The organism is Burkholderia glumae LMG 2196 = ATCC 33617 (genome assembly GCF_000960995.1).
Lineage (GTDB): Bacteria > Pseudomonadota > Gammaproteobacteria > Burkholderiales > Burkholderiaceae > Burkholderia > Burkholderia glumae.
On sequence record NZ_CP009434.1, the window covers coordinates 2,752,341 to 2,810,011 of the forward strand.

Annotated in this window: 47 protein-coding genes (1 of these 47 only partly in view); 30 read left to right on the top strand and 17 right to left on the bottom strand. The window is 70.6% G+C overall.

The window, feature by feature from the left end; genetic code table 11:
- Positions 1-1,464 carry the 5' portion of an aldehyde dehydrogenase (NADP(+)) gene (locus tag KS03_RS12260; protein WP_012733227.1) on the bottom strand. The gene continues 114 nt to the left of window position 1, outside the view, so the window shows 1,464 of its 1,578 coding nt (coding positions 1-1,464); the start codon lies at positions 1,462-1,464; its stop codon lies off the left edge, out of view.
- Positions 1,465-1,728: 264 nt separating this feature from the next.
- Here KS03_RS12260 and KS03_RS12265 point away from each other — a divergent pair, with 264 nt between their 5' ends.
- From KS03_RS12265 to KS03_RS12320, 12 genes are all read left to right on the top strand, one after another.
- Positions 1,729-3,090, top strand: coding sequence for an MFS transporter (locus KS03_RS12265; protein ID WP_012733226.1), 1,362 nt, complete (start codon positions 1,729-1,731; stop codon positions 3,088-3,090).
- A 489-nt stretch (positions 3,091-3,579) separates the two neighbouring features.
- On the top strand, positions 3,580-3,978 hold the full coding sequence (locus tag KS03_RS12270) for a hypothetical protein (RefSeq protein WP_012733225.1): 399 nt from the start codon (positions 3,580-3,582) through the stop codon (positions 3,976-3,978).
- A 94-nt stretch (positions 3,979-4,072) separates the two neighbouring features.
- Positions 4,073-5,494, top strand: coding sequence for a hopanoid biosynthesis associated radical SAM protein HpnJ (hpnJ, locus tag KS03_RS12275; RefSeq protein ID WP_012733224.1), 1,422 nt, complete (start codon positions 4,073-4,075; stop codon positions 5,492-5,494).
- On the top strand, positions 5,494-6,759 hold the full coding sequence (gene hpnI, locus KS03_RS12280) for a bacteriohopanetetrol glucosamine biosynthesis glycosyltransferase HpnI (RefSeq protein ID WP_012733223.1): 1,266 nt from the start codon (positions 5,494-5,496) through the stop codon (positions 6,757-6,759). The genes hpnJ and hpnI overlap by 1 nt, the downstream gene beginning before the upstream one ends.
- 91 nt (positions 6,760-6,850) lie before the next feature.
- Positions 6,851-7,843 (top strand): flippase-like domain-containing protein, encoded by a 993-nt coding sequence (locus tag KS03_RS12285; protein ID WP_012733222.1) that lies wholly within the window; start codon positions 6,851-6,853, stop codon positions 7,841-7,843.
- A gap of 263 nt (positions 7,844-8,106) precedes the next feature.
- Positions 8,107-9,078 carry an AraC family transcriptional regulator gene (locus tag KS03_RS12290; RefSeq protein WP_045678773.1) on the top strand — a complete coding sequence of 324 codons (972 nt, stop codon included), beginning with the start codon at positions 8,107-8,109 and terminating at the stop codon, positions 9,076-9,078.
- A 143-nt stretch (positions 9,079-9,221) separates the two neighbouring features.
- Entirely contained in the window at positions 9,222-10,280 is a 1,059-nt protein-coding gene (locus tag KS03_RS12295; protein ID WP_012733220.1) for an ABC transporter substrate-binding protein, read from the top strand.
- A gap of 72 nt (positions 10,281-10,352) precedes the next feature.
- The gene (locus KS03_RS12300; protein WP_012733219.1) at positions 10,353-11,159 is read left to right on the top strand and encodes an ATP-binding cassette domain-containing protein; all 807 of its coding nucleotides are present in this window, start codon (positions 10,353-10,355) and stop codon (positions 11,157-11,159) included.
- 19 nt (positions 11,160-11,178) lie between these two features.
- On the top strand, positions 11,179-12,438 hold the full coding sequence (locus KS03_RS12305) for a sugar ABC transporter permease (protein WP_012733218.1): 1,260 nt from the start codon (positions 11,179-11,181) through the stop codon (positions 12,436-12,438).
- 37 nt (positions 12,439-12,475) lie between these two features.
- Positions 12,476-13,204, top strand: coding sequence for an SDR family oxidoreductase (locus tag KS03_RS12310; RefSeq protein ID WP_012733217.1), 729 nt, complete (start codon positions 12,476-12,478; stop codon positions 13,202-13,204).
- Positions 13,205-13,245: 41 nt separating this feature from the next.
- Positions 13,246-14,916 (top strand): FGGY-family carbohydrate kinase, encoded by a 1,671-nt coding sequence (locus tag KS03_RS12315; RefSeq protein WP_012733216.1) that lies wholly within the window; start codon positions 13,246-13,248, stop codon positions 14,914-14,916.
- A 293-nt stretch (positions 14,917-15,209) separates the two neighbouring features.
- Positions 15,210-15,968 carry a hypothetical protein gene (locus tag KS03_RS12320; RefSeq protein ID WP_012733215.1) on the top strand — a complete coding sequence of 253 codons (759 nt, stop codon included), beginning with the start codon at positions 15,210-15,212 and terminating at the stop codon, positions 15,966-15,968.
- Between the two features lie 154 nt (positions 15,969-16,122).
- Here the strand turns inward: KS03_RS12320 and KS03_RS12325 are convergent, their stop codons facing one another.
- Complete coding sequence (locus KS03_RS12325) at positions 16,123-17,322, bottom strand: acyl-CoA dehydrogenase family protein (protein WP_012733214.1); 1,200 nt, start codon at positions 17,320-17,322, stop codon at positions 16,123-16,125.
- 391 nt (positions 17,323-17,713) lie between these two features.
- Here KS03_RS12325 and KS03_RS12330 point away from each other — a divergent pair, with 391 nt between their 5' ends.
- Positions 17,714-18,643: a spherulation-specific family 4 protein gene (locus tag KS03_RS12330; RefSeq protein ID WP_050811433.1), complete on the top strand. Its 930-nt coding sequence runs from the start codon at positions 17,714-17,716 to the stop codon at positions 18,641-18,643.
- Positions 18,644-18,850: 207 nt separating this feature from the next.
- Here KS03_RS12330 and KS03_RS12335 read toward each other — a convergent pair whose 3' ends face one another.
- Genes KS03_RS12335 through KS03_RS12350 form a run of 4 tightly spaced genes read right to left on the bottom strand, consistent with a single transcriptional unit; the run spans position 18,851 to position 25,725 of the window.
- Positions 18,851-20,383 (bottom strand): efflux transporter outer membrane subunit, encoded by a 1,533-nt coding sequence (locus KS03_RS12335; protein ID WP_012733212.1) that lies wholly within the window; start codon positions 20,381-20,383, stop codon positions 18,851-18,853.
- Positions 20,384-20,394: 11 nt separating this feature from the next.
- The gene (locus KS03_RS12340) at positions 20,395-23,580 is read right to left on the bottom strand and encodes an efflux RND transporter permease subunit (protein ID WP_012733211.1); all 3,186 of its coding nucleotides are present in this window, start codon (positions 23,578-23,580) and stop codon (positions 20,395-20,397) included.
- Positions 23,581-23,626: 46 nt separating this feature from the next.
- Positions 23,627-24,841: an efflux RND transporter periplasmic adaptor subunit gene (locus KS03_RS12345; protein WP_012733210.1), complete on the bottom strand. Its 1,215-nt coding sequence runs from the start codon at positions 24,839-24,841 to the stop codon at positions 23,627-23,629.
- 32 nt (positions 24,842-24,873) lie between these two features.
- A complete protein-coding gene (locus KS03_RS12350) occupies positions 24,874-25,725 on the bottom strand; it encodes an alpha/beta hydrolase (RefSeq protein ID WP_012733209.1) in 852 nt (283 codons plus the stop codon).
- A 180-nt stretch (positions 25,726-25,905) separates the two neighbouring features.
- Between KS03_RS12350 and KS03_RS12355 the strand changes: the two genes are divergently transcribed.
- Both KS03_RS12355 and KS03_RS12360 read left to right on the top strand, forming a co-directional pair.
- Positions 25,906-26,916 (top strand): LysR family transcriptional regulator, encoded by a 1,011-nt coding sequence (locus KS03_RS12355; protein ID WP_012733208.1) that lies wholly within the window; start codon positions 25,906-25,908, stop codon positions 26,914-26,916.
- Positions 26,917-27,419: 503 nt separating this feature from the next.
- Entirely contained in the window at positions 27,420-27,716 is a 297-nt protein-coding gene (locus KS03_RS12360; RefSeq protein ID WP_012733207.1) for a DUF4148 domain-containing protein, read from the top strand.
- Between the two features lie 402 nt (positions 27,717-28,118).
- On the opposite strand, the gene KS03_RS12370 is transcribed toward KS03_RS12360, so the two are convergent.
- The 4 genes from KS03_RS12370 to selD all read right to left on the bottom strand — a co-directional run bounded on the left by KS03_RS12370 (position 28,119) and on the right by selD (position 32,168).
- The gene (locus KS03_RS12370; protein WP_012733206.1) at positions 28,119-29,183 is read right to left on the bottom strand and encodes a purine-nucleoside phosphorylase; all 1,065 of its coding nucleotides are present in this window, start codon (positions 29,181-29,183) and stop codon (positions 28,119-28,121) included.
- Between the two features lie 455 nt (positions 29,184-29,638).
- On the bottom strand, positions 29,639-30,685 hold the full coding sequence (dmeF, locus tag KS03_RS12375; RefSeq protein WP_012733205.1) for a CDF family Co(II)/Ni(II) efflux transporter DmeF: 1,047 nt from the start codon (positions 30,683-30,685) through the stop codon (positions 29,639-29,641).
- 16 nt (positions 30,686-30,701) lie between these two features.
- Complete coding sequence (locus tag KS03_RS12380; protein WP_012733204.1) at positions 30,702-30,983, bottom strand: metal/formaldehyde-sensitive transcriptional repressor; 282 nt, start codon at positions 30,981-30,983, stop codon at positions 30,702-30,704.
- A gap of 126 nt (positions 30,984-31,109) precedes the next feature.
- Positions 31,110-32,168 carry a selenide, water dikinase SelD gene (gene selD, locus KS03_RS12385; protein ID WP_012733203.1) on the bottom strand — a complete coding sequence of 353 codons (1,059 nt, stop codon included), beginning with the start codon at positions 32,166-32,168 and terminating at the stop codon, positions 31,110-31,112.
- A gap of 217 nt (positions 32,169-32,385) precedes the next feature.
- On the opposite strand from selD, the gene KS03_RS12390 reads away from it, so the two are divergent.
- The 5 genes from KS03_RS12390 to KS03_RS12410 all read left to right on the top strand — a co-directional run bounded on the left by KS03_RS12390 (position 32,386) and on the right by KS03_RS12410 (position 37,761).
- Complete coding sequence (locus KS03_RS12390) at positions 32,386-33,222, top strand: DMT family transporter (protein ID WP_012733202.1); 837 nt, start codon at positions 32,386-32,388, stop codon at positions 33,220-33,222.
- A 502-nt stretch (positions 33,223-33,724) separates the two neighbouring features.
- Positions 33,725-35,239 carry an ATPase domain-containing protein gene (locus KS03_RS12395; protein ID WP_080942751.1) on the top strand — a complete coding sequence of 505 codons (1,515 nt, stop codon included), beginning with the start codon at positions 33,725-33,727 and terminating at the stop codon, positions 35,237-35,239.
- 34 nt (positions 35,240-35,273) lie between these two features.
- Positions 35,274-35,636, top strand: a complete 363-nt coding sequence (locus KS03_RS12400; protein ID WP_012733201.1) for a response regulator — start codon at positions 35,274-35,276, stop codon at positions 35,634-35,636.
- 666 nt (positions 35,637-36,302) lie between these two features.
- On the top strand, positions 36,303-37,193 hold the full coding sequence (locus KS03_RS12405) for a manganese catalase family protein (RefSeq protein WP_012733200.1): 891 nt from the start codon (positions 36,303-36,305) through the stop codon (positions 37,191-37,193).
- Between the two features lie 49 nt (positions 37,194-37,242).
- A complete protein-coding gene (locus KS03_RS12410; protein ID WP_012733199.1) occupies positions 37,243-37,761 on the top strand; it encodes a ferritin-like domain-containing protein in 519 nt (172 codons plus the stop codon).
- A gap of 45 nt (positions 37,762-37,806) precedes the next feature.
- On the opposite strand, the gene KS03_RS12415 is transcribed toward KS03_RS12410, so the two are convergent.
- Together KS03_RS12415 and pdxR are read right to left on the bottom strand one after the other, a co-directional pair.
- A complete protein-coding gene (locus tag KS03_RS12415) occupies positions 37,807-38,355 on the bottom strand; it encodes a TIGR00645 family protein (protein WP_017425204.1) in 549 nt (182 codons plus the stop codon).
- Between the two features lie 233 nt (positions 38,356-38,588).
- The gene (gene pdxR, locus KS03_RS12420; protein ID WP_012733197.1) at positions 38,589-40,181 is read right to left on the bottom strand and encodes a MocR-like pyridoxine biosynthesis transcription factor PdxR; all 1,593 of its coding nucleotides are present in this window, start codon (positions 40,179-40,181) and stop codon (positions 38,589-38,591) included.
- Between the two features lie 129 nt (positions 40,182-40,310).
- Here pdxR and gabT point away from each other — a divergent pair, with 129 nt between their 5' ends.
- Both gabT and gabD read left to right on the top strand, forming a co-directional pair.
- Positions 40,311-41,594 carry a 4-aminobutyrate--2-oxoglutarate transaminase gene (gene gabT / locus KS03_RS12425; protein ID WP_012733196.1) on the top strand — a complete coding sequence of 428 codons (1,284 nt, stop codon included), beginning with the start codon at positions 40,311-40,313 and terminating at the stop codon, positions 41,592-41,594.
- A gap of 88 nt (positions 41,595-41,682) precedes the next feature.
- The gene (gene gabD, locus KS03_RS12430; protein WP_012733195.1) at positions 41,683-43,149 is read left to right on the top strand and encodes an NADP-dependent succinate-semialdehyde dehydrogenase; all 1,467 of its coding nucleotides are present in this window, start codon (positions 41,683-41,685) and stop codon (positions 43,147-43,149) included.
- A 162-nt stretch (positions 43,150-43,311) separates the two neighbouring features.
- Here gabD and KS03_RS12435 read toward each other — a convergent pair whose 3' ends face one another.
- Together KS03_RS12435 and pcaF are read right to left on the bottom strand one after the other, a co-directional pair.
- Positions 43,312-44,856 carry a methyl-accepting chemotaxis protein gene (locus KS03_RS12435; protein ID WP_012733194.1) on the bottom strand — a complete coding sequence of 515 codons (1,545 nt, stop codon included), beginning with the start codon at positions 44,854-44,856 and terminating at the stop codon, positions 43,312-43,314.
- A gap of 458 nt (positions 44,857-45,314) precedes the next feature.
- Positions 45,315-46,517, bottom strand: a complete 1,203-nt coding sequence (pcaF, locus tag KS03_RS12440) for a 3-oxoadipyl-CoA thiolase (protein WP_012733193.1) — start codon at positions 46,515-46,517, stop codon at positions 45,315-45,317.
- A gap of 240 nt (positions 46,518-46,757) precedes the next feature.
- On the opposite strand from pcaF, the gene KS03_RS12445 reads away from it, so the two are divergent.
- From KS03_RS12445 to KS03_RS12475, 7 genes are all read left to right on the top strand, one after another.
- Complete coding sequence (locus tag KS03_RS12445; RefSeq protein WP_012733192.1) at positions 46,758-47,546, top strand: IclR family transcriptional regulator; 789 nt, start codon at positions 46,758-46,760, stop codon at positions 47,544-47,546.
- A gap of 192 nt (positions 47,547-47,738) precedes the next feature.
- Positions 47,739-48,311 (top strand): RNA polymerase sigma factor, encoded by a 573-nt coding sequence (locus tag KS03_RS12450; RefSeq protein WP_012733191.1) that lies wholly within the window; start codon positions 47,739-47,741, stop codon positions 48,309-48,311.
- Between the two features lie 16 nt (positions 48,312-48,327).
- On the top strand, positions 48,328-48,645 hold the full coding sequence (locus KS03_RS12455) for a hypothetical protein (protein WP_012733190.1): 318 nt from the start codon (positions 48,328-48,330) through the stop codon (positions 48,643-48,645).
- Positions 48,642-48,938, top strand: coding sequence for a 4Fe-4S dicluster domain-containing protein (locus KS03_RS12460; RefSeq protein ID WP_012733189.1), 297 nt, complete (start codon positions 48,642-48,644; stop codon positions 48,936-48,938). The genes KS03_RS12455 and KS03_RS12460 overlap by 4 nt, the downstream gene beginning before the upstream one ends.
- Before the next feature lie 30 nt (positions 48,939-48,968).
- Complete coding sequence (locus KS03_RS12465; RefSeq protein WP_012733188.1) at positions 48,969-49,217, top strand: hypothetical protein; 249 nt, start codon at positions 48,969-48,971, stop codon at positions 49,215-49,217.
- A gap of 91 nt (positions 49,218-49,308) precedes the next feature.
- Positions 49,309-51,075, top strand: a complete 1,767-nt coding sequence (locus KS03_RS12470; RefSeq protein ID WP_012733187.1) for an ABC transporter transmembrane domain-containing protein — start codon at positions 49,309-49,311, stop codon at positions 51,073-51,075.
- A gap of 260 nt (positions 51,076-51,335) precedes the next feature.
- Positions 51,336-52,283: a hypothetical protein gene (locus KS03_RS12475; protein ID WP_012733186.1), complete on the top strand. Its 948-nt coding sequence runs from the start codon at positions 51,336-51,338 to the stop codon at positions 52,281-52,283.
- Positions 52,284-52,763: 480 nt separating this feature from the next.
- On the opposite strand, the gene KS03_RS12480 is transcribed toward KS03_RS12475, so the two are convergent.
- Together KS03_RS12480 and KS03_RS12485 are read right to left on the bottom strand one after the other, a co-directional pair.
- Entirely contained in the window at positions 52,764-53,864 is a 1,101-nt protein-coding gene (locus tag KS03_RS12480) for a branched-chain amino acid aminotransferase (protein WP_012733185.1), read from the bottom strand.
- Between the two features lie 431 nt (positions 53,865-54,295).
- Entirely contained in the window at positions 54,296-55,186 is an 891-nt protein-coding gene (locus KS03_RS12485) for an aldo/keto reductase family oxidoreductase (protein ID WP_012733184.1), read from the bottom strand.
- 94 nt (positions 55,187-55,280) lie between these two features.
- On the opposite strand from KS03_RS12485, the gene KS03_RS12490 reads away from it, so the two are divergent.
- On the top strand, positions 55,281-56,228 hold the full coding sequence (locus tag KS03_RS12490; RefSeq protein ID WP_012733183.1) for a LysR family transcriptional regulator: 948 nt from the start codon (positions 55,281-55,283) through the stop codon (positions 56,226-56,228).
- Between the two features lie 172 nt (positions 56,229-56,400).
- On the opposite strand, the gene glyA is transcribed toward KS03_RS12490, so the two are convergent.
- On the bottom strand, positions 56,401-57,663 hold the full coding sequence (gene glyA, locus KS03_RS12495; RefSeq protein WP_012733182.1) for a serine hydroxymethyltransferase: 1,263 nt from the start codon (positions 57,661-57,663) through the stop codon (positions 56,401-56,403).
- Between the last annotated feature and the right edge of the window lie 8 nt (positions 57,664-57,671).

Below are 57,671 nucleotides of genomic sequence, written 5' to 3' on the forward strand. Positions count from 1 at the left end.
CTCGATCGCGGTCGCGCCGACCGAGGTGGTCATCGCGTTCGAGGTGGCCGGGAACGGGCCGCCGTGGACCATCGCGTCGCACACCTCGACGCCGGTAGGGAAGCCGTTCACGAGCAGGCGGCCGGCCTTGCGTTCGAGGATCGGCAGCAGCTTGCGGGCCGCTGCCAGATCGGCGTCGTCGATCTGCAGCGTGGCCGTGAGCTGGCCTTCGAGCGATTCGAGCACGGCCGCGACTTCGTCGAAATCGCGGCAGCGCACGATCAGCGAGGCCGGGCCGAACACCTCGTCGCGCAGCGCATGCTCGCGCAGGAAGGTCTGCGCGTCCACGTCGAACAGCGCGCCGGACAGCGCGCAGCCGCCCTCGCCCGCGCCGCCTGCGCCGAGCTGGCGCACGCCGGGGGCTTCCTGCAGCTTCGCGCGGCCGGCGCGATACGCGTCGGCGATGCCGCGCGTGAGCATGGTGCCGGCCGGCTTGCCGGCGAGCGCGGCGGCCGCGGCCCGCGAGAACGCATCGAGCTCGGCGCCGTCCACGGCGATCACGAGGCCGGGGTTGGTGCAGAACTGGCCCACGCCCATCGTCAGCGAATCGATGAAGCCCTGCGCGATCTTCTCGCCGCGGGCCGCGAGCGCGGCCGGGAACATCACGAACGGGTTGATGCTGCTCATTTCCGCGTAGACGGGAATCGGCTCGGGGCGCGCGTTCGCGAGGTTGACGAGCGCGAGGCCGCCCTGGCGCGAGCCGGTGAAGCCGACCGCCTTGATCGCCGGATGCTTGACGAGCGCGGCGCCGATCACGCGGCCCGGGCCCATCAGCAGCGAGAACACGCCGGCCGGCATGTTGCTGCGCGCCACGGCGCGCTGGATCGCGCGGCCGACCAGCTCGGAGGTGCCGAGGTGGGCTTCGTGCGCCTTGACGATCACCGGGCAGCCGGCCGCCAGCGCCGAAGCGGTATCGCCGCCCGCCACCGAGAACGCGAGCGGGAAGTTGCTGGCGCCGAACACGGCCACCGGGCCGAGCGGCAGCTTCTGCAGGCGCAGGTCGGCGCGCGGCAGCGGGGTGCGCTCCGGCATCGCCGGGTCCACCGAGGCGCGCAGGAAATAACCGTCGCGCACCACCCGCGCGAACATCCGCAGCTGGCCGACCGTACGGCCGCGCTCGCCCTGCAGGCGCGCGGCGGGCAGGCCCGTCTCGGCCTGCGCGCGCTCGATCAGCGCGTCGCCGAGTTCGAGGATCTCCTCGGCGATCGCCTCCAGGAACGCCGCGCGGCGCTCGAGCGGCTCGGCGCGGTAAGCGTCGAACGCCTGCTGCGCGAGCGCGCAGGCGCGCTCGACCTCGGCCTCGCTGCCGGTGCCGAACGCCGGCTCGGCAATGGTTTCGCCACGCGTGGGGTCGAACGCATGCATCGTGCCGGCCGTGCCCTTCACCGCTTCGGCGCCGATCAGCATCTCACCTGTCAATTGCATCGCTATGCTCCGTCAGTCGAAAAAAGATTCGTATCGCGCATTGTAGCCCAGCAGATACGATGACTGACTAGAAGAATCACGCGCCCCGGCATGCGGCCGGCATCGGCCACCTCATTGAGTGAAAAGGGATTATTGCGAGCGGCTCGGAAAGGGAAAACCCTGCTAGGCGCGTCACCGTCGCGGTCCTAGACTGTCAAGTTGTACGACGACATATCAGTCAGCATTAGACCGACGGACTCCTCTCGCGCTCTCGCCAGGACACTCATGGAAGCGACCCGCACCGCCAATCCGGCCGCCACGGCCAAACGGACCGCCGTCCGCTACTGGATCCTGCTGATGATCTTCGTCGTGACGACGCTGAACTACGCGGATCGCGCGACGCTGTCGATCACCGGCACCTCGATGCGCAAGGAGTTCGGCATCGACGCGGTGCAGATGGGCTACATCTTCTCGTCGTTCAGCTGGGCCTACGTGCTCGCGCAGCTGCCGAGCGGCTGGCTGCTGGACCGCTTCGGCGCGCGCCGCGTGTACGCCGGCAGCATCTTCCTCTGGTCGCTGTTCACCCTGCTGCAGAGCACGATCGGCCTGGCCGGCAGCGCCGCGCTGGCGGTGGCCGCGCTGTTCGTGCTGCGCTTCGCGGTGGGCATCGCCGAGGCGCCGGCGTTCCCGGCCAATGCCAAGGTGGTGGCGAGCTGGTTCCCGACCAGCGAGCGCGGCACGGCATCGGCGATCTTCAATGCGGCGCAGTATTTCGCGGCCGTGCTGTTCACGCCGCTGATGGCCTGGCTCACGCACGCGTTCAGCTGGCACCAGGTGTATCTGTGGCTCGGCGCGGCCGGCATGGCGCTCGCGCTGCTGTGGATGCGGGTGGTGCGCAGCCCGGCCGATCACCCGCGCGTGAATCGGGCCGAGCGCGAGCACATCGAGCAGGGCGGCGGCGTGATCGAGACCGGCGGCAAGACGCCCGCCGGCGGCGCGCCCGAGCGGCTCGCGGGCTGGTTCTACGTGCGCCAGCTGCTCGGCAACCGGATGCTGATCGGCGTCTATCTCGGCCAGTACTGCATCAACGTGCTCACCTACTTCTTCCTGACCTGGTTCCCGATCTACCTCGTGCAGGCGCGCGGCATGTCGATCCTGAAGGCCGGCGTGCTGGCCTCGCTGCCGGCCGTCTGCGGCTTCCTCGGCGGGGTGCTGGGCGGCATGCTGTCGGACGGCATGATCCGGCGCGGCGTGTCGCTCACGCGTGCGCGCAAGATCCCGATCATCGGCGGCATGCTGCTGTCGATGGCGATCATCGGCTGCAACTACGTGGACAGCGCCGCGCTCGTGATCGCGCTGATGGCACTGTCGTTCTTCGGCAAGGGCCTGGGCTCGCTGGGCTGGGCGGTGGTGGCCGACACGGCGCCGAAGGAGGCCATCGGCCTGTCGGGCAGCCTCTTCAACATGTTCGGCAACGCGGCCGGGATCGTCACGCCGATCGTGATCGGCTACCTGGTGGGCGCGAGCGGCTCGTTCAACGGCGCCCTGCTATTCGTCGGGCTCAACGCGCTGGTGACCGTGCTCTGCTACCTCGTGATCGTCAAGGACATCAGGCGCGTGACGCTGCGCAAGGCACCCGGCCGCTGAGGCGATGCCGACAGGGGCGGCGCGGCTCGCGCGCCGTCGAGCGGCCGCCGCACGGCGGCTCGCGATCGCGCCCGGATGACCGGCAGCCGATCCTTGACGGCGGCTCGGCGGGCAGCAGGCCGACGCGCGATGCCAGCGCACGGCGGCAGCCTGGGCCGCGCCCGCGCGCAGGTGCCGCCGCAGCGCCCCGGCGGCGCCTTGGCCGGCCGGGGCGTCGTGACGAATCCATGGCGATTGCATGACGGTTCCATGACGGCGTTGCAACCGCTTCGCGCGGGCGTCTCCCGCGCACGGTCACCCGCCGCGATGTCCGCCCCGCGAGCCGCCCCCCATTCGTGATCCGCATCGCAACATGATTGCCACAGCGGCAGCTTAAGCTTGCCTTCAAGTTTCGCCCGCCGGCATCGCCATGCTCCCCGCCACGCCCCCACCGGCGCGCGGGGCCGGGGCCATGCCGTCCGATGCAAGCAAACCGAAGGATTGCCCAGCGTGCCACTCCTCTCTCGCCTGCCGAGCTCGGCCGAATCCGCTCCGGGCCTCGCGTTTCCCACCGTCGAGGCATGGCGCACCTATCTGCTGATCGCGGCGCTGGCCGCGTCCGGCGCGCAGATCCTGGTGCTGCTGTCGATCGCCGTGCTGCAGATTCCGCAGCACCATTTCACGACCCCGACATTCCGCTGCGCAACACTGGTCTACCTCGCGGTGGCCGTGGCGGCAACGCGAGCCGGCGCGCGCTTCGCGTTCCGCGCCGGCCTCAGGCGCGGGCACGTGCGGCTCGAACCGGCCGCGCCCGGCACCGTGCGCGTGTCGCCGCGCTGCCCGCTGCGCGCGCTGGTGCTGCTGCATCTGCGCCTGCGCCGCGAGCAGTTCGAGCGTGTGATTTCGTGACCAGCAGCGGCCCGACGAACGACTGCGAACCCGCCATCCGACGCTGCGGGTGCCGGCCGCCGGGGCCGGCGCCGCGCCATCTCTTCCCGACCCGATGAAAACCCTGTTCCTGCAAGCGCCGTCCTACGACGGCTTCGACGGCGGCGCCGGCTCGCGCTACCAGGCCCGGCGCGAGATCCGCTCGTTCTGGTATCCCACCTGGCTGGCCCAGCCCGCCGCGCTCGTGCCCGGCAGCCGCGTGCTCGACGCCCCCGCCGACGGCCTGTCGGTGCAGGCCACGCTCGAGATCGCCGCCGGCTACGACCTCGTCATCATCCACACCAGCACGCCCTCGTTTCCCACCGACGCCCTGTTCGCCCAGGACCTCAAGCAGCGCAAGCGCTCGATCGTGATCGGCATGGTCGGCGCCAAGGTCGCCGTCGATCCCCACCATTGCCTGCTCGCCTCCGAGGCGATCGATTTCGTCTGCCGCGAGGAGTTCGACTACACCTGCCGCGAGCTGGCCGAAGGCAAGCCGTTCGCCGAGATCCTCGGCCTGAGCTACCGCACCGCCGACGGCGCGATCGAGCACAACGGCCCGCGCCCGATGATCGAGGACATGGACGCGCTGCCGTTCGTGGCCCCCGTCTATCAGCGCGACCTCAAGATCCGCAACTACTTCATCGGCTATCTCGACTACCCCTACGTCTCGATCTACACCGGGCGCGGCTGCCGCTCCAAATGCACCTTCTGCCTGTGGCCGCAGACCGTGGGCGGCCACCGCTACCGCGTGCGCTCGGTCGAGAACGTGCTGGCCGAGGTGAAGTGGATTCGCGACAACATGCCGGAGGTGAAAGAGATCATGTTCGACGACGACACCTTCACCGACTTCAAGCCGCGCGTGGAGGAAATCGCGCGCGGGCTCGGCAGGCTGGGCGTGAGCTGGTCGTGCAACGCCAAGGCGAACGTGCCGTACTCGACGCTGAAGATCATGAAGGACAACGGCCTGCGCCTGCTGCTGGTGGGCTACGAGTCGGGCGACGACCAGATCCTGCTGAACATCAAGAAGGGCCTGCGCACCGACATCGCGCGCCGCTTCAGCGAGGACTGCAGGAAGCTGGGCATCAAGATCCACGGCACCTTCATCCTCGGGCTGCCGGGCGAGACCAAGGACACCATCCGCAAGACCATCGCCTACGCGAAGGAGATCAATCCGCACACCATCCAGGTGTCGCTGGCCGCGCCCTATCCGGGCACCAAGCTCTACGAGCAGGCGGTGGAAAACGGCTGGATGGAGGAGAACCGGACCATCAACCTGGTCAGCAAGGAGGGCGTGCAGCTGGCGGCGATCGGCTATCCGCATCTGTCGCGGGAAGACATCTATCACGAGCTGGAGCACTTCTATCGCGCGTTCTACTTCCGGCCGTCGAAGATCTGGGAGATCGTGCGCGAGATGCTGTCGAGCTGGGACATGACGAAGCGCCGCCTGCGCGAAGGCGTCGAGTTCTTCCGCTTCCTGCGCGCGCACGAGGCGTGATGCAGGGGCTGCGCTCGTGGACGCGCGGCCAGGCCGGCCGCGCCTTCTCCATGTCGCTCGCCGTCGGCGCCGCGATCGTGCTGAGCGACGCGGCGCGCCACCACCCGCCCGTGATCGTCGCGCTCGGCCATGCGCTCGCGACGGCCGCGAGCCTCTGCGCCGGGTTCGGCATCGTCTACACGCTGATCGCGGCCGTCCTGACCGGGCGCTTTTTCGCGCGCGCGCCGGCGCTGCCCACCCAGTACCCGCCCGTCACGCTGATGAAGCCGCTGCACGGCGACGAGTGGCAGCTCGTCGAGCACCTGGCCAGCTTCTTCGATCAGGACTATCCGGGCCCGGTGCAATACCTGTTCGGCGTCCACGACGCCAACGACGCCGCGCTGCGCGCCGTCGCGACGCTGCGCGAGCGTTATCCGCAGGCACACGTCACGGTGGTGGCCGACGCGCGGCTGTACGGCCCGAACCGCAAGATCTGCAATCTCGTCAACATGCTGGAGCAGGCCGAGCACGCGCTGCTCTGCTTCGCCGACAGCGACGTGCGCGTGGGCCGCGATTATCTGCGGCGCGTCGTCGGCGCGCTGGAGCAACCCGGCGTCGGGCTCGTGACGAGCGCCTATCGCGGCATCAGCGCGCCCGGCCGGTGGCCGCGCGCGGCGGCGGCGGCCACCAACTACCAGTTCTTCCCCGGCGTGGTCACCGGTCTCGCAACCCGGCTCGCGCGGCCCTGCTTCGGTCAGACCATCGCGATGCGACGCGCCACGCTCGAGGCGATCGGCGGGCTCGCCGCGTTCGCGCACCACCTCGCCGAGGACCACGCGATCGGCGAGGCCGTGCGCGGCATCGGCGCGACGGTGGCGGTTCCGCCGCTGCTCGTCGATCACGCCTGCATCGAATCGACCTTCCGTGCCCTGTTCGCGCACGAGCTGCGCTGGAGCCGGACCATCCGCGCGGCCGACCCGCTGGGCCATCTCGGCTCGGCGCTGATGCATCCGCTGCCGTTCGCGCTGCTCGCCTTGCTCGCCTCCGGCGGCGCGCTCGGCGCCGGGTGGCTGGTGGCCGCGGCGCTCGCCGCGCGCTTCGCGCTGAAGTGGCGCGTCGATCGCGCGTTCGGCCAGCCGTTCGCCGATCTGGCGCTGCTGCCGCTCAACGACTTGCTGCAGTTCGGCATCTTCGTGGCGAGCTTCGCGATGTCCGACGTGGTGTGGCGCGGCCGCCGGCTGCGCGTCGACCCGTCGGGCCGGCTGGTGCCCCGCCTCGACGAATGAGCGCGCGCGACCCCCTGCCCGCCGTCACGAGCCGACCCATCGTCATGCCCACGACCGCGTCGCGCCTCGCCAAACCGCGCCGGAGCCGCGCATGAAATCGCTCGGCTCCGCGGCGGCCGCGCTCGGCCTCGCCATCGCGGTCTGGCTGGTCTGGCGCGACCATCCCGCCGCGATCCTCGCGCTGCTGCGCGAGGCCGGCGGCGGCCTGCTGCTGGCCGCCGCCGCGCACCTCCTGCCGATGCTCGCGAACGCGGCCGACTGGCGCCTGCTGATCCGGCGCGCGCCGCGCCCCGGCTTCGGCGCGATGCTCAGGCTGGTGCTGATCCGCGAGTCGGTGAACGGCCTGCTGCCGGTGGCGCGGATCGGCGGCGAGATCGTCGCGTACCGCCTGTTGCGGCGGCTGCGCGTGAAGCACGCCACGGCGATCGCAAGCCTGGTGGTGGACATGCAGCTCACGCTCGTCAGCCAGTTGGTGTTCGCGCTGCTCGCCGTCGGCTGGCTGCTCGAACACTCGACCTCCGACACGAGCCGCCTGGTCGGGCGCCTGGCGGCGAGCATCGCGCTGGCGGCGCCGGTGCTGCTGCTGTTCGCGCTGGTGCAGCACGCGCGGCCGTTCGAGCGCGCCACGCAGTTGCTCAACCGCGTCACGAGCGGCCAGTTCGTCGCCCAGCTCGGCGCCTCGGCGGGCGTGGACCGCTGCATGATGCTGCTGTGGCGCAACACCGGCGTGGTGGCGCGCTACCTGCTGATCTGGCAGACGCTGCAGTTCCTCGGCTTCTCGCTCGAGATCTGGCTCGCGCTGCTCGCGCTCGGCGCGCATCCGAGCGTCGCCGACGCGCTGGTGATCGAGGCGCTGATCCAGCTGCTCAGCAGCGTCGCGTTCCTGGTGCCGGGCAGCCTCGGCGTGCAGGAAGGCGGCTTCGTGCTGATCGGCGGCCTGCTCGGCCTCGATCCGCCCGTGTGCCTCGCGCTGGCCGGCGCGCGGCGGCTGCGCGACCTGCTGTTCTACCTGCCCGGGCTCGCCGTCTGGCAGCTGGCCGAGCATCGCCCCGCGCGCGTGAGCGGTCGCCCGCCCGGCCCGTGAATCGGCGCCGCCGGCCCGGGGCGCCCCTCGCCTCGCCCGCCGGCCGTGCCGCCGCGGCACGCCGAGGCGGCCCGGCCGGCCGCCTCGCATTGCGCGAAAGTTGATCTTCACCCGGCTACGGGCTAACCCGGATGCAAAAAAGTATCGGTCCGGAGTCTTATTTTCAGTGGTGAAAGCAGGCCGCCAAGGCTATTTTTCACTGATCGCGCGCCACCACGAACGGGCGCGCGCCCTGGAGACGGGCCGGTGCGGAACAGCGACGAATGAAGACCATGCGTGATGACGATGACGACCCGCGCGGCGAACTGGCCGAGCCCGATCTCGAACTGGTGGCGGTGCCGCGCGACGAGTCGTACAAGGTCTGGTCGCACGGCTATCCATACCGCACCGTGCGCTGGCACTTCCATCCCGAATACGAGATCCATCTGATCACGGCGACTACCGGCAAGTATTTCGTCGGCGACCATATCGGCGATTTCTCGCCCGGCAACCTCGTGATGACCGGCCCGAACCTGCCGCACAACTGGGTCAGCCACGTGCCGCGCGAGGAGCGCGTGGACGAGCGCTGCCTGGTGCTGCAGTTCGGCGCCGAGTTCGTGGCGCGCGTGATCGCCGCGTTCCCGGAGTTCCGCCGCGTCGAGGCGCTGCTCGACGCGGCGCGCTGGGGCCTGCTGTTTGCGCCGCAGACGGGCGCGGCCGCCGCGCCGATCCTGCGCGAGATGCTGGGCGCGCAGGGCATGCGCCGCATCGTGCTGTTCGTCTCGCTGGTCGACCTGCTGGTGCAGAGCCAGCCGCCGCGCAAGCTTGCGAGCGCCGGCTACTGCGCCGACCCGGCCCGCTACGCGGCCACGCGCATCAATCACGTGCTCGCGCACATCGGCAAGAACCTCTCCCAGGAGCTGCGCGAGACGGAACTGGCGGCGCTCTCGGGGCAGAGCCCGAGCGCGTTCTCGCGCTACTTCCGACGTCATACCGGCGTGCCGTTCGTGCAGTACGTCAACCGGCTGCGCATCCATCTCGCGTGCCAGTTGCTGATGTCGGACGAGCTCAGCATCACCGACATCTGCTACCAGGTCGGCTTCAACAATCTTTCGAATTTCAACCGGCAGTTCCTGCAGCTGAAGGGCATGTCGCCGTCGCGCTGGCGCGCCTGCCAGCGCCTGAACGCGGCGAGCGCGGGCGCGACGGCGACGGCGACGGCGGCGGCCGCGAGCGCGGCGGCGGCGTTCGGCTAGCGCGCCCGGCCGCGAGCGCGACGGCGGGCGAGCGGCAGGCCGCCTGGCCAACGCCATCGTTTCGGCATGCAGACAATCGACTGAACGGCGAGCGGCGCACCCAGGCCGGCCGCCACCATCAACCCAACGACGGAGACGAACCGATGAACCGATCCACCCTCACCCTCGCGCGCACCGCCGCGCTCGGTCTTGCGCTGCTCGGCGGCACGGCGGCCTTCGCGGCGCCGGCCGGCACGGTCGCGTTCCTGATGCCCGACCAGGCCTCGACGCGCTACGAGCAGCACGACTTCCCCGGCTTCAAGGCGCAGATGCACAAGCTCTGCCCCGACTGCAAGGTGCTGTACCAGAACGCGAACGCCGACGCCTCGCAACAGCAGCAGCAGTTCAACTCGGTGATCGCGCAAGGCGCCAAGGTGATCGTGATCGATCCGGTCGATTCGACCGCCGCCGCCTCGCTCGTGCACCTGGCACGGGCGCAGGGCGTCAAGGTGATCGCCTACGACCGCCCGATCCCGTCCACGCCGGCCGACTACTACGTGTCGTTCGACAACGAGGCGATCGGCAAGGCGATCGCGCAGTCGCTGGTGCAGCACCTGAAGGCGCTGAACGTGCCGACGACCAGGGGCGGCGTGCTGGAAGTCAACGGCTCGCCCACCGACGCGGCGGCCGGCCTGATCCGCAACGGCATCCACGCGGGCCTGCAGGGCAGCGGCTACGCCACGCTCGCCGAATTCGACACGCCCGAATGGGCGCCGCCGAAGGCCCAGCAATGGGTGAGCGGACAGATCACGCGCTTCGGCGCGAAGATCGTCGGCGTGGTGGCCGCCAACGACGGCACCGCGGGCGGCGCGATCGCGGCGTTCAACGCGGCCGGCGTGAAGCCGCTGCCGCCCGTGACCGGCAACGACGCGACGCTCGCCGCGCTGCAGCTGATCATCGCCGGGGACCAGTACAACACCATCCTCAAGCCAAGCGAGATCGTCGCGGCGGCCGCGGCACAGGTGGCCGTCGGCTTCCTGTCGGGGCAGACGCCCAAGGGCGAGACGACGCTCTACCAGACGCCGACGCGGCTGTTCCAGCCGGCTCTCATCACGGCGCAGAACCTGAAGGCCGAAGTGGTCGACAAGGGCTTCGCGAGCGCCAAGGCGCTCTGCACCGGCCGCTACGCGCAGGGCTGCAGGCAGCTCGGCATCACGAACTGAGCGCATCCCGAGCGGCGCGCCGCGGCCACCCGCCGGCGGCCCGTCGCGGCCCATCCCTCACGGAGTCCAGACATGACGGAGCACCCCCTCGCGCCCCGCGCCCGGCCGGATCGGCCGGTGCTGAGCCTGCGCGGCGTTTCCAAGCAGTTCGGCGCGGTGTCGGCGCTGACCGACATCGAGCTCGACGTGCATGCCGGTGAAGTGGTCGCGCTGGTCGGCGACAACGGCGCCGGCAAGTCGACGCTCGTGAAGATCCTGGCCGGCGTGCATCAGCCCAGCGCCGGCACCATCACGTTCGACGGCCGCCCGGTCACGCTGTCCGATCCCGGTACGGCGCTCGATCTGGGCATCGCCACGGTGTTCCAGGACCTCGCGCTCTGCGAGAACCTCGACGTGGTCGCCAACATCTTCCTGGGCCGCGAACTGGGGCCGCTGCGCCTCGACGAAGTGAGCATGGAGGTGCGCGCCTGGACGCTGCTCAACGAGCTCTCGGCGCGCATTCCGAGCGTGCGCGACGTGGTGGCGTCGCTGTCGGGCGGCCAGCGCCAGACGGTGGCGATCGCGCGCTCGCTGCTGCTCGATCCGAAGCTGATCATGCTCGACGAACCCACCGCCGCGCTCGGCGTCGCGCAGACGGCCGAGGTGCTGAACCTGATCGAGCGGGTGCGCGACCGCGGTCACGCCGTGATCATGATCAGCCACAACATGGAGGACGTGCGCGCCGTGGCCGACCGGATCGTGGTGCTGCGGCTGGGCCGCAACAACGGCGTGTTCTATCCCGATTCGTCGAACGCCGCGCTGGTCGCGGCCATCACCGGCGCGACCGAGAACGCGGTGTCGCGCCGCGCCGGCCGGCGCGAAGCCAGCCAGGGCGCCTAAGCCTCGCAAGGAATCGATCATGCGCAACGACACCTCCCCCACGCCGCCGTCCCGGCCGCTGCTCGATCGCGCCGACGCGCGCGTGAAGCACGCCGGCAGCCTCGGCGAGAGCCTCGCCGCGTTCGCCGCCCGCGTGCGCGCGGGCGATCTCGGCTCGCTGCCGGTGGCGGCCGGCCTCGTCATCATCTGGACCGTGTTCACCGGCCTGAACCCGGTGTTCGTGTCGGCCGACAACCTCGTGAACCTGCTGTTCGACTGCTCGACGGTGGGCGTGATCTCGCTCGGCATCGTCTGCGTGCTGATGGTCGGGCAGATCGATCTGTCGGTCGGCTCGATCAGCGGCTTCGCCTCGGCGCTGGTGGGCACGCTGTGGGTCGACCAGGGCTGGCCGGTGGCGCTCGCGATCCTCGCCGCGATCGCGGCGGGCGCGGTGTTCGGCGCGCTCTACGCGCTGCTGTTCAACCGGCTCGGCATGCCGAGCTTCGTCACCACGCTGGCCGGCCTGCTCGCGATCCTGGGCCTGCAGCTGTACGTGCTCGGGCCGAGCGGCTCGATCAACCTGCCCTACGGCTCGACGATGGTCGATCTCGGCCAGTCGCTGACCCTGCCTGCGCCGGTCTCGCACCTGCTCGCGCTGCTGCCCGGCGCGGCGCTGCTGCTGCTCGGCCTGCGCACGCAGGCGCGGCGCCGCGCGGCGCAGCTGTCCGCGCCGTCGGCCGGCGCGCTGCTCGCGCGCGCCGCGGCGGTCACCGTGCCGCTCGAACTGGCGGTCGCCTATCTCGACCGCGGGCGCGGCGTGCCGCTGATGTTCGGCCTGTTCGTGGTGCTGGCCGCGGCGATGCACTACGCGCTCACGCGCACCCGCTGGGGCCGCTCGATGCACGCGGTGGGCGGCAACCACGAGGCCGCGCGCCGCGCCGGCATCCGGGTGGGCGCGATCTACGCCAGCGCGTTCATGCTGTGCGCGAGCCTGGCCGCGCTCGGCGGGATCCTGAGCGCCGCGCGGCTCGCCTCGGCCAGCCAGCAGGCCGGCACCGGCGACGTCAACCTCAACGCGATCGCGGCGGCCGTGATCGGCGGCACCAGCCTGTTCGGCGGACGCGGCAGCGCGTGGTCGGCGGTGCTCGGCATCGTCGTGATCCAGTCGATCGCGAGCGGCCTCACGCTGCTGAACCTGTCCTCGTCGCTGCGCTTCATGATCACCGGCGCGGTGCTCGCGATCGCGGTGATCGTCGATTCGCTGGCGCGGCGCTCGCGCGTCTCGCACGGCCGTGCCTGAGGCGCGCGCCGCTACCCGTCACCCTGGAGAAACCCGCATGTCCGAATCCCTGAACGGAAAGATCGCCGCGATCACCGGCGCCGCCTCCGGCATCGGCCTCGCCTGCGCGCGCGCGCTGATCGGCGCCGGCGCGAAGGTGGTGCTGATCGACCGCGCCCAAGAGCGGCTCGCCGCCTGCCGCGACGAACTCGGGCCGAACGCGCTGCCGCTCGCGGTGGACCTGCTGCAGCCGCAGCAGGTCTGCGCCATGCTGCCGCGCATCCTGGAACTCGCCGGCGGCCTCGACATCTTCCACGCCAACGCCGGCGCCTACGTGGGCGGCGAGGTCGCGAACGGCAATCCCGACGACTGGGACCGCATGCTGAACCTCAACGTCAACGCCGCGTTCCGCTCGGTGCATGCGGTGCTGCCGCACCTGATCGCGCAGCGAGCCGGCGATATCATCTTCACCAGCTCGATCGCGGGCATCGTGCCGGTGGTCTGGGAGCCGATCTACACGGCCTCGAAGTTCGCGGTGCAGGCCTTCGTCCACACCACGCGGCGCCAGGTGATGAAGCACGGCGTGCGGGTGGGCGCGGTGGCGCCGGGGCCGGTCGTCACGGCGCTGCTCGACGACTGGCCGCGTGCCAAGATGGAGGAGGCGCTCGCGGCCGGCAGCCTGATGCAGCCGGAGGAGGTGGCCGACGCGGTGCTGTTCATGCTGAGCCGGCCGCGCAACGTGACGATCCGCGATCTCGTGATCCTGCCCACCCAGGTCGATCTCTGACCGGCCGGAACGCCCCGCCCTCACGCAGACAGGAACCCGACATGACGGACCACTCCCCCGCCGCGCCGCATGGCGCCGGCCGCTACCTGATCGGCATCGACGTGGGCACCGGCAGTGCACGCGCCGGCATCTTCGACGCGGCCGGCCGCATGGTGGCCTCGGCCAGGCACGAGATCAGCGTGTTCCATGAAAGCGGCGCGATCGTCGAGCAATCGAGCGCCGAGATCTGGCATGCCGTCTGCACCTCGGTGCGCGCGGCGCTCGCGCAGGGCGCGATCGCGCCCGAGCAGGTGGCCGGGCTCGGCTTCGACGCCACCTGCTCGCTGGTGGTGCTGGGCGCGGGCGGCCGCTCGCTGCCGGTCGGCCCCTCGGAACAGCACGCGCGCGACATCATCGTCTGGATGGATCATCGCGCGCTCGCGCAGGCCGAGCGCATCAACGCGGGCGGCCACGCGGTGCTCGGCTTCGTCGGCGGCCGGATCTCGCCCGAGATGGAAACGCCGAAGCTGCTGTGGCTGCTCGAGCAGCGCCGCGCCGTGTTCGACGCCGCCTGGCAGTTCTTCGACCTGACCGATTTCCTGACCTGGCGCGCCACCGGCGACCTGGCGCGCTCGACCTGCACGGTCACCTGCAAGTGGACCTACCTCGCGCACGAGCGGCGCTGGGACGAAGGCTATTTCCGCGCGATCGGGCTCGGCGTGCTGGCCGACGAGGGCTTCGAGCGGATCGGGCGGCGCGTGGTCGAGCCCGGCACGGCCCTCGGCCAGGGGCTCACCGCGCAGGCGGCGGCCGAACTGGGCCTCGCGCCCGGCACGCCGGTGGCCGCCGGCCTGATCGACGCGCACGCGGGCGGGCTCGGCACGGTGGGCGCGGACGGCGCGCCCGAGGCCTGCCTCGGCTACGTGTTCGGCACCTCGTCCTGCACCATGACCACCACGCGCGAGCCGGTGTTCGTGCCCGGCGTGTGGGGGCCGTACTTCTCGGCGATGGTGCCCGACGCATGGCTCAACGAGGGCGGCCAGTCGGTGGCCGGCGCCGCGATCGAGCGGCTGCTGGCGATGCACCCGGCCGCCGCGCAGGCGCATGAGGCCGCCGCGCGGGCCGGGCAGTCCTTGCCGGAATGGCTCTCGGCGCAGGCCACGGAGGCGGCGCAAGCGGACGCGGCGGCAGGGGACGCGGCTGAAGGGCTGTCCGCCGCCGCGAGGCTCGCCGGCGGCCTGCACGTGGTGCCCGAATTCCTCGGCAACCGCGCGCCGTTCGCCGACCCGCACGCGCGCGCCGTGATCGCCGGGCTCGGCATGGACGGCGGCCTGGCGAGCCTGGTCGCGCTCTACGTGGCCGGCCTCGCCAGCCTCGGCTACGGGCTGCGCCAGATCGTCGAGGCGCAGGCGGCGGCCGGCGCGCCGGTGGCGCGCATCGTGATCAGCGGCGGCGCGGGGCGGCATGACCTGGTGCGCCAGTTGCTCGCCGACGCGACCGGCCTGCCGGTGCTCGCGACCGAGGCCGAGGAGCCGGTGCTGCTCGGCGCCGCGATGCTAGGCAGCGTGGCCGGCGGCCTGCACGGCGAGGTGCGCGCGGCGATGCGCGCGATGTCGCGCGTCGGCCGCCGCTATGCGCCTGCCGGCGGCGCGATCGCGGCGCTCCATACGGCGCGCTACCGCGCGTTCGAACGGCTGCAGCAGGTCGCGCGCGAGATTCGCGGGACCGCCTAGGCGGCGGCTCGGCGACGGCCGCCGTCCGGCACGAACACGGCAGGGCGGCGATCAAGCAGCGATCAAGCGGCGGCGAGCGACGGCAAGCGGCTCGCGAGCGGCGCGCAAGCAGCGCGATGCCGACGCGGGAAAGCGGCATGGAAGCAGCGCGGCACCGGCGGGAAACCGCCGCGCGGCTCGCCATCGTGCTGTCACACAAGGCGTGTCTGATTCCTCCATTCCCGGTTGTCTGCTCCGTCGCGCGGCCGATGCCGCCCCGCACGGCGCCCGAACCGTCGTCGAGAATCATCGAGATGAAAGAACCGCCGATGCTCGAATTCGCGCAGCACCCCGTCGAGGACCGCCTGGTCCATGTCGACGAGTTCTGCCTCGACCTGCCGCTGCTGCGCGGCCTCGCGCGCTGCCCGCTCTGCTCGGGCGTGCTGCGCGTGGTGCAGCTGCGCGACCGCTCGCGGGCGCGCCGCTTCGTCCATGCGGCGGGGCCGTTCGCGCGCTGCCCGCTCGTCAGCGACGCGGTGTCCAATCCGCTCGCCGTCACCGTCGGCCCGCCGCTGACCGAGCGCGCGCGGCAGCTGCGGGCGAGCTTCTTCCAGCAATGGCAGCGGCACCTGCACACGATCCGGCAGACCGCCAGCGCGTTCCAGGTGGCGCGCTTCACGCGCGCCATCGAGCATGCCGACGTGCTGAAGCTGTGGGCCTGGCCCACGCTCGCGCAGCGCGACATCCCCTATGTGATGCTGGTGCTGACCGATTTCATCGCCGCGCCGCCGGGCGAGAAGCAGGCGGCCTGGATCCGCTTCTGGTTCGACGCCTCGGTGCAGCAGATCGGCGACCTCGGCAAGCCGGGCCGGATGGTGCCGCGCCTCTTCCAGCTGCGCTACCGGCGGCCGCGCATGTCGAAATATCCGAGCGTGCGGCACCTGATCGACTGCCGGCCGGTGCCGATGGGCGCGCACGAGTTCGCCGATCCGGCGGCGCCGTTGACGGGCGCGGACGACGTGTCGGCGTTCGAGTCGTTCGCGCAGCGCGTGGCGCGGCTGCCGGGGGACTGAGCCGGCGGAGCGCCGCCGCCGTCCGCTGCCGCCGTCTCGCGTCTCGCGTCTCGCGTCTCGCGTTCGCCCGACCGGGACGGGGCCGGGCGGCGCCCCGAACCGCTGCCGGCACCATAGCGTGCCGGCGCTCGCAATCGAGTCGCCGCAGCCGCGTTCAGCTGTAGAGCGACGCCTCGGGCAGCTCGCCCGTCAGCGCGTGGCGGCCGAGGTCGCGCAGCCGGTAGTCGAGCGGATCATGCAGCGTGTGCGTGCGCGCGTTGCGCCAGAAGCGGTCGAGCGCGAGCGGCGCGGCCGTCGCGCGCGCGCCGCAGGCATCGAACAGCGCCTCGCCCGAGTCCAGCGCGGCCCGCTGCGCCACCACCTTGGCCTCCGACACCGCCAGCGAAACCTCGGCGCGGGCCTCGGCCGTGAGCGCCGCGCCGCGATCCCAGGCGCCCTGCAGCGCGCGCGCGGCGCGATCGGCGAGCGCCTCGGCCGCTGCGGCCTGCACCCGCATCTCGCCGAAGCGCTGCAGCGTGTAGGGATCGTCCTGCGCCCGCTCGACGCCCGAATGGATCCAGGGCCGCCCGCGCGTAGCCACGTACTCGCGCGCCTCGGCGAGCGCCCCCTCGGCCAGCCCGACGAACAGGTTGGTCAGCACCAGTTGCGAGACCAGCGTGCGCAGCGTCGCGCGCGGCGTGGGCGGCGCCTCCGAGCGATGCAGCACTTCCCCCGGCTCGATCCGCACGGCGCTGAACGACACGCTGCCGCTGTCGGTCTGGCGCTGGCCGATCGGGTCCCAGTCGTCGTGGACCGTGATGCCGCCGCGCGCGGTCGGCACCACCGCGAACACCGGCTTGCCGGCGGCCGGATCGTGCGCCGAGACGATCATGCGCGCCGAGCCGCGGGTGCCCGAACAGAAGCTCTTGATGCCGTCGAGCCGGTAGCCGCCGTCGGCCTCCTGGCGCGCCACCAGCCGCGTATCGAGCGAATTGACGGCGTTGCCCCACCACCAGCCCTGCTCGACCGTGCCGCGCAGGTGGCGCTCGCGCTGCGCGTCGCTGCCCCACACCTCGACGCTGACGACCTGCAGCACCTGGAAGCCGACCAGATGCGCGAGCGCGCTGTCGACGCGCGCGAGTGCGCGAATCGTCTGATAGACGATCGGCCATTCGGCTTCCTGGCCGCCGAACGCGCGCGGCACCGCCAGCGTCTGCAGGCCGACGGCGGCCATCCACTGCTTCTCGCGCGCGGCATGGCCGCCGCGCCGGTCGCGCTCGGCCGCGCTCGCGCGCAGCGCGACGATCAGTTCACCGAAGCTGCGCGGGGCGTCGGGGTCGGCGGCCGCGGCGGCCGACGGATGGAGTTCGCTCATCGGGTAACAGGCTCCCTGCCGTTGAAGGTTTCAGGTGCGGGCCGTCGCAACCAGGCCGCGCCGCGCGAAATCGGCCGCTCGGGCTCGATATCGGCGGCCAGCCGTCGTCGACACGACTCTTGCCGCGCCTGCGGGCCGATGATAGACGCGAACGCCGGGCGCGGTCCAACAAGTGATGCGCAAAAGGAAATCGGCGAAAACGATAAGCGAGGCGGCAACGCTACGGCCCGTATTTTCATGCCGCAAGAGGTTTGCCGCCGCGCATGAAAGCTGATATTCATGAAAGACCGGATCGGGACATCCGGCGCGGCAACCGAAGAAGCAACGTACCCCATTACCAGACGCGACGGGCGCGAGCCCGCGGCGGCCAGACCCGCAAGCGAGACCAGCCATGACTCATTCGTATGCTTCGACGTCCATTTCTCCGTCACTCATGGTCGAGCGGCGCGCAAGGCCGCGCGCCGGCCGCGCGCCGGGCGCGTTTCACCGCATCGCGTCGGCCGCCTGTTCGCTGATCGCCTCGCTGCTGGTGACGAGCGGCGGCGTCCAAGCGGCCGACCTCGTGGTGCCGGCGTATTTCTATCCGTCCGGCTCCGGCGCGACCGCCTGGAACACGCTCGCGACCAATGCCGCCTCGGTGCCGCTCACGGCCATCGTCAACCCGAACAGCGGCCCGGGCACGGCGGCCGATCCGGCCTATACCGGCGCGATCGCGAAGCTGCGCGCCGCGGGCGGCAAGGTGATCGCCTACGTCCACACCTCGTATGGCGCCCGCCCGCTGTCCGACGTGACGGCCGACATCAACAAATACCTGGCGTTCTACGCGGTGGACGGCTTCTTCATCGACGAAATGGCCAACGACGCCACGACCGCCCACGTCCAGTACTACCAGTCGCTCTACAACTACATCAAGGGGCTCTCGCCGAACTATCAGGTGGTCAACAACCCCGGCACCACCCTGCCCGAGATCTACGCGAGCCTGCCGGTGGCGGACCGCTTCGTCGTCTACGAGAACAAGCAGGCCAACTATGCCGGCTTCGTGCCGAACGCCTGGCAGGCCGCCTACGGCGCGGACCGCTTCGTCCACATCGTCTACAACGCGAGCGCGTCGCAATTGACCGGGGTCTTGCAGCTCGCCGTGACGAACGGCGCGGGCGGCATCTATGTCACCTCGCTGAAACTGCCGAATCCGTACAACGGGCTGCCGTCGTACTGGTCGCAGGAAGTGTTGGCCGTCGCGGCGCTCAATCCGGCGCCCGTCAGCGCGCTCGGCAAGAACGGCCGGGCGGCGGCGGTGCGGCCCGGCGGCAAGAGACGCTGAGGCAGCGGGCCGGGCGGCTGGGCGGGCTCGCCCCTGCGCCATGCCGGCCGCCGCCCCTCGGCCGAGGCCGACCGGCCCCCGCGCCTGCCGCGAGCGGATTTGCGCCGCGATCGAAGCGGGCCTGGAACGGCCCGCGTCGATCGCTCGCCCGCGCCGTTCATCGCGGCGCGGCGGCCTGAATGTGGCCCTCGCCGCCGCGCCCCGGCCTCAGCGCTGCGCCACCGCCGGCGCGGCCGGGGCGGAAGCCCCGGCGGCCGCGGCGGCCGCCGGCGTGCCCCAGCCGCCGCCGAGCGCGCGGATCAGGTTCACCGTCGCCACCGCCTGCGCGCCCGTCAGCTGGTTCGCCTGCAGCTGCGACTGCAGCACCGTGCGCTCGCTGTCGATCACGTCCAGATAGGCGATCTGCCCTTCCTGATACTGCGTGCGCGACAGCTTCGCCGCGCGCTGCGAGGCCCGGACCGCCTCGCCCTGCGCGCGGATCTGCTCGTCGAGCAGGCGCAGGTCGGAGAGCTGGTCCTCGACCTCGCGGAACGCCACCAGCACCTGCTGCCGGTAGTTCGCGACCTGCTCCTCGTAGGACGCGCGCGCCTGCTGCACGCCCGCGCTGCGCCGGCCGCCGTCGAACAGCGGCAGCGTGAGCGCGGTGCCCGCGAACGGCCCGAGCAGGAAGGTGCGGCTCGACCACATGAACAGCTCGCCGAGCGTGGATGCCTCGTAGCCGAACGAGCCGGAGATGTCGAGCTTCGGGAAATACGCCGACTTCGCCAGGCCGATCCGGGCGTTGGCGGCCGCCATCGCACGCTCGGCCGCGGCCACGTCGGGGCGCCGCTCCAGCAGCGCCGACGGCAGGCCGGGCGGGATCCTCAGCGTGACCGGCGCGATCGGCGCCTGCTTGAACGCGAAATCGGCCGGCGCCTTGCCGAGCAGGATCGCGAGCGCATGCTCGGAGGCCGCGCGGCGGCGCGCGACGCCGACCGCGTCGGCCTGCGCGCTGGCCAGCTCGTTCTTGGCGCGCGACACGTCGAGATCATCGATGTCGCCCTCGCTGAAGCGCCGCTGCGAGAGCTTCAGCGATTCCTCGCGCAGCGCCACGGTGCGCCGGTACAGGTCCTGGTCCGCATCGAGCTGGCGCAGTTCGAAGTAGTTCTGCGCGACGTCGGCCTGCAGCGCGAGCCGCACCGACTGGAACAGTGCCTCGCTCTGCGCGGCGTCGGCGCGCGAGGCCTCGACGTTGCGGCTGACGCGGCCGAACAGGTCGGCCTCGTAGGACACGCTGCCCTGCGCGCGCCACAGCGTGGCGTTGACCGGCCCGGAGCCCTGCGGCCGGAACTGCGAGGCCGACGACAGGCCCTCGCGGGTCGGCCCGAAGCCCGCGTCGAGCGACGGGAACCACGCCGAGCGCGCGGCGCGCGTGGCGGCGCGCGCCTCCTGCACGCGCGCGGCGGCGGCCTTCAGGTTCTGGTTCGCGTCGAGCGCCTGCTGTTCGAGCGCGTCGAGCACCGGGTCGCCGAACACCTTCCACCACTCGCCACGATGTTCGGCATCGGCCGGCTCGGCCGGCTTCCAGCTGCCGGCCTGCTCGCCGGCGGCCAGCGTCGGGGCTTCCTTGAACGCGGCGGGCGTGGCCGCCGCGGGCCGCCGGTAGTCCGGCCCGACCGCGCAGGCCGCGAGCAGCGCGGCCAGCAGCGCGCTCAGGCCGGCCAGCTTCGTGAGCCGCAGGATGGTCTTGTCGTTTTTCATGGATCGATTCCTCAAGCGTCCGCGGCCGAGACGTCGTACCGCGAATTGTCCTTCTGCGCGACGTGGATCTTGCCGCCGGCCAGCGTGCGCAGCACCACGTAGAACACCGGCGTGAGCATCAGCCCGAACAGCGTCACGCCGAGCATGCCGAAGAACACCGCCACGCCCATCGCATGACGCATCTCGGCCCCGGCGCCGGTCGACAGCACCAGCGGCACCACGCCCATGATGAACGCGATCGAGGTCATCAGGATCGGGCGCAGCCGCAGCCGGCTCGCCTCGACGGCGGCCTCGAACGGGGTGCGGCCGTCGTGCTCCAGCTCGCGCGCGAACTCGACGATCAGGATCGCGTTCTTGGCCGACAGCCCCACCAGCACCATCAGGCCGATCTGCGTGAAGATGTTGTTGTCGCCCTGCGTGAGCCACACGCCGGTCAGGGCGGACAGCAGGCTCATCGGCACGATCAGGATCACCGCGAGCGGCAGCGTCAGGCTTTCATACAGCGCCGCGAGCACCAGGAACACCAGCAGCACGCTGATCGGGAAGATCAGGAGCCCGGCATTGCCGGCCAGGATCTGCTGGTAGGTCAGGTCGGTCCACTCGAACTTCACGCCGCGCGGGAAGGTCTGCGCCGCGATCCGCTCCACCGCCGCCTGCGCCTGGCCCGACGAGAAGCCCGGCGCCGGGCCGCCGTTCACGTCGGCGGCCGTGTAGCCGTTGTAGCGCACCACCATTTCCGGCCCGAAGGTGGGCGTGACGGTGACGAGCGACGACAGCGGCACCATCTCGCCGGCGGCGTTGCGCGTCTTCAGCAGCCCGATGTCGTCGGGCTTCTGGCGGTACTGCGCGTCGGCCTGCACGCGCACCTGGTAGACGCGCCCGAAGCGGTTGAAGTCGTTCACGTAGAGCGAGCCGAGGTACACCTGCATGGTGTCGAACACGTCGGTCACGTTCACGCCGAGCTGCTTGGCCTTCACGCGGTCCAGGTCGACGTTGAGCTGCGGCACGTTGATCTGGTAGCTGGTGAACAGCGGGCCCAGCTCCGGCGCCTGCTGCGCGCGCTTGATGAAGTCCTGGGTGGCGTCGGCCAGCCGCGCGTAGCCCACCGCGCCGCGATCCTCGATCTGCATCTTGAAGCCGCCCAGCGTGCCGAGCCCGAGCACCGGCGGCGGTGGAAACACGGCGACGAACGAATCCTTGATGCCCGCGTACTGCCGGTTCAGCGCGCCCGCGATGGCACCGGCCGACAGCGTCTTGCCGTGGCGCTGGTCGAACGGCTTGAGCGTGACGAACACGATGCCGGCGCTGGAGCTGTTGGTGAAGCCGTTCACCGACAGGCCCGGGAACGCCACCGCGCTCTCCACGCCCGGCTGCTTCAGCGCGATCGAGCCCATCTGGCGGATCACCTTCTCGGTGCGATCGAGCGAGGCGCCGTTGGGCAGTTGCGCGAACGCGATCAGGTACTCCTTGTCCTGCGCGGGCACGAAGCCGCCCGGCACGATGCGGCTCATCAGCACCGCCGCGCCGAGCAGCACCGCGTAGACGCCGAGCATCAGCGTCTTCCTCGACAGCACGCCGCGCAAGCCGCGCCCGTAGCCCTCGGCGCCGCGATGGAACACCGCGTTGAAGCGGCGGAAGAAGCCGCCGAGCACGCGGTTCATCACGCGCGTGAGCCAGTCCGGCTGCTCGTCGTGCCCCTTCAGCAGGATCGCCGAGAGCGCCGGCGAGAGCGTGAGCGAGTTGAACGCCGAGATCACCGTGGAGATCGCGATGGTCATCGCGAACTGCTTGTAGAACTGGCCGGTCAGGCCCGACATGAACGCGAGCGGCACGAACACGGCCACCAGCGTCAGCGCGATCGCGATGATCGGCCCGCTCACCTCGCGCATCGCCTGGTAGGTGGCCTCGCGCGCCGACAGCCCGCGCTCGATGTTGCGCTCGACGTTCTCCACCACCACGATCGCGTCGTCCACCACGATCCCGATCGCCAGCACCATCCCGAACAGCGACAGCGCGTTGATCGAATAGCCGAACATCAGCAGCAGCGAGAAGGTGCCGATGATCGACACCGGCACGGCGATCAGCGGAATGATCGAGGCACGCCAGGTCTGCAGGAACACGATCACGACGATCACCACCAGCGCGATCGCCTCCAGCAGCGTGTGGACCACCGCCTTGATCGACGAGCGCACGAACTGCGTCGGGTCGTAGACGATCCGGTATTCGACGCCGGCCGGGAAGTCCTGCTTCAGCTCCTCCATGGTGGCGCGCACCTGGTCGGAGATCTGCAGCGAGTTCGCCCCCGGCGACTGGTTGATGGCCATCGCCACCGCCGGCTGGTTGTCGAGCAGCGAGCGCAGGCCGTATTCGGAGGCGTCCAGGTCCACCCGGCCGAGGTCGCGCAGCCGCGTGACCGCGCCGTCCGGCGCCGTCTTCACCACGATGTTGCCGAACTCGTCCTCGGTCTGCAGGCGCCCGCGCGCGTTCACCGACAGCTGCAGCGGCGTGCCCGGAATCGACGGCGACGCGCCGATCACGCCGGCGGCCACCTGCACGTTCTGCTCGCGGATCGACCGCACCACGTCGTCGGCGGTCAGGCCGCGCTCGGCCACCTTCTGCGGATCGAGCCAGACCCGCATCGCGTAGTCGCCCGCGCCCCACAGCTGCACCTGGCCCACGCCCTGGATCCGCGACAGGCGATCCTTCACGTTGATCAGCGCGTAGTTGCGCAGGTAGGTCATGTCGTAGCGGTTGTCCGGCGAGATCAGGTGCACCACCATGGTCAGCGTGGGCGAGCTCTTGACGGTGGTCACGCCGAGCCGCTGCACGTCCTCCGGCAGGCGCGGCAGCGCCTGGTTCACGCGGTTCTGCACGAGCTGCGTGGCCTTGTCCGGATCGGTGCCGAGCTTGAAGGTGACGGTGATCGTCACGTTGCCGTCGCTGTTCGCCTGGGACTGCATGTAGAGCATGTCCTCGACGCCGTTGATCTGCTCCTCGATCGGCGAGGCCACCGTCTCGGCGATCACCTTCGGGTTGGCGCCCGGGTACTGCGCCTTGACGATCACCGACGGCGGCACGACTTCCGGATACTCGGAAATCGGCAGCATGAACATGGCGATGACGCCGCCCAGCAGGATCAGGACGGATAGGACTCCTGCAAAGATCGGACGATCGATGAAGAATTTGGATAGGTTCATGGAAAGCTCTGTCTGAGTGTGCGCGAGTGGGAGCCAGGCGCGCCCGTCACGACGCGGCGCTGCCGGCGGCCTGCGAGGCCGCCGCCTCGGGCACCGCCGCGTCGCCGCCGCCGCCCGTCATCGGCACCAGGTGGACCTTCACCGGTTCGCCCGGGCGCACGCGCTGCGTGCCGTTCACCACCACCCGGTCGCTCGCCTGCAGCCCGCCCGCGATCACGCGCTGGTTGCCGTGCAGCCCGCCGATCCGCACCTCGCGGTAGGCGACCTTGCCCTGCGCGTCCACCACGAACACGAACTTCTTGTCCTGGTCGGTATTGATCGCCGCATCGTCCACCAGCAGGGCCGGATGCGGTGCGCTGCCGTCCACCTTGAGGCGCGCGTAGAGGCCCGGCACCAGCGTGCCGTCGGCGTTGTCGAAGCGCGCGCGCACGCGGATGGTGCCCGACGAGGTGTCGAGCCGGTTGTCCACCGAGTCGATCACGCCGCTGCGCGAGTAGCCGCTCTCGTTGGCCAGACCAAGCTCCACCGGCGCGCGATGGCCGTCGCGCACGGCGCCGATGTAGCGCAGGTAGGTCTGCTCGTCGGCGTCGAACGAGGCATAGATGGGCGACACCGAGACCAGCGTGGTGAGCGGCGCGGCCGTGGCGCCGGCCGACACCACGTTGCCGAGCGTGATCTCGGCGCGCGAGGCGCGGCCCGAGATCGGCGCGACGATGCGCGTGTAGCCGAGGTTGATCCTGGCGGCCTCCAGCGCGGCGGCCGCGGCCTTCACGTTGGCGCTCGCCTCGCGCGCGGCGTTCTGCTTCTCGTCATAGTCGCGCCGGGCGATCGCGTTGTCGCCGAGCAGGCGCTGCGCGCGCTGCCAGTCGGTCTGCGCGTAGCCGTCGCGCGCCTGGGCGGCGGCCAGCTGCGCGGCCGCGCGGTCGACTTCGGCCTGGTATGGGCGCGGGTCGATCACGAACAGCACGTCGCCCTTCTTCACCAGCGCGCCGTCCTTGAAGTTCACCGACACGATGGTGCCCGACACGAGCGGGCGCACGTCGACGCGCTCGATCGCCTCGAGCCGTCCCGAGTAGGTCTGCCAGTCGGTGATCGTCTTCGACAGCACGGTCGCGACGTCCACTTCCTGCAGCGGCGCGGCCTGGGCCGCGGGGGCGCTCGCGCTGGCGCGGATCACGCCGAACGCGCCGCCGCCGACGGCGAGCGCGACGGCCAACGCGGCCGCCGCGAGGCGAGAGCGGGGAGTAGCTAGGATGGACATGAAGATCTCCGGTTGCGTTGGAATGGCGGGAATCAGTCGTTGGCGTGGGCCTGGAACCGGCAGCTCAGGAAGCGCGCGGCCTCCTGCAGCGCGGGCGCGTAGCCGGCCAGCTCGGCATGCGAGACGTCGGGATAGCGGATCACCTGGGTCAGCACGCCGGCCTCGATCAGGCGGGCCGCGTACCTCTCAGCCTCGACATGCAGCATGTCGTTGTGGGCCGTGGCGATCAGCGTGGCGGGCAGCCGCGCGAGCCGCGCCGATTCGAGGGGCGCCGCGTAGGGATGCATGCGCTGCGCCGGCTGGGGCAGGTAGGCGCGGTAGCAGGCCGCGCATTCCTTCAAGGTGATGTCGGAGGCGAGCCGGCGCTCGTTGCCGAGCCGCGTCATGCTCGGATCGAGCATCGGTCCGAACAGCGCCTGGGCGACGATCGTCACGTCGCCGCGGTCGCGCGCGATGAAGGCGAGGCAGTTAGCGAGCTGGCCGCCCGCATCGTGGCCGGCCACCGCGACGCGGCGCGGATTGCCGCCGAACGCGCGGGCGCGCGCCTCCACCCAGCGCGCGGCGCGGTAGGCATCCTCCGGGGCCGCCGGAAACGGATGCTGCGGCGCCAGCGAATACTCGACCGACACCACCAGCGCCGGCATGCGCTCGGCCAGGAAGCGCGCGGCGAAGTCGGCGTCGGCCAGCGAACCGCGCACGAAGCCGCCGCCGTGGAAATAAAGCACTACTGGCAATCCGGTCTTGTCCGGCCGGCGATAGAGGCGCAGCACGATGTCCTGCGCGTGGCCCTCGATCTCGACGTCGGACACCGCGAGCGGCGTGCTCGCCTGTCCCGGCGCGGCCGTGGCGGTGTTCAGCAGATTGCGAAAACCCGATGCGTCCATGAGCGATGCGCGTCAGCGCGTCCATTGCAAGATGGAGCGCATTCTGGGTCCGGCAGACATCAGGATAAATGCCTATAATCCGGCAACACAATTCAGGGGCTTTGAACAATCGACGCACGGGCGTGCGAAACACGGCGTCCGGCCGACTGATTGGGCCGATCAAACCCGGAGGTAAGCAGCATGGACCGTCTTCAAGCGATGCAGGTATTCACGCGCGTCGTCGATACGAACAGCTTCACGAAGGCCGCGGAGACGCTGGGCCTGCCGCGCGCGTCCGTGACGACGATCATCCAGAACCTCGAGGCCTTCCTGGGCGTGCGGCTGATGCATCGGACCACGCGGCGGCTGTCGCTGACGCCGGACGGCGCCGCGTATTACGAGCGCTGCGTGCGGATCCTGGCCGAGGTCGAGGAGACCGAGGCCAGCTTCCAGATCAACAATCGCAAGCCGCATGGCAAGCTGCGGGTGGACATGCCCGGCTCGCTCGGGCGGCTGGTGGTGATCCCGGCGCTGAACGAATTCCGCGAGCGCTTCCCCGACATCGACCTGCAGCTCGGACTGTCGGACCGCCCGGTCGATCTGCTGCAGGAGGGCGTGGACTGCGTGATCCGGATCGGCGTGCTGCAGGATTCGTCGCTCGTCGCGCGCCGGGTCGGGCTGTTCGAGTGCGTCACGGTCGCCTCGCCCGCGTATCTGGCGCGCTGCGGCGAGCCGCACAGCATCGACGACCTGGCCGAGCATCGCGCCGTGAACTATTTCTCGAGCCGCACCGGGCGCACCATCGACTGGGCGTTCCTGATCGAGGGCAAGGAAGTGGAGGTCAAGATGGAGGGCGTGGTGTCGGTCAACGACGCCGACGCCTACGTGACCTGCGGCATCGAGGGCTTCGGCCTGATCCAGCCGCCGCTTTTCATGGTGCTGCCGCAGTTGCGCTCGGGCGTGCTCAAGGAAGTGCTGACGGACCACAAGCCGCTGCCGATGCCGATTTCGGTGGTCTATCCGCACAGCCGGCATCTGTCGCCGAAGGTGCGCGTGTTCGTGGACTGGATCGCCGAGGTGTTCGACCGCTGCCCGCTGCTGAACGGCTCGGGCCGCCCGCCGCTCGACACGGTCTGCAGCAAGCGCACGTTCGAGCAGGCCGAGAGAGCGCCGGCGCTCGATACGCCGGTGATCAACGAGTGGGTGGCCTAAGCCGCCGCAGCCGAGCGCGCCCGATTCCGGCGTGACGCCGGCGGCCGGCCCGGCCCGGCGGCGCGAATCGGCATCTCGTGCCACGCACGCGCATCGAGCGGAGCAGGCAAACCGCCCGCGGGCGGCAGGGCCGCCTGCCTCCCTGCCTCCCTGCCTCCCTGCCGCCACCGCCGGCCGGTTCGGCGAGCGCAAGCGCGCCCGTGGCCCGATGCACGTCGCAATGCGGCAAACCCTCGGCGCTTGATGATCGGCTCGGCATCACACCATTGCGCCGTTGGAATCAATGCCGCCTGCCGGCGCCGCGCGGACTGCGGGCGCTTGCCGAGGCAGCCTCGACGGGCAAGGTTTCGCGCCGGCCCGATTCGCGGTACGGACATCGATTGTTCCAGCACGGCGACAATTCAATTCGCGTCCGTCCCATTTATTGATGCTGCGCTTGCACTTAAATTTCACTCCGTCGCGCGCCCCGTCGGCTGCGCATCCGAATCGAAATGGAGTCGAACATGAACCGCATCGCCATCTCCCTCGCCGCGCTCGCCCTGTCCACCACTGCCTTGCCGGCGTTCGCCGGCGGCGGCATCGGCCTGTCGGGCAGCTATGGCGATCTGCCTCACGCCACGCCCATCCACCACCCGAGCCGCGCGCAAGTGCGCGCCGAACTGGCCCAGGCCCAACGCGACGGCACGCTGGCCGCGCTGCGCAAGACGACCTCGTACCCGCAAGGCGTGGAGATCGCGCAACGCCCGGCGCAGTCGGAATCGGGCGGCCCGGCGAACCCGCTCGCCTCGGCCGAGCATTGAAGCGGTCGCGCCCGGGCGCGACGCTCGATGCCGGCGCTGCCCAGCACGGCGGCGCAGGCACCCACGTCAAGGAAGGAGGCCATGATCGTGAACCCGAACGAACCGAAACCGTCCCAACTCGACCAATGGGATCGCACCGTCCCGGTGTGGATTCCGTTCCGCGCGCAGCCGCAGGGCCGGCAGAACGCCGATGCCGGCAGCGCCGGCCGACGGCTCGCACCGCCCCCCGCCGCAGCGCCGCTTGATGCGCCGAGCGGCGCCGGCCAACGGCGCCGAGATCGAGTGCCGGTCGGTGCCGGGATTCGGCGCTGAAACCGAAACCGGCGGCCGCCGCCTCTTCCGATGCCGCGGCCGCCGGCTGCAGCGGGGCATGGCGCGCCGCGCGCGCCCGGCCGGATGCGCTCAGCGCGTCGGCACGCCCGCGCGCCATTCGCCCCAGTGCTTGACGATGTCCTGCACGAGCGGGTTGCCGGCGCGATAGAGGTTCTCGGTGGCGATCGCGAAGCCGCCCTGGTCGGCATAGTTCAGCAGGTTGTCGACGCTGGTCTGGCCCGGATACGGCCGGTCGAAGTCCGAACCCGTGCGCAGCAGCGCCACGCGCGAGAGATCGACGCGCTGCGTGGCGGCGGCCCGCGTGAGCGCCTCATAGGTCGCGTTGTCCTCCTGCGCGGTCATGCAGTAAGTGCCCTTGCCGTCGGTCAGGATCTTCGTCCACTCGCGCGCGCGCTCGCCGAGCTTGGTGCCGGAAAACCAGGTGTTGCCCGACGAGGTGTCGCAGCGCACCACCGCCGGCGGCCGGTTGGCCGGCGCCGTGTCGAATTTCGCGCGCGCGGCCTGGGCCTGCGCGTTGTCGGCCAGCACCACGTTGCGCGACAGTGCATAGGCCGCGTCGGTCAGCTTCGGATTGAGCTCGAACACCTCGGTCTTGTAGTCGAGCGGCGGCTTCTGGCTGGGGTCCTTGGTGTTGATGCCGAGATAGCCGGTGTGCCAGCCGGCCGGGATTTCGCGCGCGTCGAGCTCCCACTGCAGGCTGAAATCGACCAGGTAATGCGACCAGGCGGCCGAGCCGACCGTGCCTTGCGCGGGATCGACGCCGGCGATGCCGGAGATCAGGAAATAGGTACGGCGCAGGTCGAATTGCGGCGAGAACGTCAGCGCCATGATGGTGGCGGCCGCGTTCGCGTATCCCATGCCCGTCGTCACGACGCAGACGTCCTCGCGGTTGCATTGCACGTTCGGATAGTCGGGCGAGAGCCCCGGCACCTTCACCTGCGTCCATGGGCCGAGCCGGTCGGTCCAGGCCTGCCCTTCCGGGCCGAACATCGTGACGATCATCACCTTCGGCGCACGCGTGCCGGCAAGGTGGCCGGCAGCGTCGGGCGAAGCCGCGTCCTGCGCGGCGGACAGCGGCGTGGTGCACGCGGCGAACGAGAAAACGGCCAGGGTAGACAGCAAGCGAGTCAGCATCGTCGTTCCTTTTGAATGAAGTGGTGAGAACGGCTCCCGAAGGCTGCGGGACTTGCGCGCGCGGCCAGGCCCTCCGGCCGCGCGCGCCGCGAATCCGCCGTGCCACGGCACGGGCCCCGCGGGGCCGGCGGCGCGCCATGAGGCCCGGTCACGCCGCTGTCCGGTGACAAGCATAACGAAAACCGGCAGGCGCACGCCGGCAGGCGCGCAGACCCGGCTGAGGATACGACGTGCGGGGCGGGGGGCGGCGTCCCGCTGCGCGCCGGCCGTGACGGGCCGCGCTGCAGGCAGGACTGCACCGCGGGCCGGGCGGGGTGAACGGCGGCGGCAGGCGTTGCACTCGCGCTTGCGCCCATGCCCGCTCATGACGAAGGCCGGCGAGCCGACCGCGGCGCGGCCCGAAGCGGGCGCGGCGGCGGCCGGAGCCACGGGGCGGGACGCGGCGCCATGCTCTCTTAGCTGCGCGGCGCGGCCGCCGGCATGACCTCGACGGTCAGGTGCGACAGGCCGTCGACGCCGGCCAGCCGCTGGTGATAGAAGCGCGCATCGCGGCTCGCGCTGCCGGTGGCGACCGACAGCGCGGCGCTCAGATGGCCGGGGCCGAGACGCCAGAGGTGCAGATCGACGACCGCATCGCCGTCGCCCTCGATCCGCTCGCGGATTCGCGCCGCGAGCGCGGGGTCGGGCGTCATGTCGAGCAGCGTCGCGCCGGTGTCGCGGATCAGCACGAACGACCAGTTGGCGATCACCAGCGCGCCGACGATGCCGGCCAGCGGGTCCATCCAGTTCCAGCCGAACGCGCGCGCGGCGATCAGCCCTGCGATCGCGAGCACCGACACCACGGCATCGCCGATCACGTGCAGATACGCAGCGCGGAAATTGTGATCGCGCGCGTGAAACGCCTGCTGGCCGTGGGCGCCGTGATGCGCGGCGGCGTCCGCATGATCGTGCCGATGCGCCGCATCGGCCTGATGCCGCTCCGGCGCGTGATCGTGACCATCGTGATGATCGTGGCCGCCATGCGCATGGCCATGGTGGGCGCCGCCGAGCAGCCAGGCGCAGCTGAGATTGACGGCGAGCCCGAACACGGCGATCGGAATCGCCTCGCCGAACCGGATCGGCACCGGCTCGACCAGCCGCGTGACGGCTTCATAGCCGATCAGCACCGCGATCAGCGCGAGCGCGACGGCGCTCGTGAAACCGGCCAGATCGCCAAGCTTGCCGGTACCGAACGAGAAGCGCGAATCGTGCGCATGGCGCCGCGCGTAGGTATAAGCGAGCGCGGCGATCAGCATCGCGCCGGCATGCGTCGACATGTGCAGGCCGTCGGCGACGAGCGCCAGCGAACCGAAGCGCCAGCCGCCCGCGATCTCGGCCAGCATGGTCAACGCGCAGAGCGCGATCACGAACCAGGTGCGCCGCTCGCGGCTCGCATGCTCGGCGCCGAGAAACACATGCTCGTGCCGTACAGGTCCGGACTTCATGCCCAATGTTTCGTTCATCGCACTTCCCCTCTCCTTACTTGAAGTAACTGTGGACGACCTCGATCAGTTGCTCGGTCGCCCTGCCGCCGGCCTCGTCAGGTTGGAACGCCGGCGCGTCCACCAGATGCTCGCGGATGTGCGACTCGAGCACGGCCGCGAGCAGTCCGTTCATCGCGCCGCGGCAACTGGTCAGCCGCTGCAGCACGTTGTTGCAGCCATGCTCTTCCTCGAGCGCGCGCTCGACGGCTTCCAGCTGCCCCTTGATGCGGCGAACGCGGTTCAGCAGCTTCTGCTTGTCCTTGACGGTGTGGCTCATGGTGAGTGCGAATATACCATAGGGGGGTATACCTTGCAGTAAAACCCGATTGTGAAATCGGCAACCCGACGGGGTTCCCGGGCGAATCTCATGAGTCTCGCGGCGGCGCCGCCGCGGGCGATATCGTCAGGCGACCTCGATGCGGGCCGGGCCGTCCACCAGCTCGCCGATCACGGCGGCTTGCGCGAAACCGTCCGCGTGGAAGCAGGCCAGCACCGCGTCGACCGTGTCGGGCGCGCAGGCCACCAGCAGCCCGCCCGAGGTCTGCGGATCGGTCAGCAGCGCCCGAGCGGCAGCCGGCAGGGTCTCGCCGAGCCGCACCTCGGCGCCGTAGGCGGCCCAGTTGCGCTCCGAGGCGCCCGTCACCACGCCGCTCGCGGCCAACGCCTCGACGCCGGCCAGCCACGGCAGCGCCGCGTAGCGCACGCGCGCCGTGAGCCGCGCGCCGCGCGCCACCTCCAGCCCGTGCCCGAGCAGGCCGAAGCCCGTCACGTCGGTCATCGCATGTACCCCCGGCAACGCCGCCAATTCGGCCCCGGGCCGGTTGAGCCGGGTGGTCGCGGCGATCATCGCGGCGTAGCCCGCGTCGTCGAGCTGGCCCTTCTTCAGCGCCGCCGACAGCACGCCGACGCCGAGCGGCTTGCCGAGCACCAGCAGGTCGCCCGCGCGCGCGCCGGCGTTGCGCTTGACGCGCGACGGATGCACGATGCCGAGCGCCGCGAGGCCGTAGATCGGCTCGACCGAATCGATCGAATGACCGCCCGCCACGGGAATCCCCGCCTCCGCGCAGACCGCTTCGCCGCCCTTGAGCACGGCGGCGATCGTCTCGTGCGGCAGCACGTTGATCGGCATGCCGACCAGCGCGAGCGCGAGGATCGGCTTGCCGCCCATCGCGTAGACGTCGGACAGCGCGTTGGTGGCGGCGATCCGGCCGAAGTCGTAGGGATCGTCGACGATCGGCATGAAGAAATCGGTGGTGGCGACGATCGCCTGCTCGTCGTTGAGCCGGTACACGGCGGCATCGTCGGAGGTTTCGGTGCCGACCAACAGGTCGGGGAACAGCGCGGGCGGCGCGTTGCGCCTGAGCAGCTCGGCGAGCACGCCCGGCGCGATCTTGCAGCCGCAGCCGCCGCCGTGCGAGAGGCTGGTCAGACGCGGCGGATTCGATTGCGGGTTGGAGTTCATGAAGGCGGTCCTGGTTGGCGAAGCGTCCATTATCGGCAATCCGCCGCGAACGCGCCCGCGCCGGCGCCTCGCGTTCGGCCCCGGCGCTTGGCGAAACCGGGCGAAGCCGGCATAATCCACGCCTTGCCTCATTTTGCCTATCTTTGCCTCATCACCGCTTTCCGGCTCGCGGCTCCCTGCCGGCCGGCATCGAGCGCGCCTGGCGCGCCCCGACAACATGGATCATCTGCTGGTCGCCCTCGTCCTGTTCTCCGCGCTGCTGCATGCGGTCTGGAACGCGTTTCTGCATGTCAGCGAGGATCGCGTGATCCAGCTCGGCACCATGGCGCTTCCCTATCTGGCGGCGGGTGCGGCCGGCGCGCTGTGGCTGCCGGCGCCGGCGCCCGGCGCGTGGCCCTGCATCGCCGCCTCGGCGACGCTCGAACTCGGCTATTGCCTCGCGCTGCTGCGAGCCTACCGCAGCGGCGAATTCAGCCAGATCTACCCGATCGCGCGCGGCAGCTCCCCGCTGCTGATCGCGCTGCTGGCGCTGCCCGCGCTCGGCGAGCGGCCGTCGGCCTGGGGGCTCGCCGGCATCGTGCTGGTCTCGCTCGGCATCATGTCGCTCGGGCTGCGGCGCGGCCTGCGGCTGTCCGGCGAGAGCGTGCCCTACGCGGTGCTCACCGGCGTGTTCATCGCCGCCTACTCGGTGGTGGACGGCATCGGCGTGCGGCTCGCCGGCAATTCGCTGTCGTACGTCTGCTGGGTCTATCTGCTCTGGAACCTGCCGCAGTTCGCGCTCGTCTGCGCGCTGCGCGGCGGCCCGCGGCGGCTGCTGGCGTCGCGCGCCACGCTCTGGCGCGGCGTGGGCGCCGGCACCTGCGCGCTCGGCGCCTATGCGATCGTCACGCTCGCGTACCGGCATCTGCCGGTGGCCAGCGTGTCGGCGCTGCGCGAGACGAGCTCGATCTTCGCGATCGGCATCGGCTGGTTCGCGCTGCGCGAGCGCCCCACCGCGCGGCGGCTCGCAGCCTGCGTGATGGTAGCTGCCGGGGCCGTGCTGATCCGGATGTGAGGCATGCCAGCCGGTCGGCACGGCCGATGCGGCAACGCGATCGTCCCCGCGCCACGGCCATCGCATGCCTGCCGGCGGCCGCTTGCCTGACCGCGGCATGCGCCGTCACCGGCAGGCACGCCATCTCGTTGTCCTGACGAACTCCCCTGTTCTCGGCCGTGAATCCCGCGCGATGTCGTCGCGCTGGCCCACGACAGACGCGATTTGCACCTGCTGCGGCTGCCGGGCGAGCTCGGTGCCAGTCGGCCCGGCCTGCGAATCGCCCTTCATGGAAACGAGCGGCACGCATGGCGCGCCGGCCCGATCGACGCGCGCCGTCCGCGGCCCGTTTCTTGCGCAGCTCAGCCGGGACTGGAAAGCCGGGCGCCGCCGCCTGTCCGGCGCGGCTTTGCGCCCCCGCAGGGGCGATCGGCTTGTAATTTTTACAGCAATCCTTGCGGAGCGCATGCTGCCCGCGGCTGCGTTCGCGCGCCGAGGTCACGCGAAAAACAGGTAACTGCTCATGACGTTAGACGACTCGAGATTTCGCCCTGCGCCACCCCACTCCGATTCCGCGCCATCCGATGAGGGATCGGCATTCACCGACATCGAGCCACTGGAAAACGTGGCGACGGGCGTGCCGGGCCTCGACGAGATCCTCGGTGGCGGCTTCGTGCGCGGCGGCCTTTATCTGATCGAGGGGATGGCCGGCGCGGGCAAGACCATCCTGTCCAGCCAGATCGGCTTTCATCGCGTGCGCCAGGGCGAGCGCGTGCTCTACATGACGCTGATCGCCGAGTCGCACGACAAACTGCTCGGCCACCTGCGCGAGCTCGACTTCTTCGATCCGGCCGCCGTCGCGCAGAAGATGATGTTCGTGTCGGGCTATCACGAGCTGATCGAGGACGGCCTCGACGGCTTCCTCAGGCTGATCGCCGCGAGCCTGGCCAACTACCGGCCGGGCCTGCTGATCGTGGACGGCTTTCGCAGCGCGCGCGAGTTCAGCGAAACCGAGCTGTCGCTGTCGAAATTCATCCACGAGCTGAACGCGCTGGTGGCCGCGATGGGCTGCACCACGCTGCTGCTCGCGCCGCTGTCGGGCAACGAGCCGCATCCCGAGCACACGCTGGTGGACGGGCTGATCGAACTGAACCGCTATACCGACGGGATGCGCCGCGCGCGCGAGATCGAGGTTCACAAGATGCGCGCGCGCAACCATCTGCTCGGCCGGCACTTCTTTCGCATCACCTCCAGCGGCCATGCGATGTACCCGCGCCTGGAGGCGCGCTTCGCCAACCTCGAGGACGAGCGCGACCTGCGCCAGCGGCTCGACACCGGCCTGCCGCATCTCGATCAATTGCTCGGCGGCGGCTTCGTGCGCGGCTCGACCACCACGGTGATGGGGCCGTCCGGGGTCGGCAAGACGCTGCTCGCGCTGCAGTTCCTGCAGGCCGGCGTCGCGCGCGGCGAGAAGGCGGTCTACCTGGGCTTCTACGAATCGCCGCAGCGGCTGATCGGCAAGGCCGAGACGGTCGGCATCCGGCTGCGCGAGGCGTTCGCCGACGGCCGCCTGGCGATGCAGTGGCAGCCGGCCGTCGAGCTCGAGGTGGACGAGCTGGCCGCCAACACGCTGGCGCTGATCCAGCGGCTCGGCGCCTCGCGGCTCGTGATCGACGGCATGGAGGGCTTCCGCGATTCGGCCCTGCGCCCCGCGCGCTTCGGCCTGTTCCTGAACGCCTTCAACCACGCGCTGCGCAATGCCGGCGTCACCGCACTGCTGATCGAGGAGCTGCCGCTCTATCCGGAACCGTCGAACGGCAGGAGCGAGAGGCTCTGCGCGCTGACCGAGAACCTGATCGCGCTGCGCTACGCGGAAACCGACGGCCGCCTGCGGCGCATGCTGTCGGTGGTCAAGGAACGCGAGAGCGCGCACGACACCTCGCTGCGCGAGCTTTCCATCACCTGCGCAGGGCTCGGCCTCACCGATGAACCGACGCGCTCCCCCAGGCCCGGCCCCTTTCCCGCGAAGGGACGATGAGCCCGAATCGCCACGCAACGGACGCTAGCGACAGATGAAAACAATCCTGCTGGTAGACGACGAATTCGATGTGCTGGTGGTGTGGCGCCTGCTGCTGGAACAGGCCGGCTATCGCGTACTCACGGCGCCCAGCGGCGCGGCGGCGCTGGAGGCGATCAGGGCACGGCCGCCGGACCTGGTGGTGACCGACTTCATGATGCCGGAGATGTCGGGCGCGGACGTCTGCGCCGCCCTGGCGGCCGAACCGGCATGGCGCGGCATCCCGATCATCCTTTGCAGCTCGCGCGACGCCATCCCCTTGCAGCCGAATCCGCTGATCGCCTATGCACGCAAGCCGCTCGCGTTCGACCGTCTGCGCGAGATGATAGGGAAGCTGCTGGAGGGGTCCGCGCCGTGACGCTTCGCACGCCCTTGCCGGTGCCTTTCGCGCCGGGCAGCCGATTTTGGCCAGCCCGGTGCGGCGCCGGCTTGGGTCCGGCATAGCGGCGGTTGCGGGGCGCTCGCCGCGGCAACGCAGGCTCGATGATTGCGCCCGGCACATCGTCCCCCACGGCTTCGGGCATCGTCCGCTGCCCGGCCAGGCAAGCCGGGAAGCCGCCCCCCCCCTCTCTCCGCCCCGACAGCACCAGTCCGTCATTTCGCAACGGCTACCACGGCACCGGGCAGGCACCGGCCTGCCGTGGCTGCTTACCACCGTGCCCCGGGCCGCGCCTGGCGGCTCGCAGCACCCGATCGCCATCAGCCCGGGCAGCGCGGCGCGTGGCCGGCGAAACGCGCCGGGTGCAGGCAAGCCGTCGCTTCCGCGCCGCCGCCTCGGGCACGGCCGACCGGTGCCGCCGCGCGGCCGACCCGGCGCGCTGACACGCTGACGCGACGACGCGCGCGCCGACCACGCCGGATGCGCCAGCGTTCATGGAACGAACCCTGCTCGACAGGTGTGCTCGGACGACGCCGCGCCACGCCCGCCGCGCTTTGCGATAACGCGGCGCACGGTGCGCAGCCGGACCGACGCTTCCCGACAAACTTTGTAAAAACCGACGCCGTCATTCGTCAAGGAGTGCTCATGTTCACCCACAATTCCCGCCTGCAGTACACCGTTCGCGTCGCGACGCCGAATCCGGGCCTCGCCAACCTGTTGCTGGAACAGTTCGGCGGCCCGCAGGGCGAGCTCGCGGCGGCCATGCGGTATTTCACGCAGGCCGTCACCGAGGAAGACCCGGGCCGCAAGGACATGCTGCTCGACATCGCCACCGAGGAGCTGAGCCATCTGGAGGTGATCGGCTCGCTGGTGGCGATGCTCAATCGCGGCGCCAAGGGCGAGCTGGCAGAAGCGGTGGACCATCAGGCGGACCTCTACCGCAAGCTGCAGGGCGCGGGCAACGACAGCCATCTCACGCAGGTGCTGTACGGGGCGGGAACGCCTCTCACGAACTCGGGCGGCGTGCCATGGACGGCCGCCTATCTCGACACGATCGGCGAGCCCACGGCCGACCTGCGCTCGAACATCGCCGCGGAGGCACGCGCCAAGATCATCTATGAACGGCTCATCAACGTCTGCGACGACGCCGGCGTGCGCGACGCGCTCGGCTTCCTGATGACGCGAGAGGTCTCGCACCAGATCTCGTTCGAGAAGGCGCTCTACGCGATCACGGCGAACTTCCCGCCGGGCAAGCTGCCGCCGAACCCGCCCTTCGATCACGTGTACTTCGACATGTCGCCCGACGCGCCGCCGGTGCCGGGGCCGTGGAACCGCGGCGACGGACTGGAGGCACGCGAGGCCGAGCCGGCCGTCGACGGCGGCGACGGGTCCGCCAGCGTGACGCTGGACGGCGAGCAGGACGCCGCCATCCGCGCGATGGCCAGGCGGCTCGAATCCGACCCTGCCGTCGACCCGACCACCGGCGCCGAACTGGGCCGCGACGGCCCGATCCCGCGCGACGGCGGCGCGCGGTGAGCGCGCCGAGCACATCCCCCGGACGCATCGTCTACGACAGGAGGCAAGCATGATTGGCAACGACACCCCCACCGACAAGCATCTGAACGACTGGCTGCGCGATGCGCACGCCATGGAGCAGCAGGCGGAAACGATGCTGAGCGCGATGGCCAAGCGCCTCGAGCACTATCCGGACCTGAAGCAGCGCATCGAGCAGCACATCACGCAGACCCAGGAGCAGTCGCGCCTCGTGCGCGAATGCCTCGAACGGCGCGGCAGCGACACCTCATCGCTCAAGGATCTGGGCGCGAAGAGCGGGGCCGCAATGCAGGGCTTCTTCGGCATGTTCGCGCCGGATGAAGTGGTCAAGAGCGGCATCGCGGGCTATACGTTCGAGCACTTCGAGATCGCGTCGTACCGCGCCTTGATTTCAGCGGCCCGCGACGTGGGTGACGCCGAAACCGCCGCCGTCTGCGAACGCATCCTGCCGGAGGAAATCGCGATGGCGCAATGGCTGGAAACCCACCTGCCGGCCGTCACCGACGCCTATCTGGCGCGCTCGCGCGCCGACGTCACGGCCAAGCGCTGACGCCCGGCAGCCAACCGGCCCGCGCAGGCGCGCGGGCCGGTTGGCTCACTTGATCGCCCGGGTCTTGGCGCTGATCCAGTCCATCCCCGCGAGCAGGACCGCCGACAGCACAAAGGTCATGTGCACCGCGATCCCCCAGATGATCGTCGTCAGACCGACCTTGTCGAGCGACAGAAATCCACGCAGCACCTCGATGGCCGATATCGCCACGATCGACGCCATCAGCTTCAGCTTGATGTCGGTGAATCCGACGTGTCCGATCCATTCCGGCGTGTCCTCGTGACCGCCGAGCTTGAGCCGCGAGACAAAATTCTGATAGCCGCCGAATATGATCATGAGCAGAAGATTGGCCATCAGCGAGAGGTCGACGAGCGACAGCACCCCGAGGATGACGTCCTCCACTTCACTATCGAGCAGCGTGACGGCCAGATGCCAGAACTCCTGGCAGAACTTGATCAGCAACATGAGCATCCCGAGCGCCAGCCCCGCATAGATCGGCGCCAACACCCAGCGGCTCGCAAACAGACCGTGTTCGAACAGTCTCTCGGCGGCATTCGACGCATGGCCTTTCGTTTCTTCCGTGGGTCGCATCATCTTCCTCGATACCGGCGTGCCGGCTGTGTCATCGTCGTCGGCATGCCGACACATTTGCTTGCGCCGGCCCGCCGGCTGGTGCCGTTCGACCGGGACGCGCGCCTCGGCCCGTGCCGAGGCCGCGCGTTTTCAAGGCCACCGCCCGGATCCGGCCGGCATCTCGAAGGGTATACCGGGCGCGGCCGCCGTGCTCGACGAATTGAAAGCGGCCGGCACCACCGGCGGCGGCGCGCTCAGCCGGCGCGCCGTGCGAACACGACGGCGTCGATCGCCTGTGCGAGCGTGTCGAACGCCGCGCCGATCTCGTCCTCGTGAACGCAGGCGTAGCCGAGCAGCAGCCCCGGCGCCGCGCGCGACGCGTCGGCGTAGTAGCCGGACAGCGCGCGCACCACGATGTTGCGCTCGAGCGCCGCGCGCGCGAGCGCCTGATCGTCGGCGCCGTCGGGCAGGCGCATCACGAGGTGCAGCCCGGCGTCCCCGCCCACGGCCGGCAGCGCATCGCCGTAGCGGCGCGCCAGCACGTCGAGCAGCGTCTGGCGGCGCAGCCCGTAGAGCGCGCGCATCTTGCGGATATGCGAGACGAAATGGCCCTCGGCGATGAACTCGGCCAGCACCGCCTGCTGCAGCAGCTGCCCTTCGCGATACAGCTCGGCGCTCGCGGTGGCGAAGCTGCCGGCGAGCGGCTCCGGCGCGACCAGATAGCCGACCCGCAATCCCGGGAACAGCGTCTTGCCGAAGCTGCCCACGTAGATCACCTGCCCGCTCGTGTCGAGCCCCTGCAGCGACGCGAGCGGCCGGCTGCCGTAGCGGAACTCGCTGTCGTAGTCGTCCTCGATGATCCAGGCGCCGTGCTGGCGCGCGTATTCGAGCAGCATGCGCCGCCGCGCGAGGCTCATCACCATGCCGAGCGGGTACTGATGCGACGGCGTGACGAGCATCAGCTTCGGCGGCACCGCCAGATCGGCGGCGTCGGGCGCGATGCCCTCGTCGTCGACGGCGATCGGCCGCGTGGTCAGCCCCGACACCTGCAGCACGCTGCGCATGCCCCAGTAGCACGGATCCTCGGTCCAGATCGCGTCGCCGGGGTCGGTCAGCAGCCGCACCGCCAGGTCGATCGACTGGTGGATGCCGGTGGTGATCACGATCTGCTCGGGCGTGCAGCGCACCGAACGCGAGGTCCGCAGGTAGTCGGCCAGCGCCTCGCGCAGCGAGGCGAGGCCGCCGCCCGGCGCGTAGGTCAGCAGGTCGGGGCGCAGGCGGCGCCAATACTTGTTGTGCAGGCGCATCCAGACGCGCGCCGGGAAGCGCGACACGTCGGGCACGCCGGGCATGAACGCGCCGCCCTGGCGCTTCGATACGCCGGCGCCGGCCACCAGCCGCGCGCCACGCGCGGACAGCGCGCCGCCCGCCGAGTGCGCCGGCGGGCCGCCGGCGCCGCCCGGGCCCGCCGCGGCATCGGCCGTGCCGGCCCCCGCCGGCCGGCGCGCGCGGCCGCCCTTTCCGCTCGCGCCGCCGCCCGCCTCGTCCCGCTCGGCCGCGCCGACGATCTCGTCCGGCGAACTGTCGGCCACGAACGTGCCGCGCCCGGTGGCCGACGTCACGTAGCCCTCCAGCACCAGTTGCTCGTAGACCTGCGTGACGGTGTTGCGCGCGATCCCGAGTTCGGCCGCGAGCAGCCGCGACGACGGCACGCGCGTGCCGGCCGGCAGCTCGCGCGACAGGATCGCCTGCTGCAGCAGCCGGTGCAGCTGCCGGTAGATCGGCTGCGCGCCGCCGCCCCGCACGAGGCGCTGCGCGAGCCAGTCGGACAACATGCTCGCCCGCAAAATTGGCTCCTATAGATTTACTGAAATGGCTCTGATTTCCAGAGCCAAATTTGATTATATTCAACTCCGTCGGAGGCCCCCCGCGCCCCCCTGTATTGACCGAGTCGAATCGACTGGAAGGAGATATCCGTGAAGAATGCCGATCTGCAAGCCCGCAAGAACGCCGCCACCCCGCGCGGCGTCGGCGTGATGTGCGACTTCTATGCCGCGCGCGCCGAGAACGCCGAGCTGTGGGACGTGGAGGGCCGCCGCTTCATCGATTTCGCGGCCGGCATCGCGGTGATGAACACCGGCCACCGCCACCCGAAGCTCGTCAAGGCGATCGCCGCGCAGCTCGAGCAATTCACGCACACGGCCTACCAGATCGTTCCCTACGCGTCCTACGTCGAACTGGCCGAGAAGATCATCGCGCGCGCGCCGGGCAGCTTCGCGAAGAAGGCCGCGTTCTTCACCACGGGCGCCGAGGCCGTCGAGAACGCCGTCAAGATGGCGCGCGCCTTCACCGGCCGCCCCGGCGTGATCGCGTTCGCGGGCGGCTTCCACGGCCGCACCATGATGGGCATGGCGCTGACCGGCAAGGTCGCGCCGTACAAGCTCAATTTCGGGCCGTTCCCGGGCGACGTGTTCCACGCGCCCTACCCGAACCCGCTGCACGGCGTGAGCGTGGCCGCCTCGCTGAAGGCGATCGACCTGCTGTTCAAGGCCGACATCGATCCGAAGCGCGTGGCGGCGATCATCTTCGAGCCGGTGCAGGGCGAAGGCGGCTTCTACGCGGCACCGGCCGATTTCGTGCGCGGCCTGCGCAAGATCTGCGACGAGCACGGCATCGTGCTGATCGCCGACGAGGTGCAGACCGGCTTCGCGCGCACCGGCAAGCTGTTCGCGATGCAGCACCACGACGTGCTGCCCGACCTCATCACCATGGCCAAGAGCCTCGCGGGCGGCATGCCGCTGTCGGGCGTGGTCGGCCGCGCCGACGTGATGGACGCGGCCGCGCCGGGCGGCCTCGGCGGCACCTACGCGGGCAATCCGCTCGCGGTGGCCGCCGCGCACGCGGTGCTCGACATCATCGACGAGGAACGGCTCGAAGCGCGCGCCGTCACGCTCGGCGACAAGCTCAAGGCGCGGCTCGCCGCGCTGCAGCCCGAGGTGCCGCAGATCGCCGACGTGCGCGGCCCGGGCGCCATGGTGGCCGTCGAGTTCTTCAAGGCCGGCACGCAGGAGCCGGACGCGGACTTCACCAAGCGCGTGCAGGCGCGCGCGCTCGAACGCGGCCTGCTGCTGCTGATCTGCGGCGTCCACTCGAACGTGATCCGCTTCCTGTTCCCGCTGACGATCCCGGACGCCGTGTTCGACGAAGCGCTCGGCATCCTCGACACCGTGCTGAAGGAAACCGTCGGCGTCGCCGCCTGACGCGGCACCGCCCCGGCAGGCCGCCTGCCTCGCCTGCGCCGCGCCCGTCCGGGACGCGGCGTCTTGCATCGGCTTCACGGAATCTCACATGAGCACCGCACTCACCACCGCACTGAAGGACCCCTCGCTATTCCGCCAACAGGCCTATTTCGCCGGCCAATGGCAGGACGCCGCAAACGGCGCCACGTTCGAGGTCCGCAATCCCGCCACCGGCGAGCTGATCGGCACCGCGCCGCTGGCCGGCGCGGCCGAGACGCGCCGCGCGATCGAGGCGGCCAACGCCGCCTGGCCGGCCTGGCGCAAGCGCACCGCGAAGGAGCGCGCCGCGATCCTGCGCCAATGGTACGAACTGATGCTCGCGCACGCCGACGATCTCGCGCTGATCCTCACCACCGAGCAGGGCAAACCGCTCGCCGAGGCGAAGGGCGAGATCCAGTATGCGGCATCGTTCATTGAATGGTTCGCCGAGGAAGGCAAGCGCGTGTACGGCGACACGATCCCGACGCCGGCCGGCGACAGGCGCATCGTGGTCGTGAAGGAGCCGGTGGGCGTCTGCGCGGCCATCACGCCGTGGAATTTCCCGGCCGCGATGATCACGCGCAAGGTCGGCCCGGCGCTCGCGGCCGGCTGCCCGATCGTGGTCAAGCCGGCCGAGGCCACGCCGTTCTCGGCGCTGGCGCTGGCCGTGCTGGCCGAGCGCGCGGGCGTGCCGGCCGGCGTGTTCAGCGTGGTGACGGGCGAGCCGAAGGCGATCGGCGGCGAGCTGACCGGCAACCCCACGGTGCGCAAGCTCTCGTTCACGGGCTCCACGCCGATCGGCCGGCTGCTGATGGCGCAGTGCGCGCCGACCGTCAAGAAGGTCTCGCTCGAGCTGGGCGGCAACGCCCCGTTCATCGTGTTCGACGACGCCGACCTGGACGCGGCCGTGGCGGGCGCGATTGCCTCGAAGTACCGCAACAGCGGCCAGACCTGCGTCTGCACCAACCGCTTCTACGTCCACGACAAGGTCTACGACGCGTTCGCCGACAAGCTGCGCGCGGCCGTCGAGCAGCTCAAGGTGGGCCGCGGCACCGAGGCCGGCGTCGTGCAGGGCCCGCTCATCAACGAGGCGGCCGTGCTGAAGGTGGAGGCGCACATCGAGGACGCACTCGCCAAGGGCGCGCGCGTGGCCACCGGCGGCAAGCGCCACGCGCTCGGCCACGGCTTCTTCGAGCCGACCGTGCTGACGGGCGTGACGCCCGCCATGAGGGTCGCGAAGGAGGAGACCTTCGGCCCGCTCGCCCCGCTGTTCCGGTTCGCCTCCGACGACGAGGTGGTGGCGCTCGCGAACGATACCGAGTTCGGCCTCGCCGCCTATTTCTACAGCCGCGACATCGGCCGCGTCTGGCGCGTGGCAGAGGCGCTCGAGTACGGCATGGTGGGCATCAACACCGGGCTGATCTCGAACGAGGTGGCGCCGTTCGGCGGCGTCAAGCAGTCGGGGATGGGCCGCGAGGGCTCGCACTACGGGATCGACGACTACGTCGTGATCAAGTATCTGTGCCTGGGCGTGTGAGCCGGCGCAGGCCGCTTCGCCGCCGCTGAAACCACGCCTTCGCGGTGCGAGCCGCGAGGGCGTTTCTTCATGGCGCGCGCCGCGCCCGCTTCATGGGCCGCCTCATGGGCCGCCTCATGGGCCGCCTCGGCGGCCGCCACGCGCAGCCGCACGCCGTGTTGTTCAGCGGAACACGCCGACCGCGTCGACCAGCGAAGTGGCCTGCTGGCGCAGGCTCTCGGAGGCGGCCGCGCTCTGCTCGACGAGCGCCGCGTTCTGCTGCGTGATGTTGTCGAGATCGACCACCGCCCGATCGACCTGCTCCACGCCCACGCTCTGCTCGGAGGTGGACGAGCTGATCTCGGCGATCAGGTCCGCCACGCGCTTGACCTGCACGACGAGGTCGTCCATCGCGCGGCCCGCGTCGTCCACGCGCCGCGCGCCCGATGCCACGCGCTCGACGCTGTTCTCGATCAGCGTCTTGATTTCCTTGGCCGCGTTCGCGCTGCGCTGCGCGAGCGCGCGCACCTCGCCGGCCACCACCGCGAAGCCGCGCCCCTGCTCGCCGGCCCGCGCGGCCTCCACCGCGGCGTTCAGCGCCAGGATGTTGGTCTGGAACGCGATGCCGTCGATCACGCCGATGATGTCGGCGATGCGCCGCGAGCTGTCGGTGATGTCGTTCATGGTGCCGACGATCTCGCCCACCGTATGGCCGCCGCGCGCCGCCGCGTCGCTGGCCGACACCGCGAGCTGGTTCGCCTGCGAGGCGGTGGCCGCGTTGTTCGACACCGTGGCCGTCATCTGGGCCATCGACGAGGCGGTCTGCTGCACGGCGGTGGCCGCCTGCTCGGTGCGCGCGCTCAGGTCGTTGTTGCCCTGCGCGATCTCGCTGCTCGCGCGCTGCACGTTGAGCACCTGCTCGCTGACGTCGTCCACCAGCCAGCGGAACATCAGCCCGAGCTGGTCGATCGTGCGCAGCGTCATGCCGATCTCGTCGACGCGCGTGACGGCCGGGCCGCTGCGATTCTCGCCCGTGGCCACGTCCAGCGCGCGCTGCCGCACCGCGCGCAGCGGCTGCGCGATCTGCACGTCGAGCCAGGCGGCGACGAGGCCCGCGGCCACCGCCGCGGTGCCCGCCACGCCTGCGAGCGCCGCGCCCGTCACGCCGCACGCCCACGCGCCGGCTGCCACCACCGGCACCAGCGCGGCCAGCGGCGCAACCATCCGCGTGCGCACCGACATCGTCTTCATCAGCGAGCCCAGGCGCCCGATTCCGTCGCGCACCACCAGCCCCTTGTAGAAGCGCCGGCCGCGCGCGCGGCCCTCGCGGAAATCGGCGTAGAGCGCCTCGGCCGCCTGGATCTCCTCGCGCGCCGGCCGGGTGCGCACCGACATGTAGCCGACCGGCCGGCCGCCGCGCATCAGCGGCACCGCGTTCGCGCGCACCCAATAGTGGTCGCCGTTCTTGCGGCGGTTCTTGACCAGCGCCATCCACGGCTCGCCGCCCTGGATGGTGGCCCACATGTCCGCGAACGCCTCGCGCGGCATGTCCGGGTGGCGGACGACGTTGTGCGGCGCGCCGACGATCTCCTCGGACGAGTAGCCGCTGACCTGCACGAACGTCGCGTTCGCATAGGTGATCGTGCCGTTGGCCGTGGTCGTCGACATCAGGGTCGAGTCTTCCGGGAATTCGTATTCGTGCTGCGTGACGGGCTGGTTATTGCGCATTCGCTGCTCCGGGGCACGGCGCGGGCGGCCGTGTCTGCTCTCTTGGGTCGGTATTGGATCGGCCGCCCGCGCGCCTCATCGCGCGGCAACAGCCTCGGGCCTATCTTCTTTTTTGACGGCAGCCGAGGCCAAAACCTTACCCTTTCTTGGCGAAAACATGTCAAAACCATCCCATTTTTGATTCATATCAAGAAGAATTGATTTTCCTCATAAAAATCTCACCTGTGCGGCCCGGATAGTGGTCCGTGTCTTCGAGCCCGATGCGAGATCCGGCCGGCGGCGCGAGGCCGTGAAAGCCCGCCGCCGCGTCGCGGGAACGCGCCGCCATCAGGCGCCGCGCGAACGCCGGCGCCGGCGAACCGGTGGGAAAGGGAAACGGCAGGAGCGGGAGGAAGGGAAGGAAGGAAACGCGGGCGGCAGGCGGCGGCGCGGGCCCGAGGCCGGCGCCGCGCCCTTGCTCAGACGCGCTCGATCGCGAGCGCGATGCCCTGGCCGACGCCGATGCACATCGTGCAGAGCGCGAAGCGGCCGCAGCTGCGCTGCAGCTGGTACATCGCGGTGGTCACGAGCCGCGCGCCCGAGGCGCCGAGCGGATGGCCGAGCGCGATCGCGCCGCCGTTCGGGTTCACGCGCGGATCGTCGTCGGCCACGCCCAGCAGGCGCAGCACCGCGAGCCCCTGCGAGGCGAACGCCTCGTTCAGCTCGATCACGTCGAACTGGTCGAGCGTCATGCCCAGGCGCGCCAGCAGCTTCTGGGTGGCCGGCGCCGGGCCGATGCCCATCACGCGCGGCGCGACGCCCGCGGTGGCGATGCCGAGGATGCGCGCGCGCGGCACCAGGCCGTGGCGCTTCGCGTTCTCCTCGTTGGCCACCAGCAGCGCGCAGGCGCCGTCGTTGACGCCCGAGGCGTTGCCGGCCGTCACCGTGCCGTCCGGGCGCACCACGCCCTTGAGCTTGGCCAGGGCTTCCAGCGAGGTTTCGCGCGGATGCTCGTCGCGCGCGACCACCAGCGGGTCGCCCTTCTTCTGCGCGATCGCGACCGAGACGATCTCCTGCGCGAGCGAGCCGTCCTGCTGCGCGCGCGCCGCCTTCTGCTGGCTGCGCAGCGCGAACGCGTCCTGGTCGGCACGGCTCACCGCGTAATCGGTGGCGACGTTCTCGCCCGTCTCGGGCATCGAATCGACGCCGTATTGCTGCTTCATCAGCGGGTTCACGAAGCGCCAGCCGATCGTCGTGTCGAAGATCTCGGCCTGACGCGAGAACGCGCTGCTCGCCTTGCCCATCACGAACGGCGCGCGGCTCATGCTCTCCACGCCCCCTGCGATCATCAGGCCGGCCTCGCCGGACTTGATGGCGCGCGCGGCGATGCCGATCGCGTCCATGCCCGACCCGCACAGGCGATTGACCGTCGAGCCCGGCACCGCCAGCGGCAGGCCGGCCAGCAGCGCCGACATGCGCGCCACGTTGCGGTTGTCCTCGCCGGCCTGGTTCGCGCAGCCGTAGATCACGTCGTCGAGCGCGGCCCAGTCGACTTCGCGGTTGCGCTCGACGAGCGCCTTGATCGGCACCGCGCCGAGATCGTCGGCCCGGACGCTCGACAGCGCGCCGCCGTATCGCCCGATCGGGGTGCGGATCGCGTCGCAGAGGAATGCATCGGTCATGGTTGTCTCCGGAACATCGTCGGAAGGGGCGCGCACCAGAAGGCTCGCGGCAAGCGCGCCGGCGTTGCGTCAAAATGTTCTTTATACGAACATAAGATCGAATATCGAACGAACGATGCGATCATAGGGAGCGGGCCGGGGGCATGTCAAGCTTGCGGGCGGCGCCGTGCGTGCCGCCTCGGTTGGCGCGACCCGACCCCATGCGCTACTCTCTACCGTTGCACTACCTTGCCCCGACTCATGAGCACCGACGACCTGCCGGCCAAGCCCGGCGATTCCTATGTCCAGTCGTTCGCGCGCGGCCTCGCCGTGATCCGAGCGTTCGACGCCGAGCGCCCCGAGCAGACGCTGACCGAGGTCGCCGCCGCCACCGGCCTCACGCGCGCCGGGGCGCGGCGCATCCTGCTGACGCTGCAGACGCTCGGTTACGTGGAGGCCGAAGGACGGCTGTTCCGGCTCACGCCGAAGATCCTCGACCTCGGCTTCGCGTACCTGACCTCGATGCCGTTCTGGAACCTCGCCGAGCCGGTGATGGAGCAGCTTTCCGCGCGCATACACGAAAGCTGTTCGGCGGCCGTGCTCGACCGCACCGAGATCGTCTACGTGCTGCGCGTGCCGACCCACAAGATCATGACCATCAACCTGTCGATCGGCAGCCGGCTGCCCGCCTACTGCACGTCGATGGGGCGCGTGCTGCTGTCCTCGCTCGACGATGCCGCGCTCGACGCGCTGCTCGCGCAGAGCCCGATCGCGGCGCACACGCCGCGCACGCTGACCGATCCGGCCGCGCTGAAGGCCGAGATCGCGGCCGTGCGGCGGCAGGGCTGGGCGATCGTCGACCAGGAGCTCGAGGGCGGGCTGATCTCGCTGTCGGCGCCGATCCGCAACCGCCGCGGCAAGGTGATCGCGGCGATGAACATCAGCGGCAACGCACAGCGGCACACCGCCGAGCAGATGGTAAAGGAATTCCTCGAGCCGCTGCTGGAAGCCTCGCAGATGGTGTCGGCACTGGTGGCGCGGCGCGGCTAGGGCGCCCCCGGCCGCGCGTTTCGGCGGGGCGTCGGCCGCGTTCGGCACGCCCGGCCGCCCGCCGTCCGTTTCGCTGGCCCGCCTTCCCTTGCGCCGCTGGGCGGCTCGCCTGCGTTTCCCCTGAGCCGACGATTTTCGGCAAGCTGGCCGCGCACGCCACAATATTTCCCTTCCTGATCCGTCAACACGGGTATGGAACCGCCGCCCACCCCGCCCCCGCCGACCGTGCAGGACCGCGCAATCGCCGACGCCGTGGCCCGCGAGCGGCCAGCGCTGCGCAACTTCATCCGCCGGCGCGTGCTCGACCAGGACGAGGCCGAGGACATTCTCCAGGACGTGTTCGAGAGGATGGTAGAGGCGTACCGGCTGCCGGAGCCGATCGAGCAGATCGGCGCCTGGCTGTACCGCGTCGCGCGCAACCGGATCGTCGACCGCTTCCGCAAGAAGCAGGAAGCGCCGCTGCCCGAGGCCGCCGGCGACGACGACGAGGCCTGCCGGCTCGACCTCGCGCTGCCCGCGTCGACCGACGGCCCGGAGGCGGCCTACGAACGCGCCGCGCTGCTCGACGCGCTGCGGGCCGCGCTCGACGAGCTGCCGGCCAGCCAGCGCGAGGTGTTCGTCGCCCACGAGCTCGACGGGCGCAGTTTCAAGGAGCTGGCCGCGGCCACCGGCACGAGCGTCAGCACGCTGCTGGCCCGCAAGCGGTACGCGGTGCTGCATCTGCGCAAACGGCTGCAGCCCGTCTACGACGAATTCGCGAATTGAAGCGAAGGAGGACTGAATGACAAGGTATCGAGGCAGGTGGATCGCCAAGCTGCTGCTGTTCGTGGTGGCCGTGGCCGTGCTGGGGCGCATCGTGATGGCGCTGTGGAACTGGGTGGTGCCCGAACTCGTGACGGGCGCGCACCCGATCGACTATCCGCACGCGCTCGGCCTGCTGGTGCTGAGCCGGATTCTGTTCGGCGGCTTTCGCGGCCACGGCGGCTGCCGTGAGCGCAGGCACTGGCAGCACTGGCAGCGCCTGACGCAGGACGAGCGCGACCGGCTGCGCGGCGCGCTGGCGGCGCACGCGCGACGCGACGGGGGGACCGGCGCATGAGCCGCGAAGCCGCCCCCGCCTGCCAGCAGCCGCCCGGCGTGATCGCGCCGTCGGTCGACTTCGCGCGCTGCGAAGGCAAAGCCGCTTGCGCCGTGGTCTGCCCCGAGGAGGTCTTCGAGATCCGGCGCATCGGCGAGACCGATTACCGGCAGCTCGGCCTGATGCAGCGGCTCAGGCTGCGTGTGCACGGCATGCGCGTGGCCTACACGCCGAACGCCGCCGCGTGCCGCGGCTGCGGGCGGTGCGTGCCGGCCTGCCCCGAGCGCGCCATCAAGCTCGTCAAGCTACGCTGACGCGCGCGCCACACCATGGAGGAACCGACCATGCTCAGTCCACACGAACTGGCCACGCTGATGCTGGTGCGCAATGCGCCCGGCCAGCTCGATCCGGCCCGCGCCGAGCTGGAAACGCTGCGCGATCGCCGGTTGATCTCGCTCGAGCCGTTCGCGGGCGAGGCACGGCGGCCGACGCTGACGGCGGCCGGCGTCTCGCTGCTCGACGCCGTGGCGCGGCGCACCCACCGGCGCGATCGCGAGGCCGGTCCGCGTGCGGACCAGGGTTCGGCATCCTGACGGCCCGCGGCCCGCGCCGGCCGCCGCTACCGCACCGGCGCCATCCGGCGCCGGCCCCCTCCCCCGGTTCGCCGCTTTCGAGGACAACTCCGTGTCAGACGCCGCTCCCCGTGCCGCCCGCATCGGCCCGCTGTTCTCCCTCCTGCCGTTCCTGCGCCCGTATGCCGGCCGCTGGGCGCTCGCGTTCCTCGCGCTGGTAAGCTCGGCCGGCGCGACGCTGGTGCTGCCGGTGGCCTTCAAATACCTGATCGACCGCGGTTTCGCCGGCGGCGACCCGGCCCATGTCGACCGCTATTTCATCGCGCTGTTCGCGGTGGCGCTGGTCCTGGCCGTGGCCACGGCACTGCGCTTCTATCTGGTTTCGTGGCTCGGCGAGCGCGTCACGGCGGACCTGCGGCGCGCCGTGTACGGCCACGTGGTGCGGATGAGCCCACAGTTCTTCGAAACCACGCAGACCGGCGAAGTGCTGTCGCGGCTGACCACCGACACCACGCTGATCCAGACCGTGGTGGGCAGCAGCCTGTCGCTCGGCATGCGCAACGTCTTCATGCTGCTGGGCGGCCTCGTGATGCTGGTGGTGACGAGCCCGATGCTGTCCGGCTACATCATCGGCACGCTGCTGGTGGTGGTCGCGCCCGTCGTCATGTTTGGACGGCGCGTGCGGCGGCTGTCGCGCGCGAGCCAGGACAAGGTGGCGAACGCCAGCGCGCTGGCGGGCGAGGTACTCAACGCCATGCCGACCGTGCAGTCGTACCGGCAGGAAGCATTCGAGGCGGGGCGTTTCGGCGGCGCGGTGGAGGCGGCGTTCGACACGGCGCTGCGGCGCATCCGGGCACGCGCCTGGCTGACCGGCGTGGTGATCGTGCTGGTGTTCAGTGCGATCGTGTTCGTGCTCTGGCTGGGCGCGCAGGCGGTGCTGGCCGGCACCATGAGCGCGGGGCAGCTCTCGCAGTTCGTTCTCTACGCCGTGCTGACAGCCGGCGCGGTGGGCGCGGTGGCCGAAGTGTGGGGAGACCTGCAGCGCGCGGCCGGCGCGACCGAGCGGCTGCTGCAGCTGCTGGCGGCGCGCTCGCCGGTGCAGGAAGCCGCCCGGACCGTGCCGCTGCCGGTGCAGGGCGCCGGCATCCGCTTCGAGGACGTCAGCTTCGCGTATCCGTCGCGGCCCGGCATCGACGCGCTGGCGGGGATTTCGCTCGAGGTGCGCGAAGGCGAACACGTGGCGCTGGTGGGGCCGTCCGGCGCCGGCAAGACCACGCTGTTCCAGCTGCTGCTGCGCTTCTACGATCCGCGCGCCGGGCGTATCACGATCAACGGCGTCGCCACCCGCGAGGTGCCGCTCGACGCGCTGCGGCGGGCCGTCGGTGTGGTGCTGCAGGAATCGGTGATCTTTTCCGGCAGCGTGTCCGACAACATCCGCTATGGGACACCCGAGGCCACCCTCGACGACGTGAAACGCGCCGCCGGGATGGCCGCGGCGGCAACCTTCATCGAGGCTCTGCCGCAGGGCTACGACACGTTTCTCGGCGAACGCGGCGTGAGGCTGTCGGGCGGGCAGCGCCAGCGCATCGCGATCGCGCGGGCGATCCTCAAGAATCCGCCGATCCTGCTGCTGGACGAGGCGACCAGCGCGCTCGACGCGACCAGCGAACGGCTCGTGCAGCAGGCGCTCGACAACGCCGCGCAGAACCGCACGACGCTGGTGATCGCGCATCGGCTGGCCACCGTGCAGCGAGCCGACCGGATCGTCGTGCTCGAACACGGGCGCATCGTGGCGCAGGGCCGGCATGCGCAGCTGCTGACGCGTTCGCCGCTTTACGCGCAGCTGGCGGCGCTGCAATTCGGCGAAACGGTGCGCTGAGGCGGCGTGGGCGCCCCCGCCGCGGCAGGCGGGCCGCGGCGGCAGCCAACGTCCCGTCGTGACCCCTGATGAATTCGCTCAGGTCGCCAAACCTTCGGTTGTCGACAAAATCTTTCGTTCTTCTTCGAATAGTCTGCTCGGCGTAAAGATCACGTCAGGATCTTTACGGTCATGCCTGGTCGCCGTCGCGCCTACCGATCCGGTGCGGGCATGAACACAAGCCGCGTTTTGCGCAGGCTCAGTCAATTCGAGGAAGAATCATGTTCAAGAAAATCTTCAGTGGTGGCGACTCCTCAACGTCGTGGAACGCTCTGGCAAACGTCGATCGCGACGACGTCGTCAAGACTCACGAATCCGTCGCGCCGGGAAGCATCGGCATCGGCTCATACAGCCATGCGACGGTTCGTGTCGCGCCGGCGACGCTCCAGAACCTCAAGGCAGCGTCCTGGGCAAACCGTGCCGCCAAGCGTGTGATGGAGCACGGCGCCGGTAATCAACGCGTGGACATCCACGCGTCGAGCGGCGAAAGCTGGGCGCGCAGCGAAGGCGGGGCAAGCAAGTACCCGAGCCGCATCGAACGCGCCCAAAAGGAACAGGGAGGCAACTGCCACGTCTTCACCGATGTGGCGACGGCCGCCCTGCACTCCGGAAATGGTCCTGAATTCTCGGGATCGGTCCACCGCGTCTGGTTGAAGTTGCCGACCCCGCCGGGTGGGCAGGAGAAAGATCACGTTTTCGCGACGATCGGCGACCCGGAGCGATCAGCCGCCCAGGACGTGGTGGTGGTGGACGCGTGGCCGGGCCATCCGAGCGCCTGCACGCTTGACCGCGCTACCCTGGTCGACGCGAGCACCGGCGAGCGCCATCATCTCGCCAGCCTCCTGTCGAACCGCAACACTCGCTACATCAGCTCGCAGGTAAGAGCGAACAGCGCCGATTCCGAGCGGCTCACGAAGATCAAGCCCATGAGCACCCACGACGTGAACAAGCAACTGCGCAAGATGGGCGCGCCCGAAGTCGGCCCCGACCTGGTACGCCACATCGAGCAGCAAGCGCATGCGCGAACCGGAACGCCGCTGTTCGACGTGCGCGTCGCGACAGATCCGAGTATCCGTTACACGGACGGCACGTCTTACGCCCAGACCTTTGACGAGGTTTCCACGGATACGCTGAGCAAGCAACAGGCCGGGCGCAGCTCGCTGCGATGAGCCTGCACGCGCTTATCGAATCCGCGGCGCCCGTAGCGCCTGCAGCTCGTTGCTGACTTGTCGTCCGGCCATACCGCGAGGGCATGGCCCGCAACGCTTCACCTCCAGGTTGCGTCGGACGCGCTTGGCAAGGCGGTCGGCCGACACGGGGTCGGCCGAAATCGGGCGCCAGTCCGCCTCGGCGGCGCGACGGCTGGAAGAGGTCGCGCTCGGTTGGCGGGCTGCGTCGTCCGGGTCGGGTGCGTGATGCATGGCTCGCGGCCAGCCCCCAAGGCCGTCGAGAAGCGCGAGAAAGCCCGCGACGCACTGCTCGCGGGCTTCCGACTTCCCGGCCGAACACTGGCAGCGCCCGCGGGCCACGATCCGATCGAATCGAGGTTCGCGACGGCAGGCCATCGCGCAAGCCGCACGCGCAACCGCTGGCCGCGCTCGACCTTCCTCGCGATGGCGCTCCAGCTGATTCTCACATCGTGCGCTTCTTCAGCCGAGGATGTCGACCCAGCCGTGCGTATCGGCCTCGCGCCCGGTCTGGATGCCCACCAGCGTCTTCTTGAGCCGCGTCGCCACCGGGCCGGCGCCGCCGTCGCCGATCACGAAGCTGTGCTTGCGGCCCTTCACCTGCCCGATCGCCGTGACGACGGCCGCGGTGCCGCAGGCGAACGCCTCCACCAGCCGCCCGCTCTTTGCGTCGGCTTCCCACTGCTCGATCGAGTAAGGCTCCTCGCGCACGGTGTAGCCGAGATCGCGCGCCAGTTCGATCAGCGAGGCCCGCGTGATGCCGGGCAGGATCGTGCCGGTGAGGGGCGGCGTCTGCAGCGAGCCGTCGTCGAACACGAAGAACACGTTCATGCCGCCCAGCTCCTCGATCCAGCGCCGCTCGACGGCGTCGAGGAACACCACCTGATCGCAGCCCTCGCGCGTCGCCTCGGCCTGAGCGGCGAGGCTCGCCGCGTAGTTGCCGCCGCACTTCGCGTCGCCGGTGCCGCCGGGCGCCGCACGCGTGTAGCTGTCCGACACCCAGATCGCCACGCCTTTCGACGCGTCGCCCTTGAAGTAGGCGCCCACCGGCGTCGCCACCACGCAGAACAGGTACTGCGCCGACGGCTTCACGCCGAGCACCACCTCGTCGGCGATCATGAACGGGCGCAGATACAGCGCGCTGCCTTCCGCCGACGGAATCCAGTCGCGCTCCAGCGTCACGAGCTGGCGCACGGCTTCCACGAACAGTTCCTCCGGCAGTTGCGCCATCGCGAGGCGCGCCGCCGAGTTGCGGAACCGGCGCGCGTTCTGTTCGGGCCGGAACAGGGCAACCTTGCCGCCGGGCAGCGGATACGCCTTCATGCCCTCGAAGATTTCCTGCGCATAGTGCAGCACCAGCGTTGCCGGATCGAGCTCGAGCGCGCGGCGCGGCTCGATCTTCGCGTCGTGCCAGCCCTGGCCTTCCGTGTAGCGGATCGTCACCATGTAGTCGGTGAAAATCTTGCCGAAGCCGGGATTCTCGAGCAATCGCGCGCGTGCCTCGGCGGAAGTCGGATTCGGGTGACGCTCGATCGGGAAAGTCGGGGTGCTGCCGGTGCTCATGTGGTCCGCTCCTGTTTTATTGAGGCGGCGGGAACGTCCCGCCGCCGCGCTGACCGGACACTGTAATCGACCTGAGCGTTCCGCGCATCCGGAAATCTCCGTGCAAAGCCCACGGGCGACGTGACAAACGCAGCGCGCCACCGCATGGCGACCGCGAAATAAGGCGAATCCGCGCATCCTGGGGCCTGCCGCCGCATGCGCCGCGCACGCGGGCGCCGATGTCCGGCAGCCGATGCGAAACGCGCCCAGGCAGCGCGTTGCCGGCCGCACGGGAGCCGGCCGCAAAGCAACCGAGGCGGACCGGCAAGCAGCAGGCCAAAGCCTGCTGACCGCGGGCGGCGCGGGCGGCGCCTTCACCGGCGGCCGGGGCTGCCTGCGCCCGCGCCAGGCAGCCCCGGCCGCGACGTGTCGGGGCGGGGCGGGAAGCAGGCTCACCGCCCGGCGCCGCCGGCGACGGCCGCGCCGATCGCGTCGAGTTCGCGCAGCGCGTCGTCGGGCAAGGCGAGCTGCCCGGCAGCGAGGTTCTCGCGCAGATGCGCCACCGACGACGTGCCGGGAATCAGCAGCAGGTTCGGCGCGCGGCGCAGCAGCCACGCCAGCGCGACCTGCATCGGCGTGGCGCCGAGCCGCCCGGCCACGACGGAGAGCGCCGTGGACTGCAGCGGCGAGAACCCGCCGAGCGGGAAGAACGGCACGTAGGCCACGCCCTCGGCGGCCAGCGTGTCGATCAGCGCGTCGTCGTCGCGATGCGCGAGGTTGTACAGGTTCTGCACGCAGACGATCTCGCAGATACCCCGTCCTTCCTCGATCTGCGCGCGCGTCACGTTGCTGAGCCCGATGTGGCGCACCAGCCCCTTGCGCTGCAGTTCGGCCAGCACGGCGAGCGGCGCCTCGATCGAGCCCTCGGCCGGCCCGTGGGTCGAGAACATCGCGCGCAGGTTCACCACGTCGAGCACGTCGCGGCCGAGATTGCGCAGGTTGTCGTGGATCGCGCGCTCCAGCTCGGCGGCGGAAAACGCCGGCAGCCAGGCGCCGGCCGCGTCGCGGCGGGCGCCCACCTTGGTGACGATCACGAGCTCGTCGCGGTACGGATGCAGTGCCTCGCGGATCAGTTGGTTCGTGACGTGCGGGCCGTAGAAATCACTGGTGTCGATATGGTCGACGCCGGCCTCCACGGCCGCGCGCAGCACCGCCAGCGCGGCGTCGCGATCCTTCGGCGGGCCGAACACGCCGGGGCCGGCCAACTGCATGGCGCCGTAGCCGATGCGGCGGACCGAGCGGCTGCCGAGCGGGAAAACCTGGGTCGGATTCGATGGGTTCATGAAGTGCCTCCTGGTAGGGAAGCCCGAGCTTACGCGCTGGCGATTCCACCGATAAGCCGCCATAATCCGCACGGCTTGTACGAAGGAGCGAACAATGAACGTCGATCTGTCGGACCTGGGCGCGTTCGTGGCGGTGGCGCGCGCCAAGGGCTTTCGCGACGGCGCGCGCGCCACCGGCACCAGCGCGTCGGGGCTCAGCGAGGCGGTGCGAAGGCTGGAGGCTCGGCTCGGCGTGCGGCTGCTGAACCGCACCACCCGCAGCGTGGTGCCGACCGAGGCGGGCGAACGGCTGCTGGAGCGGCTCGCCCCGGCGTTCGGCGAGGTGGAGGCGGCACTCGACGAGGTCCACGGCTTTCGCGACCGGCCGGCCGGCACGCTGCGCCTGAACGTGCCGGTCAGCGTGGCGCGGCTGGTGCTGCCGTCGATCGTGCCGCGCTTCCTGGCGGCCTACCCCGAGATCCGGATGGAAGTGTCGGCCGACGAGAATTTCGTCGACGTGCTGGCGGCGGGCTGCGACGCCGGCATCCGCTACGAGGAGCGGCTCGAACAGGACATGATCGCGGTGCCGATCGGCCCGCGCCAGCAGCGCTTCGCGATGGCGGCCTCGCCCGCCTACCTGGACCGGCGCGGGCGGCCCGCGCACCCGCGCGAGCTGCTCGACCACGCCTGCCTTCTCGGCCGCTTTCCGAGCGGCGCGATGCCGCCGTGGAGCTTCGAGCGCGACGGCGAGACGGTGCGCATCGAGCCGGCGGGGCAACTGCTCGTACAACTGGGCGCGGCGGTCGATCTGGCCGTCGATGCGGCGGTGGCAGGCACCGGCATCATCCGGCTGTTCGAGGACTGGCTGCGCCCACACCTCGCGAGCGGCGCGCTCGAACCGGTGCTCGAAGGCTGGTGGGAGACCTTCTCGGGGCCGTTCCTCTACTACCCGGGGCGGCGGCTCGTGCCGGCGCCGCTGCGCGCGTTCATCGATTTCGTGCGCGCCGACGGCGAGGCACGGGCCGCAGCGGCCCCGCGGCGGCCGTCCGGCGCCGCGCCCTGATTCCGCGGCCGGCGCCGGCGAGCACGCGCGGCGCCGCCGGCCGCCGCGCTCATGCGCGAGCGCGGCGCGGGCATCCGCCCGGCGCGGCCTCGGGCCGGGAGGACAAGCGCCCCCGTGCCGGTGGAGCCCTCACGCGCGGCGACGGCTGCGCACCCGGCGGCGCCTCGATCGCTCAGGCGCCCGAACGGCCGCCGTACACCGGGAACTGCCGGGTCAGCTCGGCCACCTGCGCGCGCACGCGCTCCAGCGTGGCCGCGTCCTCCGGATTGTCCAGCACGTCCGCGATCAGGTTGCCCACGATCTCCGCCTCCTTCGTGCCGAACCCGCGCGTCGTCATCGCCGGCGAGCCCAGACGAATCCCGCTCGTCACGAACGGCTTCTCCGGGTCGTTCGGGATCGCGTTCTTGTTCACCGTGATGTGCGCCGCGCCCAGCGCCGCTTCCGCCGCCTTGCCCGTGATCTTCTTCGCCTGCAGGTCCACCAGCATCACGTGGCTTTCCGTGCGCCCGGACACGATCCGCAGCCCGCGCTTGACCAGCGTCTGCGCCAGCACCCGCGCGTTCTCCACCACCTGCTGCTGGTACGCCTTGAATTCCGCCGAGCCCGCTTCCTTGAACGCCACCGCCTTCGCCGCGATCACGTGCATCAGCGGGCCGCCCTGAATCCCGGGGAAAATCGCCGAGTTGATCGGCTTCTCGTACTCCGACTTCATCAGAATCACGCCGCCGCGCGGCCCGCGCAGGCTCTTGTGCGTGGTCGTCGTCACGAAGTCCGCGTGCGGCACCGGGTTCGGATACACCCCAGCCGCGATCAGCCCCGCGTAGTGCGCCATGTCCACCATCAGGTACGCGCCCACCGACTTCGCGATCTTCGCCAGGCGCTCGAAGTCGATCTTCAGCGCGAATGCCGAGGCCCCCGCCACGATCATCTTCGGCTTGTGCTCCTGCGCGAGCCGATCGGCCGCCTCGTAGTCGATGTCCTCGCTTTCGTCCAGGCCGTAGCTCACCACGTTGAACCACTTGCCCGACATGTTCACCGGCGAGCCGTGCGTGAGGTGCCCGCCGTGCGCCAGGCTCATGCCCATGATCGTGTCGCCCGGCTTGAGCATCGCGAAGAACACGCCCTGGTTGGCCTGCGAGCCCGAGTTCGGCTGCACGTTGGCCGCTTGCGCGCCGAACAGCGCCTTGACCCGGTCGATCGCCAGTTGCTCGACCACGTCCACGTATTCGCAGCCGCCGTAGTAGCGCTTGCCGGGATAGCCCTCGGCATACTTGTTGGTCAGCTGCGAGCCCTGCGCGGCCATCACCGCCGGGCTCGTGTAGTTCTCGGAGGCGATCAGCTCGATGTGATCTTCCTGGCGCTGGTTCTCCTGCTGGATCGCCTGCCAGAGGTCAGGATCGACTGCTTCGATGGTGCTGGTGGAATAGTTGAACATGATTTTCC

Bases quoted from the DNA above. Each gene is read 5' to 3' on its own strand.
- KS03_RS12390 (WP_012733202.1), top strand. From the start codon at position 32,386: ATGGATCATCTGCTGGTCGCCCTCGTCCTGTTCTCCGCGCTGCTGCAT.
- KS03_RS12345 (WP_012733210.1), bottom strand. From the start codon at position 24,841: ATGTCCATCCTAGCTACTCCCCGCTCTCGCCTCGCGGCGGCCGCGTTG.
- KS03_RS12285 (WP_012733222.1), top strand. From the start codon at position 6,851: ATGAAATCGCTCGGCTCCGCGGCGGCCGCGCTCGGCCTCGCCATCGCG.
- KS03_RS12325 (WP_012733214.1), bottom strand. From the start codon at position 17,322: ATGAGCGAACTCCATCCGTCGGCCGCCGCGGCCGCCGACCCCGACGCC.
- KS03_RS12360 (WP_012733207.1), top strand. From the start codon at position 27,420: ATGAACCGCATCGCCATCTCCCTCGCCGCGCTCGCCCTGTCCACCACT.
- KS03_RS12475 (WP_012733186.1), top strand. From the start codon at position 51,336: ATGTTCAAGAAAATCTTCAGTGGTGGCGACTCCTCAACGTCGTGGAAC.
- KS03_RS12435 (WP_012733194.1), bottom strand. From the start codon at position 44,856: ATGCGCAATAACCAGCCCGTCACGCAGCACGAATACGAATTCCCGGAA.
- KS03_RS12490 (WP_012733183.1), top strand. From the start codon at position 55,281: ATGAACGTCGATCTGTCGGACCTGGGCGCGTTCGTGGCGGTGGCGCGC.
- pcaF (WP_012733193.1), bottom strand. From the start codon at position 46,517: ATGACCGATGCATTCCTCTGCGACGCGATCCGCACCCCGATCGGGCGA.
- KS03_RS12455 (WP_012733190.1), top strand. From the start codon at position 48,328: ATGACAAGGTATCGAGGCAGGTGGATCGCCAAGCTGCTGCTGTTCGTG.
- KS03_RS12460 (WP_012733189.1), top strand. From the start codon at position 48,642: ATGAGCCGCGAAGCCGCCCCCGCCTGCCAGCAGCCGCCCGGCGTGATC.
- KS03_RS12335 (WP_012733212.1), bottom strand. From the start codon at position 20,383: ATGAAAAACGACAAGACCATCCTGCGGCTCACGAAGCTGGCCGGCCTG.
- KS03_RS12300 (WP_012733219.1), top strand. From the start codon at position 10,353: ATGACGGAGCACCCCCTCGCGCCCCGCGCCCGGCCGGATCGGCCGGTG.
- KS03_RS12320 (WP_012733215.1), top strand. From the start codon at position 15,210: ATGAAAGAACCGCCGATGCTCGAATTCGCGCAGCACCCCGTCGAGGAC.
- hpnI (WP_012733223.1), top strand. From the start codon at position 5,494: ATGCAGGGGCTGCGCTCGTGGACGCGCGGCCAGGCCGGCCGCGCCTTC.
- KS03_RS12315 (WP_012733216.1), top strand. From the start codon at position 13,246: ATGACGGACCACTCCCCCGCCGCGCCGCATGGCGCCGGCCGCTACCTG.
- KS03_RS12465 (WP_012733188.1), top strand. From the start codon at position 48,969: ATGCTCAGTCCACACGAACTGGCCACGCTGATGCTGGTGCGCAATGCG.
- KS03_RS12445 (WP_012733192.1), top strand. From the start codon at position 46,758: ATGAGCACCGACGACCTGCCGGCCAAGCCCGGCGATTCCTATGTCCAG.
- KS03_RS12410 (WP_012733199.1), top strand. From the start codon at position 37,243: ATGATTGGCAACGACACCCCCACCGACAAGCATCTGAACGACTGGCTG.
- KS03_RS12295 (WP_012733220.1), top strand. From the start codon at position 9,222: ATGAACCGATCCACCCTCACCCTCGCGCGCACCGCCGCGCTCGGTCTT.
- KS03_RS12400 (WP_012733201.1), top strand. From the start codon at position 35,274: ATGAAAACAATCCTGCTGGTAGACGACGAATTCGATGTGCTGGTGGTG.
- KS03_RS12395 (WP_080942751.1), top strand. From the start codon at position 33,725: ATGACGTTAGACGACTCGAGATTTCGCCCTGCGCCACCCCACTCCGAT.
- dmeF (WP_012733205.1), bottom strand. From the start codon at position 30,685: ATGAACGAAACATTGGGCATGAAGTCCGGACCTGTACGGCACGAGCAT.
- hpnJ (WP_012733224.1), top strand. From the start codon at position 4,073: ATGAAAACCCTGTTCCTGCAAGCGCCGTCCTACGACGGCTTCGACGGC.
- gabD (WP_012733195.1), top strand. From the start codon at position 41,683: ATGAGCACCGCACTCACCACCGCACTGAAGGACCCCTCGCTATTCCGC.
- KS03_RS12310 (WP_012733217.1), top strand. From the start codon at position 12,476: ATGTCCGAATCCCTGAACGGAAAGATCGCCGCGATCACCGGCGCCGCC.
- KS03_RS12340 (WP_012733211.1), bottom strand. From the start codon at position 23,580: ATGAACCTATCCAAATTCTTCATCGATCGTCCGATCTTTGCAGGAGTC.
- selD (WP_012733203.1), bottom strand. From the start codon at position 32,168: ATGAACTCCAACCCGCAATCGAATCCGCCGCGTCTGACCAGCCTCTCG.
- KS03_RS12380 (WP_012733204.1), bottom strand. From the start codon at position 30,983: ATGAGCCACACCGTCAAGGACAAGCAGAAGCTGCTGAACCGCGTTCGC.
- KS03_RS12480 (WP_012733185.1), bottom strand. From the start codon at position 53,864: ATGAGCACCGGCAGCACCCCGACTTTCCCGATCGAGCGTCACCCGAAT.
- KS03_RS12405 (WP_012733200.1), top strand. From the start codon at position 36,303: ATGTTCACCCACAATTCCCGCCTGCAGTACACCGTTCGCGTCGCGACG.
- KS03_RS12485 (WP_012733184.1), bottom strand. From the start codon at position 55,186: ATGAACCCATCGAATCCGACCCAGGTTTTCCCGCTCGGCAGCCGCTCG.
- KS03_RS12265 (WP_012733226.1), top strand. From the start codon at position 1,729: ATGGAAGCGACCCGCACCGCCAATCCGGCCGCCACGGCCAAACGGACC.
- KS03_RS12350 (WP_012733209.1), bottom strand. From the start codon at position 25,725: ATGGACGCATCGGGTTTTCGCAATCTGCTGAACACCGCCACGGCCGCG.
- KS03_RS12450 (WP_012733191.1), top strand. From the start codon at position 47,739: ATGGAACCGCCGCCCACCCCGCCCCCGCCGACCGTGCAGGACCGCGCA.
- KS03_RS12330 (WP_050811433.1), top strand. From the start codon at position 17,714: ATGACTCATTCGTATGCTTCGACGTCCATTTCTCCGTCACTCATGGTC.
- KS03_RS12370 (WP_012733206.1), bottom strand. From the start codon at position 29,183: ATGCTGACTCGCTTGCTGTCTACCCTGGCCGTTTTCTCGTTCGCCGCG.
- glyA (WP_012733182.1), bottom strand. From the start codon at position 57,663: ATGTTCAACTATTCCACCAGCACCATCGAAGCAGTCGATCCTGACCTC.
- KS03_RS12290 (WP_045678773.1), top strand. From the start codon at position 8,107: ATGAAGACCATGCGTGATGACGATGACGACCCGCGCGGCGAACTGGCC.
- KS03_RS12305 (WP_012733218.1), top strand. From the start codon at position 11,179: ATGCGCAACGACACCTCCCCCACGCCGCCGTCCCGGCCGCTGCTCGAT.
- KS03_RS12415 (WP_017425204.1), bottom strand. From the start codon at position 38,355: ATGATGCGACCCACGGAAGAAACGAAAGGCCATGCGTCGAATGCCGCC.
- KS03_RS12355 (WP_012733208.1), top strand. From the start codon at position 25,906: ATGGACCGTCTTCAAGCGATGCAGGTATTCACGCGCGTCGTCGATACG.